Raw genomic sequence first — 57,671 nt, forward strand, 5'->3', positions numbered from 1 at the left:
GTGACATTGACTGCTGTAAAAGTCTGTAGTAGGGTCCATGCACTTGCATTGGATTCAAATCCCACATGCGTGCCGGTTTTGTGATAAATCTCAAATGTTTGGGGACCAGTAGTTTGTGGCGAAACAGTAAATCCTGTGATGGTAAGTGTTGATGATTTTACCACTACATTAAACATATTTCCATTTTGCCCGTTGCCGGCTGCTGTAGTAGTTAACAGGGAGTCGGCCTGTGAGGAGTATCCGAGGTAGTAGGTATTTTGAGCTGAAATACTTGGAACAAAAAATGTATTTCCACTTGCCAATGGAGTGGCAGCTGTGGCTGATGCAAACCAATGATAGCCCACCCCAGGGAGGTTTTTGGCTTTCAATGTGATGGTATCAACACCCTGGCAGGCGATGGCTGTATCGGCCTGAGGAGCAAATGGTACAAATACAGCGGCAAGGCTGATGGTATCGTTGCTTTTGTTTTGATCTACCGAAAGATTGGAATAAGCCACAGCCTGAATGCTTCCACCTACGGATGTATTAATTGTGCCAATGGTAATGGTATCGGTAGCATTAAATGCTATAGGCCCCGGATGTGTATAGTTTAAAGTTTGGGTTATGTCACCGGTTAAATTGACCACAAAAGGAATGTTTACAGCTGGATTGAATCCGTTGTTTCTAACGACGGCTTTGATCAGATGGTTTGTTGAACCACATTGTATTGGGTTTAACCCTTGTACATTCAGCACTTCGATATCGTGTTCAAAAGGAAGACAGATGTTAACAGGACCAATATATGCACTTGAATCTTGAACTGTAGCGCATTTAGCTCTGACGTAAATATCGATACAGGATCCAGCAGGTAAACCGGAAATGGTGGCTGGATTGGTAGTTACATTTACCACAGTACCCACGGCAGAGCCTGGTGAAAATCCCGTTGGTCCCCATTCCAGATCCCAACTTGTGGCATTACTGCCAGATTGTGTCCAGCTTAAGGTGGCTGTCGTAGCTGTGTTAGAATCCAATGTGAGGTTCATAGGATCAGGACATGGAGGAAGAGCTTCAATAATCACATCGTCAATAAATAAATACGGACCCCAACCACTGCGGGCGTGAAACTCGATCCTTGCAGTATCGCCCGTATAGGCCGGAGGAAGTACGAGGATGCTCTGACTCATTGTAGAAGATGGAGTTAAAGTGCCTGCTCCAGGTGTGTCAAAGGAGGCTCCCTGTAGCATGAGCAGGGTATCTGAAGCCCCTGAAAGTTTTCTGGCAATGACCACCAGGGTATCTGGCCACGATGATATATATTGATGAGACCATTTAAACTTTACCTGTGCAGGAACGCTCAAAATTGCATAAGGGGTATTCATCAGAGCAACGTTGCCAGAAGGAAATGACCAAAACTGGGCTACAGCCATTTCTGCTGTGGCATCGTGCTGCCAGTTGAAGTTTCCATTAGAACTCAAAGTAAAGCAAGAGGGGGGCCAGGTAGTAAAATCTTCTGATACCGGCAAGGACAAAGCTGCACAAGGAGTACTTATGGCCAGAGGTCCGACCCATGGGCTCAAGCCCGAGGTACAACTATCACGTACATATACATGGTAACTTGTATTGGGTGAAAGTCCACTGATCGTAAAACTCAATCCCGTAAACGTACCGGAACCCAGCTCCAGTCCGGCTCCAGGAAGGAAGCCGATGGTACCGTATTCGTATTTTCTGACAATGCCTTGACCGGCAGTAGCAATATTGATCGTAGCACTAGTAGGACTAATGGATGTTAAAGCTGGATTAGTTGAGGGAACACAGGCAGGAACATTCTCATAATTAAAATTGTCAATAAAATAGGTTGCATAAGCAGAGCCAGTTAGCATAAATCCAACATAACGTGTTGAGCTTACGGTATCCATGAAATATACAATTTTTTCCTGATAGGATGAATTCAATCCTGTAATGGAATCGACAACCGTCAGACCAGCGAGGCTGCCCTCATTTTGCAGTCTTACCACGGTAATTTTGCCGTTTGGTACTGAACTGGCGAAACGGGCTCTGATTTGCTTCCCTCCCTGGCCAAGGTCAGCAAATTTTGGCGTGATCAACACGAAAGTATCTGCACCTGACTGATTGATGACAAGGTGATTGGGATTGCTGAATGGTTGTGTAGTCTGCCATGTTTGGCCTTGCTCCACAACTGCATTGGGTCCGAATCCACCGACGTTGGCAATGCTCCAGCATTCCGGTCGCTGACCGGTAGGCAGATTGTCAAAGTCTTCCTGATAAATTACTGTAAATGGGGCACATTTGGTGCGGAAGGAAACCGGGGCCGACCATGTGCTTAGGCCATTGTTGTTATTTGTACAGTTGTTTTGAACAGACACCTGATAGTTGGTCGTAGGCATCAAGCCGGTAATGAGATAAGAAGTAGTGTTGGAAGTAGCTACAGTAGTACCGGGAACATTTCCGGGGGCTCCCCAAGAAATATTATATGAACTGCCGCCAGAGGCAACCCAGGTGACCAGTGCTGAAGTATCCGTAATATTGGTGACCGTAATGCCCGTCGGAAACGGACAAGGTGGCACTTGCTCGACTATGATGTCCTTTACAAAAACATCAGGTCCAAAACCAGAAATAGCTAAAAATCGTATTTCCACAATCTGACCAGTGAACTTAGCAGAGTCCAGCAACAGGATTTCTTCCTGATAGTCGCCTGGGCTTACGGAACTTGAATTGGGTGTGTTGAATGTCGGACCTTGATGAATTTTCAGTGTATCCCACGTGGAGGATGTAGTAGCTTTTGCCATTACGATGAGCCTGTCATCGGGATAAAAAGACATGTACTGATGAGACCACTTGTATCGAAGCCATGCATTTGCGCTTACATTTACTGCTCCGGTAGTCATCTGAAAAGTGGTACCCGACACATAAGACCAAAAATTAGCTCGTGCAGATGAATCCGACTGATTGAAGGTCCATGGTTGCTGCCCTTGATTCACAGCAAAGCATACAGGTGGCCAAGGTGCTAAAGAAGGAGTGTAAGGAAGCGCAGCAGGTACGCAAAGCGTCGAGACTGTGGGGCCGGAGCTCCATGGGCTGTTTCCTCCTGTACAGACCGCCTGAACATTGAACTTATAAGTAGTGTTCGGACTTAAACCTGTAACTGTGTAGGGAGGGGTTACATTATTGACAATGGTTCCGGTCCCCGGTGTAAAGGTACCTGTACCATATTCTACGTTATAAGTACTTGTATTGCCAGACCAATTCAGAGTGACAGAGTTAGTGCTGACATTCTGAACAGTAATGTTGGAGGGTGGCAAACAAGAGGGCGCGGGGTTCACTAGTATGGTGTAGTCGTGAGTTTCACCGTATGTAAAAGTAGAGCAGGAGGCTGTAGCAGGAATTGCCGAGAAGTAATTGCTCCTGATCCTGAATCTAAATGTACCGGTAGGGGTACTTAGAGGAACAGTAACTTGTGTACTGAAAGTCAATGTCGATGGTGAATTCGATGCCCAGATAAATTCGCCTGGATCATCAAAGTCACCATCATTGTTGGTATCAATCCAGATGGCAAAATACTGATTTTGGAAATTGGTCGTAATACTTAGCGTGTAGGTTAATCCTTGGTTAACGATAATGGTATCGTTTAGATAAGAAGAATATCCCACATTTCCAGACGGACAACCGGTAGCAGTCTGCGAGACGTTTGCAAATGAAAAATTGTCGATATCATCACCAAAGGAACATCCTGAAGTGTACAAATTCGTCGTGCAGTAAGTTTGCCCGAAAATTTTGGGTGGAAAAGTTGTTCCTAAAACAGCTAAAAATAGAAGTAGAAACCCTCGGTGTACTGTTCGTGCCATATGATTTTCATTTTTATCAAAGGTATTAGTTTAATGAAATGCTTATTTAATATGATAATGGAGGTGGTTAAATTTCTTCTGAATTTGCTGTTTTTTTTCACGAAATCTAAAATAGTTATATTTGTAACAATATTTCTGATTTCCGCATGCGCAAACATTGGTGTAATTACAGGTGGTGAAAAGGACGAAACACCTCCAAGGGTTGTTAAGGAAATTCCTGAAAATTTTAAAAAAAATTTCGACTCGAAAACCATCATTATTCAATTTGACGAATACCTGGCTACTACCAATTTAAGAAGTGAAATAACAATATCCCCTGAGCCTGATTTCAAGCCAGTTTACTCCATAAAAGGAAAGAATTTGATTATAAAATTTGATGGCGAATTAAAGCCAAACACCACATACACAATATCCTTTGGTCGAGGAATAGCTGATTTAAATGAAAATAATGTCTTGCTCAATTACACTTATGTGTTCTCAACAGGAAGTTTTATTGATACCAATTCAATTTATGGCTATGTCAGAGACATCGTTTCTTTAAAACCAGCTGTAGGGTTTTTGGTAGGCTTAATACCATATTCAGAGACTTCTTTGGATTCATTAGTATTTAAAAAACCTAGATATTATTCACTCTCTGATTCTATTGGTTTTTTTAAAATTAATTATTTACCTTCCGATTCTTTTTTTATATTAACATTTGAAGATAAAAACAAGAGCTTTCAATTGCAGCAAGATGTTGAAAATGCGGGATTTTTGCCATTGAAATTATCATCCGATACTGCTTTGGTCGTACTTTATTCAGCACCTCAAATAAAAAAGCCCAGGCCTTTGATGGCCAAATTAACTTCAGATCATTCCATGTATTTTACATATCAGGTTCCTATTAAAAACATTTCTGTTAGGGATGTTAAAAACTATGAAGACATAAATTTTTTTAAAAATCAGACTGCTGATACTATTGAGGTATTTTTTAACAATCTGATTAAAGATTCTGTTTTGGTTGAAGTTAAATCTGAGCTTGGTACAGATACAATACTACTCAGAAAAAGAGAGCCTTTGAAGGGCAAAATTGCCTTAAAACAGATTTCAAGATCTCAAATTTCAGGTCTTGATAGCCTGGTCCTATTTTCGAATTTTCCCATCTCTCATATGGATACAACAAAAATTTCAATATTCCAGGAAGACACCTTACCTATTTCGTTTAAAGATGTATATTTTGATGAGCGAATTGTTGTTATAAATTTCAACAAAAAACCCAATAGTTCCTATAAGATACGATTCCTTCCAGGAGCTGTATTTTTCAATTCTTCTGTCTACAATGAGGATACTCTTTTTTTTGCTATAAAAGTGCTACAAAATGAGGACTTTGGGATATTGAGATTACATATATCTTTGGATACTTTACCTAAAGGAACTGTTTTAAAATTAATGACAGGTAATAAAACACTTTTTCAACAAACAATAAAATCTGAATTTCTTGATCTTGTAGTGGAGAATCTACTACCTGGGAATTATAGTTTGCAATTGTTTGTGGATGAAAATGAGGATGGACTGTGGAATGCAGGGGACATATTTTCCGGAAAATTACCCGAGCCAATTCTCTTGTACCCGGAAGAGATTTCTTTGAGAGCAAACTGGGAGCTTGATATTGAATGGACTATTTCTATAAAGGAATTGCTTGTCAGGTTCGTATCTCCTCAGTGAGAGGATCGGTATGGTCCATTTTCTTCATCGTTTAGCATAGCAAGATAGGATTGGTATCTTGTTTCTGATATCTTGCCAAAGCTCAATGCTTTTAACACTGCACATTCAGGCTCATTTATGTGCAGACAATTATTGTATCGACAATTGGTCTTTTCACGGAAAATTTCTGGAAAATAATCACCAATTTCTTCTGGTTGCATCTCTACCAGACCAAATCCTTTTATCCCCGGAGTATCGATGACAAATCCGCCAAAGCTTAATGGGTGCATTTCTGCATAAGTGGTAGTATGTTTTCCTTTAAAGTGATATTCGCTGATGTCTCCGGTTTTAAGATTTAGTCCGGGTGAGATTGCGTTGATCAATGTAGATTTTCCTACTCCCGAGTGACCACTCAATAAGGTTACTTTATCTTTAAGCAAATTTTTTAAAATTTCAAGACCGGTACCATTAAGTGCTGAAGTACGGAGGGTGGTGTATCCGATGGTTTGGTAGACGGCTTCATAGTTGGCAATCAGTTCTTCCATATCGCCTTGAAACAAATCTACTTTGTTGAATACGAGAATGGCTGGTATGGAATACGCTTCGCAAGTAACCAGGAAGCGGTCAATAAAACCAAAACTTGTTTCCGGAAAAACAGGAGTGACCAGCAAACATGCCAGGTCGATGTTGGAGGCTAAAATGTGAGTTTGTTTCGAAAGATTGACACTTCTTCGGATAATGTAGTTTTTTCTCTCCAACACATGTACAATCAGGTAATCTCCATTTTTATCAGTTGCAAGCTCTACCCAGTCACCTACCGCCACGGGGTTGGTGTGTTTGTTTGAGATGAGTCTCAGCTTACCTCTCAGACGAGCAGTTATCTTTTTATTTTCAATTAAAACTTCGTAATGGCTTCCGGTTGATTTCAGAACTAAACCTGTCAAAATACTGATTTTTGCTATATATACAAGTGAAAACTTTTTCAAGCAAAATTAGGGTATTGTAAAGTTTAATACTTTAGATGAAAATTTTTCCCCATGAAGATTGCGCAACACGTTCTACGACCGGAAGAGGATTTTCCACTACCTGATTTTTTACCTGATTTGATCGTGATTTTTGGTGAAACTCAAATTCTGGCAAAAAAAGAGTATTATCGTTTCAAAGAATTATATCCTGAGGTGATTGTCACAGGGTGTAGCACTTCAGGTTCTATTTTTAATGGCGGCATTACCGACGAGGAGTTGGTTGTAGAATATATTCAATTTGAGAAATCAAAGGTACAGGCATTTACTGGAAGACTTGACGATGTGGGATACGACAGTTACCTCTTGGGTGTTGAAATTGCTAAAAATTTAAAATCACAAGAACTAAAGCATATTTTTATTCTTTCGGATGGATATTTGGCAAATGGATCTGAACTGGCAAAGGGCCTAAATAATGTGGCCAATTCCTTTACCATTTCAGGGGGATTGGCTGGTGATATGGATCGGTTCTCAAAAACCCTGGTCATAAATCCTGAGACTTTAAAACCCGAAGAGCAAATTGTGGTAGGTATTGGCTTTTACGGAGATCACATTCAAGTAGGATTTGGAAGCAGAGGTGGATGGGAGCCTTTTGGTATTGAAAGAAAAGTGACCAAAAGCCACGGGAATATTTTGTATGAAATAGATGATCAACCCGCATTGAAACTCTACAAGCAATTCCTCGGTCACAAATCCGAGGAGCTACCGGCATCGGCCTTATTGTTCCCTTTGTACATGCAAGAACCTGACAGCGAGACTTCTGTCGTTAGAACAATTTTATCTATAAACGATGAGGACCAGAGCATGACTTTCGCAGGCAATATTCCTCAAGGTTCCACAGTGCGATTTATGAAATCAAACACCAGCAAAATCATTGACGGGGCATTCAATGCTGCACAGCTTGCTAAAAATCTGAATGATCAACCGGAATTGGCCATTCTGGTCAGTTGTGTGGGCCGTCGACTGGTGCTAAAACAGCTAGCCGATGAGGAAGTGGAAGTGGTGCGTGATCTTTTTAAATCATGCTCTATCACAGGATTTTACAGTTATGGTGAACTTTCACCATCTGGTGAAATGCTGACCTGTGAATTGCACAATCAAACCATGACCATCACCACTTTAAAAGAAATTTAATGTATGAGTGCACCGGTAGACTCCAACAGTCTTAATAAGCTTTTGGACAGGCAGCTGAGCAGAATTTTCCATGGGACTGTACCCGAAGATCCAAAAGTCCAAAAGTTGATAGAATTGGTCAATCGCACTTACAACGACTACGAAAGTGACATCAAACATCTCGAACTGGTACTTGATCAAAGCTCCAATGAGCTGTTTAAATCAAATAAGGAACTCCAGAGACTGGCACGGTCAAAGGCGGAAGAAGCCAATGCAATCAGCAAGCGACTGTCAGAGATTTTACATAACGTAACCGATGCAATAATTCAGTTGGATCTGGATGGAAAAATACTCTTCCTTAATAAGGCATGGGAGGAGATTACAGGTTTTGGTATTGAAGAGTCTCTTGGAGTGCATTTTGGGAATGTGTTTTTGGGAGAAAATTGTAAAAAACTATTCAACCCGATCATACAAGGTAAGCGCGACGATATGATGAAAACCTTTGAATTTTCAAAGGCCGATGGTAAAAAAATTTGGGTAAATCTAAAGGTGCATGGCCAAAGAACTTCTGACGGAATATTAATGGGATTTATCGGAATACTTCGCGATGAGACCGACCGATACAGAATACAAAAAGAAAATGAACAACTGGCACTCATAGTCCAAAAGACAAAAAATATCATAATTCTCTCCGACGAAAAAGGTCAAATACAATGGGTGAATGAATCTTTTGAACGACTTACCGGCTATTCCCTACAGGAAGTGAAAGGCAAGCGACCCGGTCAAATATTACAAGGGCCTGATACTGATAAAGATACAGTACAATTCATCAGAGAAAAAATCAGAAACAAAGAACCCGTAAGCGCCAATTTATTAAATTACAATAAATCTGGAAAGTCATACTGGATCGAACTCAATATCGAACCTGTATTTGACAACGAAGGAAATCACATCGGTTATATCGCAATTCAAAACGACATTACAGAGAAGAAAAAAGCTCTTGACAGAATCAATCAATTGGTATATTTTCTTGACGAATCGAGCGAAGCTGTTCAGGTATGTTCGGAGGATGGATATCTGGAATTTGTAAACAAAGAGGTCACTAAGAGGCTTCAGAGATCAAAAGAGGAACTCATCGGACTTCACATTAGCCAGATAGAAAAAGTTTTCGAACCTCCCGGAGCATGGGAAAAACATGTGGAAGAAGTTAAAAAAGAGGGAAGAATGATCGCTAATGGATATCATAAAAGAGCAGATGGATCTGTATTTCCGGTAGAGGCCAGTGTATCCTATGTCAAGTCTGGAAATATAGGATATATGCTGGCTTTCATCCGGGATATTTCTGAGAGAATTGAAGCTGAAAAAAGAATAATCGAATACACACAGAATCTGGAAAAAGTAAATAAAGAATTGGATCAGTTTGCATATATCGTAAGCCACGACCTGAAAGCACCACTGAGAGCAATTTCCAATCTGGCTACATGGATTGAAGAAGATTTGGACGACTACATGACACCGGAGGTACACAAGCAATTTGACCTCTTAAAAAACCGGGTGAAACGAATGGAAAATCTCATCAACGGCATCCTTCAGTATTCTAGAGTTGGCAGAAGTAAAAATCAATTGGAAAAGGTTCATTTACAAAATCTGGTTCAAGAATTATGCGATTCCATAAAGGCCGATGATACATGCACATTTATCATTAAGAATGATCCAATCGAATTATACACCGAGCGTATAGCACTGGAGCAGGTATTGCAAAATTTTATCTCCAATGCTATCAAATACAACGATAAAGAAGAAAAAATCATTGAAATTGGATGGTCTGAAAACAGTGAAAATTCCCACTTGACTCTTTTTGTCAAAGACAATGGCCCCGGAATAAGTCCGGAATATCACGAGAAAATATTTATGATTTTTCAAACATTACAAAGCAGAGATGAAATCGAAAGTACTGGTGTAGGTCTGGCGATTGTAAAAAAAATTGCCGATGAAAAAAAGTGCAAGGTTTGGGTAGAATCAGAGGTAGGAAAAGGGACAACGTTCTATATCACTTGGCCAATTGAAGAAAAATCAAATTAACTTTGTAAATAAGTAAATCACAAGTAACACATAAAAATGGATAATCTGATGACTATTTTATTGGTAGAAGATGATGAAGTGGATGTAATGAATGTAAAGAGAGCTTTCAAAAAAAACCACATTCATAATCCACTTTTGGTAGCCGGCAACGGGCTGGATGCTCTGGAAATCCTTCGGTCAAAAAACCTGGACGTTCCAAGGCCGAAAATTATTTTGCTAGATCTCAATATGCCAAAAATGGGAGGGATTGAATTTCTCAAAGAACTTAGAAAAGATCCGGAGCTCTCATCCATTTCAGTATTTGTAATGACTACCAGCAATGAAGACAGTGATAAGGTGGAAGCATACAATCTGAATGTAGCGGGATACATCTTAAAACCTTTGTCAATGGAGCGATTTATTGAAGCTGTATCTACATTGAAGAGCTATTGGATGCTGTGTGAATTTCCATCCTAAGGAATGCGTATGAATGAGCAGAATCTGGATAAAATTACGATTTTATTAGTAGAAGACGATGATATCGATGCTATGGCTCTCAACAGAGCCATCCAAAAGTCTGGAATTCCGATTGATTCGATCAAAAGATGCATTTATGCAGAAGATGCATTAAAGAGCCTGGAAAATGTAAATCCACACTGTATTTTTATTGATTATCAACTTCCCGGAAATGACGGACTTACGCTACTCAAAGAAATTAAGAGCCTCAGACCCAAAACTCCTGTAGTCGTATTGACCTCACAAGGAGATGAACGGCTGGCTGTTGAGATGATGAAAGCAGGTGCTTTTGATTACTTCCAAAAGAGTGAAGTCAATGCGGAAAAAATCTCAAAAACCCTTCTCGGCATTAAAAGATTGCTTGAACTTGAAATCGAGCAGGAAAATACGAGAAAGCAATTAGAAGAGACCGAACAATTTCTGCAAAAGGTTACCAAATCCTCCCCGAATATAATTTATGTCAATGATATCGAGGGTAATACCAATCTTTTTCACAACGAACAGCTACGGGAATTATTGGGGTATACACCGGATGAAGTCAATAAAATAGGCCTTGATATCTTTTCCAGAATTATCGAATTTGAAGAATATCAGAGAATCCGTCAGCACTATCTGAAACTTCGCCATGAATTAAAAGATGGAGAAATCGCCGAAAACGAATTTAAACTAAAACATAAAGATGGACAAGATGTATGGCTCTTTACTCGTGAAATAGCCTTTAGAAGAAATAAGGATGGGAAGGTAAAAGAGCTTCTGGGCACAGCTATAGACATTACGGGTAGAAAAAAGCAAGAACAAGAACTCCTCGAAGCAAAAAAAGCAGCTGAAGAAGCAGCAAAAGCAAAAGCAGAATTTCTTAGCACGATGAGCCATGAAATTCGAACTCCTATGAATGCAATCATCGGACTTACAGAGCTGCTTTTACGAGATTATAAATTTGAAGAAGATATAACCAACAATCTTAAAGCAATAAAATTTGCTGCAGATAACTTATTGGTCATTATCAATGACATTTTAGACTTTTCAAAAATTGAGGCCGGTAAACTAACATTTGAAAGGTTAAACTTCAACTTAAATGAAAAGTTTGATTTTCTTTACAAAACATTTCTGCCCAAAGCTATAGACCAAAATATTAACCTTTATTTTCATATTGATAATAATATACCTGAATATATAATTGGAGATCCTTATAGACTTAATCAAATTTTAGTTAATTTAATTGGAAATGCCATAAAATTCACATTGAAAGGTGAAGTAAGTGTATCGGCAAAGTTGACCAAAAAAATGAAAAGTTCTGTAATTATTAAATTCGATATAAAAGATACAGGAATTGGTATCCCAGAGGATAAAATCAACGGCATTTTTGAGAGCTTCTCTCAAGCTCATTCTAATAAAAGAAAAAATTTTGGAGGTACAGGATTAGGTCTGGCTATTACAAAAAAACTCGTAGAACTTCAGGGAGGGAAAATCTCTGTACAAAGTCAAGAAAATGTAGGCTCTATTTTCACTGTAGAGCTAATGTTTGGAATTGGTAAAAAAGAAGAAACCTCCGACGACGTGCAAACGGGAAAAGGTAAAAATTTTAAAAATCTGAAAATAATCGTAGCAGAAGATAATCCGGTGAACCAAATATTAATCAAACACATACTTAACAAGTGGGGTTGCGAATATGTGGTGTGTTCCAATGGACATGAAGTGATAGAATGGCTCGACAAAGACCAATTTTCATTGATCCTGATGGACTTACTAATGCCTGAACTTGACGGAATTGAAACGCTTAAAATTATAAGAAGTTCCAAGAGAAAGTATTCAGATATCCCCGTCATTGCCCTCACAGCAGATGCTTTTGCAAAGTCAAACCCTGAATATTGCAACGCAGGCTTTCAGGATTTTGTAACGAAACCTTTTAAAATTGAAGATTTGGAAGAAGTTGTCTCAAAACTACAGTTGGTATGAATAGGGTTAAATCGATTCTGATGTATAGTTTTTTAACACTTTTGGTACTGGTGGCAGGATTTTACATCACCGGATATGATTATCTTTTCAAAGGCATTCGAATCGTGTATTTCAATGGATTTAATTCGTCGTTTGTTCACGATTTTCTCTATTTTGACAGAGATACGATACAGCCTTCAGAACATAAAGTATATGCGCTCACCTATGCTGAAGAGCAACTTACATTACCCGATACTTTTTTAGGAGTTTTGGAGGATCTGAAGACTGCATCTTTTTTGGTGATAAAAGACAATAAAATTATAGCGGAAAGGTATTTTCAAGGATACAAAGCTGATACAGTTACCAATTCATTTTCAATGGCCAAAACGGTAGTTACCTTGCTAACACAAATGGCAATTCAGAAACATTTGATTTCCTCCTGGAATACACCAGCCAAAAGCCTACTTCCTGAAATTTCAGGGACTTTCAAAAATCAGGTAACCCTGTTTCACTTAAGTGCCATGTGCTCTGGACTTGATTGGGATGAGAATTACAAAAATCCCTTTGGTGTGACAGCAAAGGCCTATTATGGAGACCGTACAAACGAAGTGTGTCTTAACCAGCCGTTTAATGAAGAACCTGGAAAAAAATATATTTACCAAAGTGGCAACACTCAACTTCTTGCTATAGCCTTAGAGAGAGCTACTGGAAAGAAAATCAGCGAATTGGCGGAAGAGTGGCTCTGGAAACCACTGGGGATGGAGAGGTCTGCGTATTGGCATCTGGATAAGGCAAACGGCGATAACATTGCCTACTGTTGTCTGAGTGCCTCCTCGCGTGATTTTGCTAGACTTGGCCTGCTGGTGCTAAACCACGGAAAATGGGCGGGAGAGCAACTGATTGATTCAGCATTTCTATGGCGGGCTAGACAACCGTTTCTTGCTCCTCAGTATGGGCAGTCTTTTTGGCTTGCCAACGATCAATACGATGAACCGGTAGCATATTTCAGAGGTCATACCGGTCAATACATCATTCTTTTGCCTGAATCACATGTTGTGATTGTGCGAACAGGCTATAAAACTTTGCCCCAGACGGATGGCATGCACCACGATGATTTTCACATCATAGTCTCTACCATTAAGTCCTTGTTGTGATTTTTAGCTATCGGGAGTCTTTTACATTAGCGCCCGCATTAAATCTCATCTGAATTGTGGAGTAAAAAATGGATGCGGTGGGGGATTTTCATCGCCCTGGCACTTGTATGGGGTAGTTCGTTTCTCCTGATGAAAAAAGGTATGAGAACCTTTACATATGATCAGATGGGTGCTCTGAGAATTGTATTTGCTTGGTTGCTTGCAGCCGCTTTGTCGATTAAGGACTTTTTGCGCCTGAAAAAATCCGACATTCTCCCATTATTTTGGGTGGGATTGTTGGGTAATGGGATACCTTATTATTTGTTTCCTCTGGCTGTTAAGCATCTTGACAGTGGTTTGGTGGGGATTTTCAACAGTTTGGTGCCACTTTTTACCCTTGTCACTGGGGCTGCTTTTTTTGGTAAGTTTTTCCGTAGGATACAGGTAATCGGTGTTATCGTAGGTTTTGCGGGTGCATTTGTCCTGCTTTTTCCAAAAATGAATTTTGAGGTGAGTCCTAATCTCATCTACGGTAGTTTAGCCATCATCTCTACGGTGTGTTATGCGCTAAGCATCAATACAATATCTTCACACCTTAGTGGCATGCGAAGTATAGCGATCACGGGGCTTTCACTTACTGTGGTTGGGGTACCGAGTTTATTGTATTTGTTTTCTACGGACTTTACCATGAGGCTTTTCTCCGATCCACTTGGCTATACCAATCTGGGGATTGCTGCATTTCTTGGAATGGTCAATTCCGCGCTTGCTATTATAGTTTTTAATGAGCTTATTAAGCTCACCAATCCATTGTTTTCTTCATCCGTTACCTATTTTATACCGGTCGTTGCATTGTTGTGGGGCGCTGTAGATGGTGAGAAAATTGGTCTTCTGCATTTGCTGGGAATCAGTACCATACTTACGGGTGTTTATTTAGTCAATAAAAAATGAGCAATAAGCTGGTTATCGCAGTTTTATTTTACCTGATCCTATTGTCAGCTGCTTCGCAGATTATGAACATTGAACGGAGGCGACAGCAGTTTGACACCGTTGGCTGGTTTGGCAATACAGAATGGCAGTTAATAGCCGAACAGAACAGTAAGCAATATTTTACGTTCCGAAATTTAAATTCAATTGAAAGACAGACATATAAGAGAAATTTCCTCTTACTCAGTGAATTGAGGTTTGTCAGAGGCGAAGATCAAACCTTTGCCAATGCTGGTTTTATCCATTTTCGCTACACGTACAAGATTGATGAAATACCTGTTGATTCAGCACGGGTCTTTAAAACCGGCAACTTTCTGCGATGGGAAAGTTTTATTCAGCAGCAATACAATGCCCTGTTAGGGGTATCGTTCAGAAATCTCGTTGGCACAGGCCTCAGATTTAAAATCATACAAAAACCTGTGATCTCATTCTTTTCAGGAGTTACACCCATTATGCACGAATATGAGCGTGAAAAATCCGGTATAGTTCATAGCGATTTGAGATTTAGTTGCTACACAGCTTTAAATTATAAACCTGAACAAACGCTCACTTTCATTACAGCTCTGTATTACCAGCCAATTTGGTTTTTGGCTTATGATCACAGAATAAGCTGGGAGGCTAATGTATTTGTCCGGATATCGAAAAATTTTGACCTGACCATAAATTTTAATTACTTGTATGATACTCAGCCACCTCAAAGCATCAGAAATCACGTATACAATATTTTTAATGGTTTGAGGTACAATTTCTAAAAGTACATCCGTATGAAGAAGGCATTTGTAAGTTGGAGTGGGGGAAAGGACAGTATGCTGGCCTTGCATTACGTGTTGGAGGGTGGGTGGTATGAAGTTCCGTTTCTCTTTGTAATGATAGACAGAGACACTCAGTCAGTACCCATTCATCAAGTGCACAAGAGATTTATTACCAGGCAAGGTCTTTCACTTGGAATTCATACCCGTAAGCTGTATTACAAATACCCCATTGATAACAAATTGTATGAAAGATGGGTGACTTCGGAGTACAAGCTAATGAAAATCAGAGGTATAGATACTTGCGTATTTGGCGATATACATTTGGACGATGTCCGGGAATTTAAAGAGCATATTTGTCACAAAGCTGGAATCAGGGCCGTTTTTCCGCTTTGGGGTCGCAAATCTGCTGATCTTGTTGCTGAATTTATTGATCTTGGCTACAAAGCTCAAATCTGCGCTATCCAACATGATAAAATTGATATTTCTTCTCAAGGGAAAGAACTCACGAAAGACTGGTTCAATGCGCTACATCCGTCAGTGGATCGCGCGGGAGAAAATGGTGAATATCATACCTTTGTATGGGACGGTCCACTTTTCAAATTTCCAGTGGAAAAACCTTGTTGATGGTGCAGAAAGTACAATAAAAAAGGAGCAGACATTACCGCTCCTTTTTTCGATTTTTTACTTTACGTCTGAGCCTAATCGGCTACAGTTATATGAGTTTCGTGAAGGATGGCGCCGTCATAACGGGTAGATACTTTGGCTGATACAGGGTCTTTTCCTTTGTAAATGCTTATCAGGCCCTTCATATCGGTTTTGCCTGGTTCTTCGGCAGAGGGAACCAACACACGCGCTATAAAAATTACTTTTTCAGCAATATCCCTTTCAGTTGCACCTTTGAGTACTTCACTATCGAGGAATATTTCACATTTTTTCAATGTTCCGTCTTCATTTTGTTCTATTAGTGCATTCTTTACAGGGATAGAGAAGCTACCCAAGTTTGGAATGTGAACGATTGCATCCGGATGAGGCTGATCTGCCGGAGCAGTTGCTTCCAATCTCAAGGAGCTCTCTGTCATATCAACTGATTCATGAACATGGTCTTTCACTGCGATGTGGGGTGCAATGACCAGGGATACGATGCTCATGAGTTTAATCAGAATATTCATTGAAGGGCCGGAGGTGTCTTTGAAGGGATCACCTACGGTGTCGCCAGTTACGGATGCCTTATGGGGCTCTGATTTTTTGTAATAGACCTGTCCGTTGATTTCTACCCCTTTTTCAAAAGATTTTTTGGCATTGTCCCATGCGCCTCCGGCATTGGATTGAAACATTCCCATTAAAACACCCGATACAGTCACACCTGCCAAAGTACCCCCTAATACTTCTGGACCAAAGGCATACCCAATTATAATGGGGACAACAAGGGCAATGGCACCAGGTGCTATCATCTCACGGATGGAGGCTTTTGTAGAAATTTCAACGCATCTTTCGTATTCAGGCTTGGCTTTATATTCCATGATACCGGGAATCTCACGGAATTGTCTTCTGACTTCATTTACCATATCCATTGCCGCTCTGCCTACAGCAGCGATGGCCAGCGATGAGAAGATAAATGGAATCATTCCCCCAATAAACAACCCGGCCAGTACATCTGCTTTATAAATGTTGATGGCATCAATACCGGCAACACCTACAAATGCAGCAAACAATGCAAGGGAGGTCAACGCTGCTGAAGCTATGGCAAATCCCTTACCGGTGGCTGCTGTAGTATTGCCTACAGCATCGAGGATATCGGTGCGATGGCGTACAGACTCCGGTAGCTGGCTCATCTCTGCTATGCCTCCAGCATTATCTGCTATGGGCCCAAAGGCATCGATGGCAAGTTGCATGGCCGTTGTAGCCATCATGCCTGCTGCAGCTATACCCACTCCATAAAGTCCAGCCAATTCATAAGAACCGTAAATGCCAGCTGCCAGAACGATAATCGGAAATACTGTGCTTTCCATCCCAACTGAAAGGCCTCCGATGATGTTGGTAGCATGGCCGGTAGCAGATTGTTTTACGATAGAATTCACGGGTCTTTTGCCCATTGATGTGTAATATTCGGTGATCAAGCTCATCAGAGCACCAACTACCAGACCTAAAGCAATTGAATAAAACACGTGAAGATTAGTAAACGAATAGCCTCTGATCTCCATGGATTCAGGCAAAATGTTTACCGCCAGAAAGTAAGAGGCAATAGCCGTCAGGACAATCGAGCCCCAGTTTCCTAGGTTTAAGGCTTTCTGTACATTGCCTTTGTCGTCATTGATTCGGACAAATTGCATCCCTATAATCGAAAAGATAAGGCCAATACCTGCGAGTATCATGGGGAAAATTACCGGAGCAATGCCTCCAAAATTGTCATCTGACACGATTTCACGGCCCAGCACCATAGTAGCCAGAATCGTAGCTACGTATGAACCGAACAAGTCAGCACCCATACCAGCGACATCTCCCACATTGTCGCCTACATTGTCTGCGATGGTGGCAGGATTTCTGACATCATCTTCAGGGATGCCCGCCTCTACCTTTCCCACAAGGTCAGCTCCCACATCAGCTGCTTTGGTGTAGATACCCCCACCCACTCTGGCAAAAAGGGCTATGGATTCGGCACCGAGTGAAAATCCGGCCAGGACTTCCAGTGCAGTTGCCATGGCATCGCCATTTACTTCACCGCCTGTACTTATCACATAGATGTAGTAAAATACGATAAAAAGTCCGCCAAGCCCTAACACGGCGAGGCTAGCCACTCCAATACCCATCACACTGCCACCCGTGAAGGAAACTTTCAGTGCCTGAGCAAGACTGGTTCTGGCAGCCTGTGTAGTTCGGACGTTGGCTTTTGTGGCAATGCGCATACCGATATATCCGGCTGTGGCTGAAAAGACTGCTCCTATCAGAAAGGCGATGGCTATCACCGGGCTTGAATTGTGGGTTTGAGTACCCAACCATGCTAGAAGTAGCATGGCGATTACAGCAAAATATCCAAGGATTTTCCATTCGGCTTTGAGAAATGCCATAGCACCACTGGCTATATATCCGGCAAGGTCTTTCATTTTCTCTTCGCCTGCATCTTGCTTTTCGACCCATGACGATTTTAAAAACATAATGGCAAGTCCCAATATACCCATTGCAGGTACAACATACAGTATGCTATCTATCATAAGAATCTGATTTTCAGTTAATTTTAAAAACGGCTGCAAATGTAATACACAACCATCAAAAATGAAGGTGGGAGGTAATCTGTGTTTAGTAGGTATTTCTTGGAACTATTTTACTGGCCTTAATATTAACTCCATCTACCGTTGGCAGTTGGCCATCTGGATATTTGTCCGAAAAACCTTTAAAACCTTTTTTTACTACGTACACAGCTAATGCATCGCCAAGATTTGTGTAAATTTCAAAATATCCATCAGGGTCAATAGGTGTGTTAAATTCGTCCAATAAGGGTTGGATCCACCAGTAATCCGTTCTGGCAAATAAGACCACATCATGTTCAGCTGGTGAATAGCCTCTTATAAATCCACCAGCAATCATCACATCTTTATACGGCATAAATCCAACGTAGATTCCTGCAGAAGTAGCCTGCTTTTCGAAGTGCCGAAAATAATTGTTGTTTACATCTACTTCTACAGGATCGCTCCATTTGCTTCTGAGCCCTCTTATATCTTCGGCATATACTCTAGCAATATAAGGATTGGGTGCTATATCTCTGATGCGTATTCCCGTATTGGTAGTATAGTAACTTCTTCCTAAAGAAGTCCTTTGGTTTGACGGTAGAAATTCCAATCGGTATTTAATAGCGCTGAGTGTTGGGGTCCAAATCACATCGAATCCTCTTTTCAAATATCCTTTCTGGATTTTTTCCCCATTTTTTGGGGTTTTTATTTGAGGCGGATCAGGTAAGTCAACGATTTGCGGAGGGTCGCCTGAAGGAGGTATGATAGCGGCTTTTCCACTTTCAACAGTGTAATCTCCGGAGGGATTTTTTAGCGTGTGATTGCCCGCGTAGCTGGAAAATACTGTGGATTCACCACCTGTTTTCTGAACAATTCCTGTTTCGATATAAGGGGCAGCAGCTTTATTGGCCTGTAGAAGTACCTCGCCACCGCTGTATTTAATTTTCCCGGTGGAGAATGCCAGATCGGCGTCCAGTGAATACCTCACATCACCTTTGATAAGGTAGAGTGCACCTTTTCCATCATTGGTTTGTTCAAGCCATATTTCGCACTCATCCAATAACTCTATTTTGCTCTTTGGATTGATTACAAGGGCTGCTTGTGTCCCTGAAGGAATACGGAGGCGGTCACCCCAGTAGATGTCATCTCCGTTTCTGGCTGGCTCCCAGTCTTCTTTATTTGATCTCAAAACCTCCACATTGTCCGCGTCGCAATACAGTGTAGTTTTTAAATTGATCAGACTGACGGGCTCAGAGGTTTTCCTTAGATAGAAGTACCAATAAAATCCAAATCCAACGAAAACAAGGAGCAACAATACTCCAATAAATTTGAAAAATGATTTCATGCTTAATGATTTAAATTTATTTGGAGTAGAGTAACATCCGCAGTGGACGCAGACAAAGGTAATTAATAAATTATGCTGTTACACCTGGCCATAAAAAAGTGAAACTCCAGGCCCAATGGGCAGTTCCAGAAGGATCCATGCAAACAAAAATAGAATCCATCCTATCAAAAACACAATTGAATAAGGCAGCATTATGGAAATAACCGTGCCTATACCGGCCTGGCTTTGATATCGTTGTATAAATGCTACAATCAAGGCAAAATAACTCATCATTGGACTGATAATGTTTGTGACAGAGTCTCCGATACGGTAAGCCAGTTGAGTAAATTCAGGGGAATATCCTACCAGCATGAGCATTGGAATAAAGACTGGTGCCATAATTGCCCATTTGGCCGATGCGGAGCCCATCACCAAATTGATCACTGCCGAGAGCAAAATAAAGGGCACCATTACGAGCATAGCCATCATCACTTTGTTTTCAATTCCAAAGGCACTAATCACAGTTTTTAATCCTTCAGCACCTTTTACAGCTGATATCAGTCCCAGATTGGTCCAATTGAAATATGCAACAAATTGAGCTGCAAAAAAGACCAGGACAATATACGAGCCCAAAGTTTCCATAGATTTTGACATGCCTTTCATCACATCGGAGTCGCTTTTGATCGTGCCCGCACCTATTCCATAAGCAATTCCCAACACGGCAGCACTCAAAAATACCAGTGCAACAATACCATTTAAAAAAGGCGATTTGAGCAAGCTCCCGTCAGCTCCTCTAAGTAGTCCGTTTTCTGGCACAATGCTTATGAGCAGTAGTGCCGTGAGCACTACTAAAGTCGCAAGAGCATACTTTAGACCTTTTTTTTCATCGGGAGTTAAATTGTTGATTTTTTCGCTATCAGATGTCTGCAAATCACTTTTGCCCAAAATAGGTTCTACGATACGCTCAGTGACCAGAGTGCCCAGTACCGCTATCAAAAATGTAGAAACAGCCATGAAGTAATAATTACAAGCGGGATTTACTTCATAGTCTGGGTCGATGATTCGGGCAGCCTCTTCTGACAGACCTGCAAGAAGCGGATCAATGGTGCCCAGTAGTAAATTGGCGCTATAACCTCCTGATACTCCTGCAAAAGCCGCTGCTAGACCAGCCAATGGACTTCTGCCCGCGGATTGAAAAATGATAGCTGCCAAGGGCACAAGAAGCACATATCCCACTTCGCTGGCTGTATTGCTCAAAACCCCTGCAGAAACTATTACAAATGTGAGCAGTCTGGGTGGGGAAGATAGCACAATCATACGCAGTACTACACCGATCAGTCCGCTTCCCTCCGCAACACCTATTCCAAGTAGAGCTACCAGCACTGTACCCAACGGGGCAAAGCTGGTAAAATTGGTAACCATTTTGGTGAGAATCAGATCAATGCCTTCACGTGATAACAAGTTTACGGGTTGAATCACGCTTCCATCACCCGGATGTATAACTGAAATTTCAAAAAAACTTACTACACCGGACAGCAAGACAATCAATAAGGCAAATAGAAAAAAAAGCGTGGCGGGATGAGGAAGGGCATTGCCAGCTTTTTCAATAAAATTGAGAAATTTTTCAATTCCGCTCTTTTTTGTCATGTACATAATTGAAATTTGGGTCAGCGAAAGTAAACCCTATCCTTTAACCATTTGTATTACACGTCGTGAGATCTTCTAAAAACTCGGTTGCGGTAATAGGTGCCGGAGTTGCCGGCCTGGCAGTAGCCATGAGATTGGCTGGAAAAGGGTATCGCGTACATGTGTATGAAAAAAACAACTATCCCGGAGGCAAGCTCAGTGAGCTTACCATCGGAAAGTACCGCTTTGATGCAGGGCCATCTTTGTTTACCATGCCCCAATATTTGGAAAATACTTTCCAGGCTGCGGGGCTGGATATCAGTAGGTATTTTTCTTATGTAAAACATCCGGTGGCGTGTCATTATTTCTGGGATGATGGTACTTTTCTTCCTGCTTCAGGGAAATTGGAAGATTTTGCACAGGCAATAGAGCATACGCTCGGTGTCAAAGGCCAGACAGTAAAAAATTATCTCAAAAATGCGGCTTTCACCTATGAAAAAACTGGAAGAATTTTCTTAGAAAAATCATTGCACAAATGGAGCACGTGGTTGTCGATCGACACTTTGAAGGCAATAGCTTATTTTCCTAAATATCAGATTGTAAAATCACTGCATGAGGTCAACGAGCAGTGGCTTGGACATCCAAAGCTTGTTCAGTTGTTTGATCGATTTGCCACATATAACGGTTCCAATCCCTATCAGACACCCGGCATCATGCATATCATACCACATTTTGAGCACAATGTGGGGACATTCTTCCCTACAGGAGGGATGCATGCCATCACTCAGGCACTTTATCAGGGTGCAATAGATCTTGGTGTAGATTTTTACTTTCAAAGCCAGGTGACCAAAATACTTCATAACAGCAACAAAGTTTCTGGAGTGGTCGTCGATGGTGACGATAAACCTTACGAAATTGTAATTTCTAACATGGATGTGGTACCCACTTACAAGTACCTCTTGTCGGATACCCCCCAGCCTTTAAAAGTACTCAACTATCCCAGAAGCAGCAGTGCGTTGATATTTTACTGGGGCATCAAAAAGAGATTTGCTCAGCTGGATATGCACAACATATTCTTTTCCAACGACTACAAAAGTGAATTTGACCACATCTTTCATCAAAAATCGGTTTATCATGATCCTACGGTGTACATAAACATTACTTCCCGGTGGAATACGGCCGATGCTCCTGAAGGATGCGACAATTGGTTTGTGATGGTTAATGTGCCCGGTAATACGGGGCAGAACTGGGATGATTTGATTCAAAAAACAAGAGAAAACGTATTAAAAAAATTAAAACATAACCTTGGGCAAGACATTGAACCATTGATTGAAGCTGAAGGAATTCTGGACCCCCGAAGCATTGAGCAAAAAACATTTTCATACCAGGGCAGCCTATATGGAGCAAGCAGCAATGATATGTTTTCAGCTTTTGCGCGCCATCCTAACTTTAACCAAAGCATTAAAAATCTTTACTTTTGTGGTGGTAGTGTGCACCCTGGTGGAGGTATTCCTCTATGTTTGCTCTCGGCTTCGATCGTTTCGGATTTAATTCAAAACAGATAATTTAAAAAAGAATGCATTCGGATATTCAAAAAAATGGAGATGCCAGCTTAATGTCTAAAGCCAGAGCGGTCTACATGGAGTTAGACAGCTATTTGCTGATTTTGGTGATAGCTATGCATGCATGGGCAATATTTGCCTTTCAGATTCCTGTACTCAGAGATATTTTTTTACCACTTACGCCTCTTACATTGATCATTGCTGCTATAGTGGCCTACAGAAGTTATCAAGGGGGAGCAGGCAAAGTGTTTTTGTTGTTTTTTAGTATTTTCTCACTCGGGTTTTTGGTAGAGATGCTTGGGGTCAATACTGGCTTTCCATTTGGATCATACTCGTATGGAACTGTCCTCGGGCCTAAAATAATGGGCACACCGGTAATAATTGGTTTAAATTGGTTTATCTTGTTTTCAGGAATTGTGTATATACTCAATTTGGTAAAAATTCCAAAATTAGGCAAAGCTCTTTTTGGAGCGCTCTTGATTACAGGAATTGATATTCTAATTGAGCCGGTGGCTATTTATCTTGGTTTTTGGGAGTGGAAATTCATAAATCCACCGGCTGAAAACTACCTGGGGTGGTTTACTGTTGGGTTCATAATGTTTATGGTGAATTATGTATTCTTTAACTCATTAAAAGTGACCCGGAAGGCATTTTGGGTGGTTGTTATCTTTGTATTGTTTTTTGTGTTACAAAATTTAATTTTATGATTTTCGCATACATAGCAGTGGTCCTTGTTACGTTTATAGCTATGGAATATGTGGCATGGGCAGCTCACAAGTATTTGATGCACGGGCCATTGTGGTTTTTACACAAAGATCATCACGTCAAAGAACCCGGATTTTTCGAAAAGAACGATGCCTTTTTTCTGATTTTTGCTATTCCATCCTGGCTGTGTATAATGCTTGGCATGATGTATTCCAACTATTGGGCTGTAAGTGTTGGAGTGGGCATCGCTATTTATGGAATAGCATACTTTATCGTACATGAAGTGTATATTCATCAGCGATTTAAGTGGATAAAGCCCTCGAAAAACCTGTATTTTGCGGCCATTCTTCGTGCTCACAAGATGCATCATAAACATCTGGTCAAAAATCCGGGAGAGAGTTATGGAATGCTCATTATACATCCCAAGTACATCCGCGAAGAGGCTGAATTCAGAAAGCGTAAAGGGATCGGTCTGATTTAAGATTTTGATTTGAATTGCAAAATGCTATTTTTGCACCCCTAAAACGCCGAAGTGGTGGAATTGGTAGACACGCACGTTTCAGGGGCGTGTGGAGCAATCCGTGTGGGTTCGAGTCCCACCTTCGGTACACCTGGAGCTGCCTTTGGCAGCTTTTTTTTTTACCTTGTTTGAAGTAGTTATAGAAATTTAGAGTTAAAAAAACATGAAAACTATATTTTAAAAGAAATTTAGCTATATGTTTAACATATTTTTTAGAAATGAATTTTCGAATAAATTTACCGCTAATTGTATTGGCGTATTCTATTCAGATGTACGCACAAGATTACAACCATCTTAAAGATTAGAGCTATATCAAGTTTAAAATTACCGAAGTTGGAAGTGAAATCATTCGGTTTAAAAATTATCCGGTGTCTGAAGATGGGGTGGTATTTACAATAGAATAATATAAAATACTTGAAATAGCCATGGAGGATGGCACAAGACTAACCTTTGACAATTTTGAAAATCAATCCCTTGTTGCCAGGGAATATTTCTACGGTCAAAATACAAAGGCAGTAAAATTTGATTTTTTAGCGCCTATTTATAACAATATGGAGGTTAGGGTATGAACTAAGTTTAGCTCCGAATCGAAGTTGGGAAGTTTGGGCAGGAATACCGGGAGCAGGGTTTAATACCGATATTATCAGCAGAGATGAACAACCAAGGGGACTATATGTTGGTGGTGGAATAAAATTCATGCAAATCCCCCGCCTTTAATTAATAAGAATGTCAGAAGGTATCATTTACTATCCGGGTCTTATATTAGACCAAGTATTGTATTTACCTCACATTCGTATGCTGAAGATGTGTATAATTGGGACTCCATCAATGGGCTGACTCAGTATAAGGACAGGAAATTTGTAAGAGGAATTGGATTTTTACTGTTTTATGGGGATCAAATTATTTTCGACGATGTCATTTTAATTGATCTCAACGTTGGAGCGGGCTATGGTTTAATCAACGATGGTAAAACATTCAGATATGGATTTATTGGTAGAAGCGGCTTTCCCCTAATCTTTAATTATTCAATTTCTTAAGAAGTATTGTTTGATAGGAGTAAAAACAAGAAAAGGTAGAGAAAGCTCTGACTCTTTCATCCTCATCTATCTGAGTACAATCTTGATTTTCGTGGCTGTCATTCCTGATACCTGAAATAAAGTTAATTCAAAATCAGGAGGGCCAAAATTACCCCTTACATTATTCGAAAATCCGTAAGGTTCTTTTGGAATACCAAAGGGGTTGGTGTCGAGTTTTCCGTTGTTATTCTGGTCGTGAAAAGCTTCCACTGAATAAGATCCTGCACTTAAATCGGTAAATCGAATGGTCGCTTTTTTGTTTTCAACCGGAATAATAGATTCACGCACTATTTCGTTCTGGTCGTTCTTTAATCGTAGGAATACCTTTCCATTGTCTTTTTGACTTTGTACATCAAATTCAACTATGAGAATTTGAGCACTAATAAATTGAAAACCAATAAAAAGTATAAACGTTTGTAATAATTTCATTTTTATAATTTGACACCCAAGTTAACCTACCTGACAACACTAATTTTTTTTGCAAATTGGTTGCCAAAATTATCTGTAATAGTCAAAATATAGGTTCCTGAAGATAGCTTTTGTAGATTTACTTGTTCAGAAAAAGGCTGGCTGAGCACCTTAATTCCAGTTAGAGTATAGATATTTAGGTCTCTTAATTGCAAAGAACTTTTGATGGTAAGAACTTCCATAGCTGGATTAGGATAAATTTCAATATCTGGTGAAAAATGTATATCGAGAATGTTGAGAGTGTTAGAGTGATTGATGTAGACTTTTTTCACTATGGCGCCTGATTTAGCATTGATGCTGTATAGGCCTGATGCCAGGTTTTGGGGAAGAGAAAGTGTACACCTTGATGCAGAAAAAGCACTGATATTAGACTGGTCAATAGATATCTGGCTGAGCAATGGAGTATCTGACCATACGGTATCAACATGAAGGGTGTAGTGGCCTTGATTCCAGATTGCCAAATACACTTCAGTGTGAGATGATTTGGTGTAAATTGTGTCAGAAGACCAACTGAAATTGGTACTAGCTGGAAAATCTGCTTGTCCTGTCAATGAGTTGATTCTGTTAAGAATGTAAGGATACCTTACAAGTACATTGGATTTGCCTTGATGATGTGCAATAATGCTATCGCGTCGAAGATCTATAGGATCGGGAAGAAATTGATAATGCCAGGCCAATAAGAGATTTTCCTGCTGTGCAACGAAGCTGTTGTAATCCTGATATCGCCAGACAAAGTACAATAACGATCTAGCCACTTTTCCTTTGGCCGAATCTCTGGGTTCAAAGATGCCGTTTAAGTATTTTGAGCCATTGTTTTGCCAGGAAGGACTTCCACTTACAACACCATAAGGATAGTTGGCTCTGATATTATTGGCAGTTTCATCAGTACTGTAAAGGTGATGTACATCACTGCGCATCGGTTCATTCGAATTGAAAAAGCTCTGAGGAAAAACATGTTCAGCGTTGAAATTGTTGGCATTGGCACCGGTCCTTGAATTAAACTGAGCTTTTCGAGCAGTGTACAGACAAGTCACATAGGTATTGATGTTGTCGCATTTACTATACATCAAATCTCTGGCCCCATTATAACCAAGATTTGTATGATTGATTAAATAATTTTTTACGCTTTGTTTGAGAATCTGTCCGGTTTTATTTTCAGTAAACTGTGAAATTGGGCTTGCAAATTTTCCCTGACCGCATAGCAGAATACAATAATCCCCTCCTGCATTTTGTGTATTGATAATCAAAGGGACACGATAATAAATGTCGTTTTGAGGGTGGAAATTAACGATTAGCTGTTGAATTCCCGGGTAAAATACTAATGGTGCTGACAGAAGTCCAAATGAATTGTCGTTGTATGCTTTCCCCAATTGAATTGAAGTTACAAGTACAGGCTCGGTGCCTGGATTTGTGATTTGAAGAACTGCTGTAGTAGTATCACCATATTCAGTAGGTGTGAACCAGATGGAGTCTGTAGTAAGAACCAGGTGTTGACCAAAAAGTATGTGATTAACTCCTATACAAAGTATTATCAAACAGTTGAGAACTTTATTCAAAGTATTGGTGGTTTATGATGTTAAATTTTTTAAAATGGTGTTGTGAATAAGGACAAGCTTTATATCTACTTAATACTTGAGCTATTTTCAAATGCTGTAAATACTGTCTGTAACAAATCGGTAAAAATCATTTTTTTACAACAAGACGTCTGGTTGCTACTACAGCATGATTGATGCTTACGGTGTATAAGTAAATACCTGCTTTCAGATCCGAAATGTTTAGTCTGTGTAGCGATTCTCCTGACTGAAGGACCGTAGATTTTACTATTCGCCCGGTGATATCCGCAAAAGAAATTATGGCAGACTCATTGGCATTAATCTCCATAGAGAGCTCTACCCAGTTTTTTCCTGGATTCGGATATATGGATAGAGTCCTGTTAAGATTTTGATATTTTGCAATGCTGAATGTGGGACTCACCTCAAAGGTAATGAGAATAGAAACAGAATCCTGTGGGTTCTCATCCACAAAAAACGTGTACATAATTTGTCCGGCACGAGCGATTCCATCTTTATCCGGATATACATGCCCGGAAAAATCAATGGAGTTGGTGGAACCTGGTGCTATCGATATTCCCATAGGGCTTATATCGACGGTCGTTTCAAAGCAGAATCCCCAACAGATGGCATTGCTGTCAATCAATGGGTTGGACGCATCGTAATGTCTTTTCACTTTTACTACTTTGGCAGTAGCGGAGTTGTTTTTTATAGCTGCCTTTCCATATATGTCATCGCTGGTAAATGCATTTCCTTGTACTATAGTATCGAAAGATACAATCTGAAGCGATTGGCCCATAGATGCTATTATACATGTACATGATAAATAAAAAAATAATAACTGCTTCATTCGTAGGATATAAGTTAGGAATATCATTCAACAAAAGTATAAAACTATTACCAGTTGATAGAGATGAAAAAAATCCGCTTCTGGAATTCTGCAACGTTTTATTTTTGCGGCCGCAAGTACGCCTGAGTGGCGGAACTGGTAGACGCGCACGACTCAAAATCGTGTACCGCAAGGTGTGCCGGTTCGATTCCGGCCTCAGGTACTTAATACTTAAAAAAAGCCACCCACTTCGGTGGCTTTTATTATATTTTTATTAATAGGTCACCAGACTTCAGTCATCCTGCTTCACAAGTATAAACTTCTATCTTTGCCCATGAATTTTCCTAATCTATCAAATGATCTATAAGGGATATGAGGCTGTAATAGGCCTGGAAATACATGTACAATTAAAAACAAAAAGCAAAGCGTTTTCGGCAGATCCGATCAGTTTTGGGGCAAAGCCCAATACCCAGGTAAATCCGATAAGTCTTGGTCATCCGGGTACATTGCCAGTACTAAACGAAGCAGTTATAGAATATGCAGTGCGGTTAGGTCTTGCATGCGGTGCTCATATTACGAAGTATAACAAATTTGCCCGTAAAAACTACTTTTATGCAGATCTGCCGAAAGGATATCAAATCTCGCAATACGACACACCTATTTGTACCGGTGGGTTCATTATGATTAAAGATGCTGAGGGAAATGATAAAGAAATTGGACTAACTCGAATTCATATCGAGGAAGACTCCGGTAAGAGCATTCACGATCTTGATCCCTTCTACACCCTCATTGATCTAAACCGCGCTGGCACACCATTGCTTGAAATCGTCAGCAAACCTGACTTTCGCAACGGGCAGGAAGCATACAACTATCTATCAGAAATGCGCAAACTGGTCAGATATCTGGATATTTCCGATGGCAATATGGAAGAAGGCTCTTTGAGATGTGACGTAAATATCTCTGTAAGAAAACAAGGAGCGAATGGATTTGGTACCAAAGTGGAAATTAAGAACATGAATTCCTTCAGAAATGTTCAGAAAGCAATTGATCATGAAATTGTCAGGCAGGTAGAACTCTTGGAAAGTGGACAGCAGATCGAACAGGAGACCAGGACCTATGACCCAGTCAGTGATACTACCCTGATAATGAGAACTAAGGAAGATGCTCACGACTATCGGTATTTCACCGAACCTGACCTGGCTCCCTTGGTCATTTCAGAAGAATATATCGAACAGGTGAAAAAAGCTATGCCTGCTCTTCCGTGGGAGATTAAAGAAAAATTGACTAAAGAACACAACTTATCCGAATACGACGCTCTTCAAATCTGTGAAAACAAGGAGCTGGCTCAGTATTATCTGCAGGCAGCCAATCAAAGCAGCAGCTATAAAAATATTGCAAATTACTTGCTAGGACCGGTGAAGTCGTATCTGAATGAAAAGGGTATTGCGATCAACGATTTTCCTGTAGTACCTCAAGTTCTTACCGAACTTATTGATCTAGTCGACAAAGGCCTGGTAAGCCACACAATGGCTCAAACCAGAATCCTCCCACTGCTCATAGAGTATCCACATCTAAGCCCTGAACAAATTGCCAGAGATTACAATCTGATTCAGGAAAGAGATGAAAATTTCATTTTGGAGACAGCAAAAGAGATACTCGATTCAATGCCAGATAAAGTAGAACAATACAAAGCCGGTAAAAAAGGACTTTTGGGCCTTTTTATGGGCGAACTGATGAAAAAAACTGGCGGAAAAGCCGACCCGAAAATGGCTTCAACTATATTGCAAAATCTTTTAAATCAATAAATTAACATTCAAATGAACGTAAAAAACACTTTTTTCCAAATTGTTCTGGTAAGCGCGGCATTTGCCTCTTGTAGCCTGTTTTCACCCAAAGAACAGGCAGTTTTGAACATGGACTTACAAAATACCAAAAGAATTGCTATCTTAATGGCTGATACTGTACAAGCCATCACAATTGATTCTTTAGATGTGCCCTCGTCCGGAAGACTTAGTTATAAGATAAAACTTTCTGAACCGGGATTTTATGTACTTGATCTACTTCAGGGTAAGAGAATACCCCTGTATCTGGAGCCTGGTGATTACATTACCATAAAGGCAGATGCAACCGCTGACTATGACAGCGATGAAATATCCGGATCTGAAGGAGTAGAAATTCTCAATAAAATCAATAAGGAAAATTTCATCTCTTTTGCACTGATCGATAGCCTTGAGTCAGAGCTATCCAAGGCTGAAAGCAATGGCACATACAACAATGAAATAAGGACTGAACTCGATGCTGCCTATGAAAAAAGAGTAAAAGAGCATCAGGAAGCACTCTATTCCATTATTGAAAAATATTATAACCGTCTTCCTGTGATTTTTGCATTTTACCAAAGTCTCGGACAGCTTCCTTTAGTCAGCCCGGTAGATAAGTTCGAACTATTTGAAAAAGTAGAAGAAGGGCTCAGAAAAAAGCATCCAAATAATATGCATACCATCTTTTTTGCCAATAGAAACATGAAAATCAAGGAAGCCCTGGAAGTAGAACGCAAAAGAAAAGAAAACGCTGCCAGAATAAAAGAGGGTAATCCTATGCCTGACATTGCTCTGGCCAACGATCAGGGAGAAATCATCAAACTTTCTTCACTAAAGGGGAAGGTAGTATTGGTAGACTTTTGGGCCGCCTGGTGCCGCCCCTGCCGGATGAATAATCCGAAAATTGTAACCTTGTACAACAAATACAAAGACAAGGGATTTACCGTGTACAGTGTATCGCTGGATGGCCTACCCAACCAACCATCTCCAAGAGATGCCTGGCAAAATGCGATTAAGGACGACCAGCTCAATTGGCCGTATCATGTAAGTGAACTGATGGGCTGGAATTCGAACATTGTAAACGAATTTGGAATTGAAAACATACCTTACACCATCCTGGTGGACAAAAACGGAAATATTGCTGCAGTCAATCCACCCGTTGATATGATTGATGCAATTGTGATGAGATTGCTCTAGCCCTAGCTGCGATAAAGAGATAAAATCCCGTTTTTAAACGGGATTTTTTATTTTCAGTATGCCAAGTATATTTTTATATCAGTCTTAAAAATTTAAAAATATTTATACCTTTGTTTCAAATGTGTCACTATGAGAAAATTATACTTTTTTTGTGCCTGTGTTGCAACCTCAATAGTACTTAATGCACAATACTATTATGTAATTGGCTTGCAAAAGGGAAATCCCGGAAACTTAAATACTGATTTGGAATACCCGGTCGGTGGGGGACTGGCAACGGGTTGGACGATCATTCACGATGGAAATGCCCCCTCAGCACCACAGTGGAGTTCGATTAGAGCGATACCGTTTACCTTTTCGTTTAATGGAACTCCAGTCACGCATTACAAAGTCAGTACCTCAGGTATTTTAACTTTTGATACTTCGGCTATATCAGTACCAGCTTATGGACGTTTGACTCTTCCGCATTCCGGGGTGCCGGACAATTCGGTGTGTATTACCGGTATCAGCTCACTGGAAGCAAATGACAAAATTGTAACAAAAACATTTGGCTCTGCTCCAAACAGGCAGCATTGGATTTTCTTTTCGTCCTACAGCAATACAGCAGCATCCAACTGGACCTATTGGAGCATTGTTTTAGAAGAGACGACCAATCGAATTTATGTCGTGGACCAGCGAAATGTAAATCCATCGGTTCAGTTTTCAGTCGGGTTACAAATCAACTCCACCACTGCCATCATGGTGGCACCATCTCCCAACCTGCTGTCAAAAGCTACTACCAATCCTTCACCAGAAGACAATGAGTATTATACATTTATTTATGGTACCCAGCCCTCCATCGATGCAGCCGGGGTATCCATCAACAATGCTGACATCCTGGCACTGCCACAAGCACCCTTTACACTGAGTGCACAGTTTGCCAACCTCGGCACTTCTACCATCACTAAAGCCACAGTAAACTACCGCATCAACAATAACCCTGTGGTGTCAGCCACTCTTTCCAACCTCAATATTTCATCGCAAACAATTGTGACAATCAACCACCCTACACCGTGGAATCCAGGTAGTCCTGCCAACTACACAGTAAAAATGTGGCTTAGCGGTATCAACGATCAATCCGACCAAAACAATGCAAATGATACAATCACCAAAGTGATCAATGTTGTTCCGGCTATTGCACAGCGACGGCCGCTGATGGAAGTATTTTCTTCATCAACCTGCGCCCCCTGTGCACCAGCAAATGCAAGCTTCAAAGCACTTATGGATCAACAGCCTGCCAATCATTTTACTATAATTAAATACCAAATGAGCTGGCCGGGTACCGGTGACCCCTATTACACACAGGAAGCCGGAGACCGCAGAACATTTTACGGAGTCAATAGCGTCCCACGTATGCAAATCGACGGAGGTTGGGACCAACATGCAGGACTTGCTACACAAGCCATTATTGATCAGTTCAGAGCTGTTCCGTCGTTTGTAAATCTGAGTGCTACAAGCAACATCGCCGGCCAGACCGTGAACGCTCAGATAGCCGTTCAGCCTGTGGCCGACATTACCGGCAATGTAAGACTTTTTGTAGCCATTAAAGAAACCCAAACCACTCAAAATGTCAAAACCAATGGAGAAACTGTCTTTTACGATATTTTCAAAAAATTTATGACTCCTTCTGCGGGCCAGGTGATTAGCAACCTAAATGCAGGGACGACTCAAAACTTTACGTTCTCCTACACGTTTAACGGAACTTACATTTTGCCTCCCAATGCCACTCAACCAGTGAATCACGCCACCAATCACACTGTTGAAAACTTTAACAATCTCAGAGTAGTAGTATGGCTTCAAAATACCTCCACCAAACAGGTGCTCCAAAGCACTCAAGCTACTATATCAGGGGTGGGTGTCGATGAACACGAAAACAGCCTTCTTTACATATACCCCAATCCTACAAGAGACAAAATTTCTATTGAGGGAAATCTGCTGAATACTTCCGGGCGTATCACCTGGAAAATACTGAATATCAATGGTCAAGTAGTATTGTCTGGTGCTGAACCTACAGACAATCGCATCCAGATTGATGTCGATGTGCTCCCATCAGGCATGTACATTGTGGAGATTTCAGATGATAAGGAGATTGTAAGGAAGAAGTTTCAGAAAATCTAAAACTCTAAAATCAAAATGAGAAAAGCTGGCTAATGTACGGCCAGCTTTTTTTATGGGTTTGTTGCTGCTTGTTTTTTAAAGCGATGGGGTTCGCCCTCCATCTACAGGCAGATTAATCCCGTTGATATATGAAGCCAGCGGAGAGGCGAGAAATACCGCTGCGTTGGCAATCTCCTCCGGTAGACCGAATCGCCCAGCTGGTATCTCAGATTTCATCTCATCGGCCACAGCATCGTAGGTGAGCTTTAAATGGGAAGCCTTGGTAGAAATAATGTTCTTTAGCCTGTCGGTGTCTGTAGCACCTGGAAGAATATTGTTTACTGTAATTCCGTAGGAAGCGAGCTCGTTGGCCAATGTTTTTGACCAGTTTGCCATCGCAGCTCGGATGGTGTTTGACACTCCAAGATTAGGCAGAGGGGCCTTTACTGAAGTAGAAATAATATTGATAATCCGGCCATATCCTGCTTCCATCATTCCTGGCAAGCAGGCTTGCATGATGAGGTGTGAAGCTATGATGTGCTGATTGAATGCTCCGGATAATTCATTACTGTTGGCTTTGTGAAGTGGTCCGGGAGCTGGCCCTCCGGTATTGTTAATCACTATGTGAAAGGGATTGTTGGTAGTGCTCAGATAATCGTGCAATCGCTCGCTAAGTTGTTCCGGATTTGATTGGTCAGCCACAATATAATCGTGGATCTGACCGTAATCCGTGGATAAAGTGAAAAGCACATTTTCACATTTGATGGCATCTCTTGCCAGCAGCACTACTTCGGCTCCTGAAAGCGCAAGTTGCCGGGCAATCGCAAGACCAATACCTGCCGTGCTTCCACCGACAAGAGCCCTAAATGGTGAAAGATCAATTTCCATAGTAGTCAGGTGTATTTTTTCTTTCTAAAGTGTGTGTACAGAATTCCACTGATCATGACCAGTAGCACAGGCACCGCAGTGTTTAGCAGTCTCCAAAACCAAATTTCGTCATTCACTTTGCTCATTTTTAAAAGTCTGAGTTTAAATTCTCTGTTTCGTAAAGCGATCAAACCCTTTTCGTCGAGGAGGTAATCAAAAATATTGAGCATCAAATCCTTGTTGCCATATTGTATGCCTGTAAACTGGTCAAATCCCAGTGGCAGAGGAGTTCCTTTTTGCAGGTTTGGATTTACTATATTTAGTTGATTTTTAATTACATCACCATCGGCTATTACAACCTGTTGGGTAGGAATACTTTCAATTCTGAAAGGGATCTGGCGGCCGTTTTCATCTTTTGGTACAATCTGATTTTTGAAGTAGGAGGTGAAGGTTCCTTCAAGCAACAGACCCACGGTCAGAAATTTTTTGGGGTAAGGTTCTTTTCCAGGGTAGTTGTAGAGGTGTGCTAATCGCACAATATGAGGAGTTGCTACTGTACGCGTGGCATCTGAGGTTTTCAGAAGAGGAGTTTTCAACACTTCAGGCGAAAGTACAGTGTCAATCGTGGAGGCGAATTCAAGTTTTACAGAGTTCAAATCCTTAGTAATCGGGTGAAAGACCAGTGGATCAATAAGTGGAAAGTAAATCCATCTCCTTACTGAGCGCATATCGCTGACCCAGGCAGCTTTGCGATCTTGAACAAGGTTTGTGTTAATTCGAAATCCATATCTGAAAAACATATTTCCAAGTCGTAACTCGTCTAAAATAGGATATGCCATAAACTCAGAGGCTTTGCTAAGCGAATCCATATCGGCAGCTACTGCATCAATGAGCCATACCACCTTACCGCCGTTCATAATAAATTGGTCCATTAGAAAAATATCCAGATCGGTAAAAGGTTTCTGTGGTTTAGCCACCACGATGCAATCGAAGTTGCTCATCCTTTGCATCTGTTTTATAATGCTGACATCACCGGTGGCCGTATCTTTTTCAAACTGCCGGATGTTGAATCGCGTCACTGTATAATGTTCGGACAATGCCCTTGAGATATCGGCTACCTTGCCGGGAAGCAATTCGTCGTGACCTTCTAGAAATGCTATTGAAGGACTAAATTTTTGAACGAGCTTTCTGATACCATTTGCCAGGTTGTATTCCAGGTTTTGTATGGCTATGTTGATCTGGTTTTCAGGAGAGATATTCAGATAGGTGCTCAAAAGCTGAATGGCCGATTCCCTTTCTCCGTAAGTAGCGATAATGCCTGGAAACAATTGTAAAAACTGAACCTGATTGCCTTCATTTACCTCCACTTGAACCGGCGAAAGACCTTTAAAAACAAGTTGCTCCTGAAAATCGCGAATGGCCTTTCTATCACCTACGGCTGAAGGGTCTTCGATACGAAATTGGATGTTTTTGTTGTAGGCTCTGAATTCCTGAATGATTTGTCTTACTTCGCGCTGCAGCTTTCTGAAGCCCGAAGGCAAGTCGCCTTCCAAGTAAAGCGTAAATATCATTGGTTCTTTTACCTCATTGAGCAGCTCCTTGGTCACTGGCGAGAGGCTGTATCGCTTTTCTGCTGTAAGATCCAATCGAAATACACCCGCCATGTGTACAGTTATATACACAAGTGCAATAGCACCGGTTAAAATCAGAAAGTTTAAATATTCCTCCTTTAGTTTATTCATCTGAATCACTGATATCTTCTGACGATTAGAATCAACCTTGTAGCAGCTAATGAAAATAGAACAAGACTTGCAAAGTAGGTCACATCTCTGCTGTCAATAACTCCCCGACTGATGCTGTTGTAATGTTCGCTGATGCTGAATTGGCTGAGGAGCAATCCTGTTTTTCCCATTATACTCAAAGAGGCAATCTGGTCCGTGATGTAAAAAAAGAAAAAACACAAAAAAACACCTACTAGAAAGGACACAATTGAATTTTCCGTTAGTGCCGATGCAATCAGTCCAAGTGCTGCGTAGCTGGCACCCAGGAGTAGCAAACCAATATAAGAGCCAATAGTGGCACCGGTATCGAAATTTCCGGGCGGATCGCCCAACATATAGATTGTCGCGACATAGAGCAATGAAGGCAATAGAGATAACACCACCAATGTGAGGGAAGCCAGATATTTACCTAACACCAGATGCCATTCTGAGAGCGGACGGGTCAGCAGTAGCTCAATGGTACCATGTCGAATTTCATCTGAAAACATCCTCATGGTGATGGCCGGGATCAAAAACAGAAAGACCCATGGTGCTATGATAAATAGACTGTCAAGTCCGGCATAGCCCATAGTTAATACATTCAACCCTCCCGGAAAAACAAAAAGAAACAAACCCGTGAGCACGAGGAAAGTGATGATAGTAAGATAGGCCGTCAGAGAACTGAAAAAGCTTCTTATTTCTTTTTTATATAAACTCCACATTTGAAATCACTTGATAGCAGGTTACAAATGTAGGTTTAAGAGAATGCTGGAACATCTTAAAGGTAGGTAAAGAGCAATCAGGTCTGACCTATTATTTTGAATGCCGAGCGAATTTGTATGCACTACACCTGTCTTCCACCTGCTTTCTTCAGTTGCTTCTTGACATATTCGTAGAGTTCGATTTGGGCTCTTATTTTGGGCCCGGGTAGTTTTCTGTAGGCATTTTTTACTTCCCAGCTGTGGATTCTTGCTTTACAATTATCTTTCCAAAGGATATCGAGATGGTCTTTTATTTCTTTTTGGATTCTTTTGTCGTAAATTGGACAAGTAACTTCTACTCTGTATTCCAAATTGCGGGTCATCATATCAGCTGAAGAAATATAATATTTGGGTTCACCGGCGTTTCCGAATATGAACACCCTGCTGTGTTCCAGGAATCTATCTACAATGCTGATGGCTTCGATGTTTTCGCTTAATCCAGGCTTACTGGTGACGATCGAACAGATGCCTCTGACGATGAGTTTTATAGAAACACCTGCCTGAGATGCCTGATACAGTTTTTCAATAATGCCTGTATCGGAGAGTGAATTGATTTTCCAAAAAATATATGCCTCTTTACCAGCTTTTGCATTTTTTATTTCAGTATCAATCAACTCGTTGATTTTAAGGCGCTGATAGTGTGGTGATACTATCAAATGCTGATAATGAAAGACTTTGTAGTTGGTTTTGAAAAACTCAAAAATTCTTGAAATATCTCGTGTAATGCGGTTGTCAGCAGTCATTAGTACATAATCCGTATAGATCCTGGCCGTACTCTCATTAAAATTACCAGTACTTACGATGGCAAATTCTTGTTTTTTATCATCGCGTATTTTGGTAATATGAACCAGCTTGGAATGTACTTTCAGACCAGTGACTCCAAAGACTACCTCAATATCTTCGTTTTTGAGCTCTTCTGTCCAGCGGATATTTGCTTCTTCATCGAATCGCGCCTGTAATTCGATCACTACAATTACTTTTTTTCCATTTCTTGCAGCATTTTTTATAGCAGAGATAATTCTTGACTTTTCAGCCAGGCGATAGAGTGTAATTTGTATGGTGGTAACATCCGGGTCTATAGCCGCCTCTCTAAGCATTCTGATCACAAATGAAAAAGAGTGATAAGGCAAAAAAAGAAGTATATCTTTTTTGCTTACGACATCCATAATACTTTTATTCAGGTCTAGATCTGGATGGTTGAGAGGTGGTAGCGGTTCGTATTCGGCTTGAAGTTCTTCAATAGATGGAAATTTGATCAGATCTTTTTTATTGTGATAGCGTCCTCCGGAAGCCAGACTGTCGTAGTTGTCCAGTTGCATCCGGCTCATCAGGTAAGTAAGCAGGTCGGAAGGAATTTCGCGGTCGTAGACGAATCTTACCGGATCGCCGGTCTTACGGTTTTCCAGGCTTTGGCTTACTTTGTCTATGAAGCTTTTCGAAATATCGTTTTCAATATCCAGTTCTGCATCGCGGGTAATTTTAATTGTATAGGCCTCAAATTTGTAGTTTTTGAAAATAAAAAAGATGTAGTTAAGGTTATACCTGATCAGATCGTCTAAAAAGATAAAGTATCGACGGCCATATTTTGGAAGCTCTACAAACCTGCCTACATAATCTGTTGGCAATTCGATCAGGCCATAGAAGTTTTTGGTTGCATCTGTCAGATTCTCGGCTTTAATAGCCAGATATATGGACTTATCGGTCAGTTGAGGAAATGCCCTTTTTGGATTTAATATCAAGGTAAAAACAGCGGGACTGACCTTGTCGATAAAAAATTGTCGTACAAATTCTCTTTGTCCAGCTGTAAGGTTTTTTTCGTTTACAAGGCTAACACCCTTTTTTTCCAGCTCTTCAATGAGTTTTTCATATATAGCTTCAGCTTCTTGCTGCTGTTCATTTGCTATCTGACTGATGGTATGCAGAAGTTTATCGGGAGGAAAACCGCCGAGTTCGCGGCTAGCTTTCTTTCCAAAAAGGCTCATTCGCTTAATGGTAGCATACCGCACTCTGAAAAATTCGTCCAGGTTGTTTGAAAAAATTCCGACAAATCTCAATCTTTCAATCAAAGGTACGGAAGGATCCGCGGCTTCCTGTAGCACTCTGGCATTGAAATACAACCAGCTGACATCACGTGGTATATATCGGTCTATATGTAGCGAATCTTTTTTTTTCTTTTTGTTCATTCGTTGATTTTATTGCTTTCTCCTTTTTTTCGGATAATCGAAAAATCTCAATTCAGCTTTCGTGTTAATATTTTTCCAATCGTCGATTGGATAAACCAAACAAGCAATACCGGTGGTAGGTACATTGTCGATGTGATGATTGATGGCGTGATTGACAAATTCAGTGATGCCGGGATTGTGAGCAAAGACCATTATTTTCTGATATTCGTTGCTCACTTTTTTAATTACATTGGCTATCTGCTCTGCCGGAGCATCGTACAGCATCGGGTCTATTTGTATCATGGAGAACGGAATGCCAAACTGCCGGGCAAAAATCATAGCAGTATGCAGCGCCCTGGTAGCAGGACTGCTGATAATCAGCTCAGGAATGTCACCATTGACTCGAAGGTATTTTGAAGATTCATAGGCATCGTTTACTCCTCTGCCGTTGAGTGGTCGGTCCAGGTCTGGTATATTGTCAAAATCCCAGCTAGATTTGGCATGGCGTATCAAATAGAGCGTTTTCATGGGATGTTGTTTGATAAAGGGGTTTGGTGCGAAATAAAGAGTTACAAAAATCTGGTGAAGTGTGTATATCTTAACATAGCATCTTGTAATTTAAGAATAAAGTAATCTGCTGGTGACATCTGGTTAAAAAAAAATCGCCGGATTTCGCCGGCGACTTTTACGGATGTTGGTGCTTCAGCTCCTTATTTCAAAGCTTTCATGCCTTCTTCGATCATGTTGTAAAACTGATCAATCTTCGGAAGGAGTACAATGCGTGTTCTTCTATTGGCCTGGCGACCTTCGCTGGTTTCATTGGAAGCTACCGGTAAGTATTCACCTCTTCCGGCAGCTGTAATTCGGGATGGGTTTACACCGTATTCATTTTGAAGAACTCTGACAATAGCAGTAGCTCGCTTTACACTGAGATCCCAGTTATCAAGTAAGAGTCCCCTTCTAAAAGGCACATTGTCGGTGTGACCTTCTACCAGCAGTTCAAGTTCAGGACGTGCATTGGCTATTCTTGCAACTTTGCCTAGTACCTCAAGAGCTCTTTGATTTAACTCATAAGAGCCGCTTTTAAATAAGAATCTATCGGAAATGGAAATAAATACGACGCCTTTTTCTACGCTTACCTGAATGTCTTCATCGTCGATGTTGCCCAGAGCGCCTTTGATGGATGTCACTAGCGCGAGCAACACACTGTCTTTTTTGGTGAGTGCATCGCGAAGGGTTTTGATTTGGAGATCCCTTTCTTTCAGGCTCTCGAGGGACCGTTCGAGATTTTCAGCTTCTTTTTTGGAAAGAGTACTCAGTTCACCAATATTATTGAGCAACTTATAATTTACACTTCTCAGGTAATCAATTTCTGAAGAAACTTTCTTGCGTTCATCCAGGCAAGCTGCAAGCTCCAATCTGGTTTTGCCTAATTCATTGTCCAACTTGTTGTATTTATCCTGTAGTTCCGAATATTTCTTTTTCGAAACACAAGACGCCGAAACTAGAAGTATGCTTAAAAATAAAATACCTTTTTTCATAAAGATTTTAGATTTTTTCGCAAAGTTATATCAATTAAATTCAGAAAAAATACTTAAGAATATAAAATAATTCATTTTGAATTTATGATTTTACACTGTTTATCAATTAATTAAAAAGAGAGGTTACCATATTGAAAGACAGATTTTACTTGAAATAATGCCTTGCTCTTTTCTTTCTGTGTTTTTTCTTTTCTAATTAAGGGTACGTAAGCGTAGGTTTAGCAGTAGGTTTGTTTTAAATGGTTGCCCTTACAATGGGCAATACTTAAAAAGAGTATAATTCAACCCAATCAATCTTGTGGTATATTTGTTAAAAATGAGGGTTTTGATAAAAGTACCAATGAAAAAAAATTTTCTTTGGATATTACTCATAGTTTACAACCTTGCAAGTTATGGTGTAGCGGCACAGGTGGATAGCACAGTTGTTAGGTTGTACATTCCGAGCCAATTTTTTATAGTTAAAGTAAAAGATAAAATCTACGAAAACCGCAAAATCATCAGAATACCTCAAGGATTGCAGCGAATCCAAATCTACACCCCGGAATTTGAATTTCTTGACACTTTGATCTACATTGAAAATAATCCTGATGGTCAGATCATTTCACCCGTATTTAAAATTTCCCGTGAGTTTGATAACTACATCAATGAAATGAAAACCTACAGGGAGACAAATTTTATTGAAGTAGGTGTACCGCTTATACTTACTGCATTTTCAGCCGGATATACGGTTTATTATTACGGTCGTGCCAATCTCAGTTACGACAATGCAGCCTATACATACAGGAAGTGGCTTGGTGCTAACAGCATTGAGAAACAAGCTTATCTGAATGAATTTCAAAGACACTTTGAAGAGTATAAATACTATAGAACTATGAACTATATCTCTTTGGCACTTGCTTCAGTTTCCTCAGTGTTTACGATCCGGGGGATAATCAGGTACTACAGGAGAAAAACACCCGTGTACAGACTTCCAATCATCCCTTTTGAAGAGTATGATATTAGATTGGAACCGCTAAGCTATGACCTACTTTATCCAGGTATAAAAATTATAGTTCCCTTTTAAAAATGAGAAAAATTCTGTGGATATATCTTTTTTTTAACATCATAGGTTGTGTGAAATATTACAACGAATTTGATACCTCCGTTCACTTTTTGGATAGTTATGTGTATACAAGTGGAATCTTTGACAGCCTGCAACTCAATATTCTAAAAGTCAATATAACAGAACCAGAAGGTTCACAAAACTGTACGTACACATTTTTTTTAGAAATCGACAAGGCGCACAAGCTTGAATTACAAAAAGTGAGTAGGTATTTTTTTGACATTGAATTTCGGGAAGACAGAGCTGGTGGATTGTATTACAGAGTGAATGACATCGCATTTAAAGATACTCTTAGTTTTCAGCATCGCACCATTCCATGCAACGCCAAAGTACGCTACTTTTACCGCGTCTTTGCAAGGAGTGTGACGGATGGAAATCTCGTATTTATCAGCAACTCGCAAACTTTTGAATACAATTGACAGCAGTACTTTAATCTACATATGTACAATCACATGATAGTTACAACTACAGATTACATCGCAGGATATGAAGTAGTTGAAATATTGGGGATAGCCAGAGGTTCTACAGTAAGAGCCAGAAATGTAGCCAGTGATTTTTTTGCCGGATTAAAAAACATTGTAGGAGGTGAAATTTCAGAATACACCAAACTCATGGCCGATGCCCGAGAACAAGCGCTTAAACGTATGATAAATGACGCGTCAAAATTGAATGCAGATGCGGTAATCAATGTTCGCTTCATGACTTCAACAGTCATGCAAGGTGCAGCCGAGATCCTGGCGTATGGTACGGCAGTGAGGCTAAAGAAAATCGTTTGAATCAACATGGAAATTGCCGCTTTCCTTGTCGGGTTACTCCTATATGGAGTAGGTGGAGTAATAGTAGTACTTCTGATTATATATCTTATCTTGAAGAGAATTAGAGATCTGCGAAATGAAGATTTTGAAAAACGAGATTATTGAACAGATGGTTTTCAAGGCAATTTTGGAATGGATAGATCACAGACGCATCATAACTTCGGATACGATTAATCAGCAGAAGATTGAAAACATTTTTAAACCATTCAGATTATACATTAGGTAAAAATCTAAAACTATGTTATCGTTTTTTTTACAAAAGAAAAAAACAGCAACTCAAGAAAATTTCTGGATAGAAGACCTGAAAAAACAACCAAGACCCAAGTTTCACACCCTGGAGATAGCCGACATAAAAAGAGAAACGGATGATTGCGTATCCATTGCCTTCAAAGTACCTGCAAATCTGAGGGATGAATACCGATATGCCGCTGGTCAGTACGTGACCTTGAAAGCTGAAATTAAAGGAGTAGAAGTGCGAAGGTCGTACTCACTCTGCTCCAGTCCGTTGGAAGATGAGATAAGGGTAGCTGTAAAAAGGGTAGAGGGCGGAACATTTTCCTCATATGCCAATGAGCAGCTCCAGCCGGGTATGAAATTGGATGTCATGACACCACAAGGCAATTTTACGGTCCCTTTTTCACCTTCAAAATCAAGAATATATGTCATGTTTGCAGCCGGGTCTGGAATTACACCCGTCATGAGTCTTATCAAAACCATCTTATGGCACGAATCAAGGAGTAGAATTGTTTTGTTTTATGGCAACAGGTCTGTTTCTTCCATTATATTTCGTGAGCAAATCGACGATCTGAAAAATGAGCACCTCAACAGGCTTGAAGTGCACCATATCCTCAGTAGGGAAGACCAGGGTACAGATTGGCTCAAAGGGAGAATTACAGCAGACAAAGTCCGACTGTATGCTGAAAAATTTTTCATCCCTGCTTCTGTGAATCACTTCTTTATATGCGGTCCTGAAAAAATGATCTTTGAGGTAAAAGACACTTTGGAACAATTGGGAGTCGAAGAGTCGAAAATTCATTATGAGCTGTTTACGGTCTCTACCGCAGGTCAAAATGCAGCAAACGATACGATAAAAAGCACCAAAGCGGATGTGTTGTCACATGTCACTGTGATACTCGATGGTGAAGAAACACATTTTGACGTATCCTCAAAAGGTGTGTCAATTCTCGATGCTGCACTGGATGCAGGAGCTGATGTGCCTTTTGCCTGCAAAGGTGCCGTATGTTGTACCTGCCGTGCAAAGGTGTTGGAAGGTAAAGTGGTCATGGAGATGAATTATGCACTTGAAGAAGATGAGGTGGAGCAGGGGTATGTGCTCACATGTCAAAGCCATCCGGTGACTGAGCGTGTCGTGATTAGCTATGACGATTAAAATAATATAACTATTATTTAAGCTTTTTGACAGTTGTAAACGTTTGAGAGGTTGTGAAAAAATTTGTTACTTTGCAGCCCATTTTCAGATAGCTGTAAATTTAAAAATATACTCATGGCCCGTGTTTGTCAGATTACAGGAAAAAAAGACAGAAAAGGAAACTATGTGTCTTTTTCCAATAAGAAAAATAAAAGGCTTTTTAAGGCAAACCTCACAACCAAACGATTTTTTATACCTGAGGAGAACAAATGGATAACGCTGCGTGTGAGCACGAAAGCCATTAAGACCATCAACAAAAAGGGAATTTCAGCAGTGTTAAAAGAAGCTGTTAATACTACGGGTTTGATTAAATAATCATATAAAAAACATGGCAAAGAAAGGCAATAGAATTCAGGTGATACTTGAGTGTACAGAACATAAAAATTCGGGAATGCCCGGAACTTCACGGTATATCACCACTAAAAATAAAAAAAATACACCCGACCGTCTGGAACTTAAAAAGTATAATCCCATATTGAAAAGGGTGACAGTACATAAAGAAATTAAATAACAGGAAGAGATGGCAAAGAAAGTAGTAGCAACGTTAAAAAGAGAAGGCGCTGTAAAAGCTTATACCAAGGTGATCAGAATGATCAAGAGCGAAAAAACAGGCGCATATACCTTTGAAGAAAAGGTAATTGAAAAAGAGCTGGTAAACGATTATCTAAAAGGAAAAGCTTAAAAATTCAGAGTTGTTTTCATGGCAGAGAAAGGCTGTCCGGGTTAGAGTTCGGGCGGCCTTCTTTGTTTTTTAAGAAATTATTCAACCAAAGGGAGATTAAAAAAAAATTTACTTCCTTCCCCAATCAGAGAATCTACTTTTAGCTCTCCACCCATTTCCTCCAATGCACTTTTGCAAAAATTTAGACCGATTCCACTGCCTTCTATATCAGAAGTATTTCTGGCTCTACCTCCAAACTTAAATATATTCAAAAGTTCTTCTTCTTCGATTCCCTGGCCGTTATCTTGTATATAAATATTGGCAAAGCTGTCAGAATATTCAGCAAAAATTTTAATTTCAGGTCGTTCATTTATTTTTTTGAATTTTATTGCGTTGTCTATCAGATTTTGAAAAACTCGGATCAGCAGAGATGGATCTCCATATACAATAGGCAGCTTACTTACTTCGATTTTTGCTTGGCTCTCTGTAATTTTTATTGTCATAAGTTTAAGGACTTTTTCAATTATTTCATTGAGGTTAACGACTGATTTTGAAATGGATTTATTGATTTTTTGATTCAATACATCCCGTATCATTAGATTCAGGTTATACGCTGATTTTTTAATCAAATCCAAGTAGTATGAAAGTTCATCAATGGAAATATTATTATCAATATCAATCAAATCAATTAGTCCAATAATATTATTGACAGGAGCTTTAAAATCGTGAATTAAAGAATAGGTAATTTTTTCCAATCTACTATTGAGATCTTCCAGTTTTTTTACTAAATCTTCAGCCCTATTTTTCTGAAATATTAGTTCTTTTTCGTACAATTTTCTTTGGGAGAACTTACTAGCTGATAGTACATAAACATAAAAGTTTTCTTTAAGAGCCATTTTTTTACCGTTCAATACACTAGGAATTAAATTTCCTGTTTTGGTTTTAATTTCAACTGCGACTTCTTCAAAAGCACCTCGAATTTCCAACAGTGGAATTATATGAGTGTCAATCAAAATTTTATTAGAAACAGAGAAAATATCGTACAGCGTAATTTCATTGGCATCTTCCTCAGTTTTCAAAATAGTTTCTTTCGCTGATTTATTTATGTAAAGCAGTTGGAGGTTTTGGTTTAAAACAAAATAAAATGTGTTAGAATTATCTAAAGTTTTTATCAGATTATCCTGAGATAATAAAAAATTCATTTTAAATAGCTCTTCATCGCGGAAATAACCAGATCAGGTGCTGTAAGGTGTGGACAATGTCCTGCGGTAGGAAGCTCCACATAGTGGGCATTCTTTATTTGTTTTGCCACATATTTACCTACTTCTACATTGACGATTGCATCAGGATTGGTTTGGAGAATAAGTGCAGGACCAGTAACCTGATTTAGATATTCTCTGTAATCTCCTAAAAAAGTGACTTTGGCAAAGTTTTTTGCAATTCCATCAGGCATCGAACAAAAACTAATTCTGAGCTCATCGGAAAATTCTTTTTTCTCATCATTGCCTATGATTACTGGTGTGATAAAACTTGCCCAATGGAAAAAATTAGACTCCAAGGCTTCTATCATATTGGTTATATCTGATTCATTGAATCCGCCTTTATAATCGTCTTTGTTTATGTAGCAGGGCGTTGGACCTATTAATATGAGGTGACTGAATGCATCGGGCTTTTTCAGTTGGGCCAAAATGCCGATTGTGCAGCTTACCGAATGACCAACAAAAATTACGTCTTTTAAATCTAAGGCTGTACAAATTTCCAGTACATCATCGGCATACTGATGAAGGGAATTGTATTTTTCAGGGGTGTAATGAGAAGTGTCCGATCTACCCGCTCCCATTAAGTCATAAAGAACAATTTTGCATCCATCAGAAAAAGAAGGAGCCACAAAGCGCCACATATTTTGGTCACATCCATAACCGTGGGAGAAAAGCATTACCTGATCTCCTGACCCACTTAAGTGAATGTTGTATTTTGAAATTATCGACATTCTGCTCTCCATACCTTAAGGGATTTTGCACAAATTTAACTTTTACAATCTAGACCATCGAGATGATTTAGTAAATCTCGGTATTTTTTCCAGTCAAAGGACATTTGGGTCAAAGGGCAATCAGATACCATGCGGTTCCCAGATGATGCGCATGAAGGTACTGAGGTTTTGATTTGTATAACTTACAGGAATGCCGGTAACAATACCTATCAGAAAATTGTCTTTGATTTCTAGGCGCATTTGCGGCCTGAATACGGCAAAAAAATCATTTCTGTAAAAGTATTTGTTGATTTCTATGCCCAGAAAATTGCGTGTACCGGGCAGCATGTAGTGGATGTTGCTGTTCCATTCAATTCGCGAATGGATAGTGCCGGTGCTGAAATGCTGGAACAGCTGAGGACCGGCATATATGAGGGAATGCCAGTTATTGCCCCAACGTTTGGCAGCTACCAAAAAGGGGTTGTACATATTTTCGTAGAACAGGCGGGAGCGTATCGAAGAGGGAGGGTTGAAAAATATCTCATTCAGATATCCGAGAGCCAGGGAGACAGCCTTATTTGTGTTTACATAAAAAGTCCACTGCGAAGCAAGTTTGATACTTTCAATTTGATTTTCCGGTATATAACTGTTGGACGTTCCGAGGTGTTCGTTAAAAAAATTGACAGGGACTTCAACTTCCAGTCCCAGCCGGTCAATGATTGCCCATTCGTACTCGACAAAAAATAGAAGTTCGTCATATTGCTTTTTATTAAAAAGACCCAGACCGATATTCCACTCTGCTTCACCTTTTCTGGCTCCGAGATCGCGAATCAGGTCGATAAAGAGGGGCTCAGCGTGCAGTACTTTAGGCTTTCCCTGAAATGATTCGTAGACAGCGATGTAAAGGCTGTCAATTACTTTGTCCTCATTATCCTCACTCTGAGGGTCAGGGACCTCTATCTGGGCGTTCAGATAGTAAAGGCAAAGAGTGAGCAGAGAAAAGAACCAACATTTTTTATTCATACCTGAGAAGCTTGGAATTACTTACCCTCGGGGCAATTGGCTGCTGAAGGTGACGTGCCGTTAGCTGACAAAAGTCACAAAAGTACTTGAGGGCGATCATAGATTGAGCTCAAGTCAAATTTCAAATTTGTCTGCGAAAAATAAACTCGCATATGGAAATTATTTACTTACTCATCTTCATTAGTGTAATGGTAGCCACTGGCTTTTTGATCGCTTTTGTCTGGAGTGTTAATTCTGGACAATACGATGACAATGTGACTCCTGCCATCAGGATGCTGTTTGAGGATGAAGTGAACAAGTGTGAACAGAAAGACAAGAATTCTTAAATATCCAATCGATTATGAACATAGAGAAGTTTAACTACGACAACCGGACTGTCCGTGACTTTATGATCGCGGCTATTGTGTTTGGCATTGTAGGCATGCTGGTAGGGCTCACGGTGGCCTTGCAGTTGGTTTTTCCGGTGCTGAACTTTGATACTTCATGGCTGACTTTCGGCAGAATCAGGGCGTTGCACACCAATGCTGTCATATTTGCTTTTGTAGGAAATGCCATGTTTGCAGGAGTGTATTATTCGCTGCAGCGGTTGCTGAAAACGCGCATGGCTAGTGATTTTTTGAGCAGGTTTCACTTCTGGGGCTGGCAGTTGATCATCCTGGCTGCCGCCATAACACTTCCATTAGGCTATACTTCAAGTAAGGAATATGCAGAGCTGGAATGGCCTATTGACATAGCGATAGCAGTAGTGTGGGTGGCTTTTGGAATCAATATGATCTGGACTATACTGATCAGAAGGGAGCGCCACCTGTATGTTGCAATTTGGTTTTACATAGCTACGTTCGTTACTGTCGCATTGTTGCACATTTTTAACAATTTGGAAATTCCAGTTCATGCATTGAAAAGTTACTCGATTTATTCCGGAGTACAGGATGCATTGGTGCAGTGGTGGTATGGGCACAATGCTGTGGCGTTTTTTCTCACTACTCCCATTTTGGGGCTGATGTATTACTTCCTTCCTAAAGCTGCCAACAGACCGGTCTATTCTTACAGGTTGTCGATTATTCATTTTTGGGCATTGATCTTTATCTATATATGGGCGGGGCCCCACCATTTGCTCTACTCTGCATTGCCCGATTGGGCTCAGTCATTGGGTACTGTATTTTCTGTGATGCTGATTGCTCCGTCCTGGGGTGGTATGATCAATGGCCTGCTTACTCTGCGAGGAGCATGGGACAAGGTAAGAGACAGCGCAGTACTCAAGTTCTTTGTAGTTGCTGTGACGGCATATGGCATGGCTACCTTCGAGGGGCCTATGCTCTCAACAAAGAGTGTAAATGCCATAGCTCATTTTACTGATTGGGTGCCAGCACACGTACACATTGGTGCATTGGGTTGGAATGGATTTTTAGCCTTTGGCATGTTTTACTGGCTGGTACCGCGTATTTATCAGACAAAGCTCTTCTCTGAAAAACTTGCCAATGTGCATTTCTGGATAGGAACCATCGGAATTCTCTTCTGGGCTTTACCAATGTATGTGAGCGGATTTACACAAAGTCTTATGTGGAAGCAGTTCAATCCCGATGGAACTTTGGTCTACGGCAACTTTCTGGAAACTGTAACTCAAATCATTCCAATGTATGCCCTGAGAGCTTTCGGAGGATTTCTGTATGTGGTAGGTATCCTGATTATGACATACAACCTTGCAATGACCATGGTTAAAGGCAAACTATTGGCCGAAGAGCCGGCAGAGGCTCCTGCCTTGGCTCCGGTGGCTGCTCATGGGCATGAAACATTTCACAGAGTACTGGAGAGAAAACCCGTTGTGTTCACCGTACTAGTATTTATTGCTGTATTGATAGGAGGTGTAGTAGAGATCGTACCTACCTTGATGGTAGAAAGCAACATTCCCAAAATAGCCTCCGTAAAACCCTATACTCCTCTTGAGTTAGAAGGTAGAGATATTTATATCCGCGAGGGATGTAATGCTTGTCACTCACAGCTCGTTCGTCCGTTCAGGAGCGAGATTGCCCGATATGGCGAATATTCTAAGGCAGGTGAATATGTTTACGATTATCCATTTCTTTGGGGAAGTAAGCGCACCGGACCCGATTTGCACAGGATAGGGGGTAAGTATCCCCACAGCTGGCACTACAATCATATGTGGGACCCCACATCCATGAGTCCCGCTTCTATAATGCCCAGATACCCGTGGCTGTTTACCACTGATAAAAACGATGCAACCCTTAATACCAAGTACACACAAAAGAAAATGAAACAATTGGCTAAACTCGGCGTCCCCTATACTCAGGAAGAAATTGACCGTGCCTTGATCGATCTGGAAGTACAAGCTCAAATGATTGCCGACGAGCTGAATAAAGATCCCAATATCAGCGTTAAGCCAAATGAGGAGATCATAGCTCTGATTGCATACCTGCAAAGACTTGGTACAGATATCAAAGTTAAAAGCCAAACAGCTCAAAACTAACACCATGCTTAAGTTTGTAAAACATCATCTCGCCGGAATAGACAATGTTGATGTCTATCCGATTATTTCGCTGATTCTTTTCGGCAGTGTCTTTATCATCATTTTGGTCAAAACCTTTCTGGCCGATAAAAAAGTGATGAAGGAATTAAGCAATATTCCACTGAACGATGATTTATCAAATCCCCAAAAACCACTGATATGAAAAAGATTCCTTTGTTTTTCCTTCTCCTTTTCGGGCCTGTAGCTATGGCTCAGGAGCAGCAGGCTACAGCCGGATTTGACTGGTATAGTTTGCTGAATGATCTCTTTTTCTGGATGTTTTTTATCACATTTGTTTTATTGATCCTTACCCTGGTTACTGTTAATAGGGCGTTTAATGCCATTAAAGAACTGATGACAGCCCAAAAAAATGCAATTCAATCAACTGAGGTTGAGGCAGAGGAGCAAGTAATGGTGGAGGCCAGACCTTCGCTTTATCAAAGAATCATGTATGCATTGACCAAAGCCAAGCCTATCGAAAAAGAAGCAGACATCATGCTCGACCACGACTACGACGGCATAAAGGAGCTCGACAATTCACTACCGCCCTGGTGGGTTTGGGGTTTTTACATCACCATTATTTATTCGGTCATTTATTTGCTTCATTTTCATGTATTAGGTACCGGACCAAGTAGTATAGAAGAGCTGGAACGAGAACTTGCCCTGGCTGAAAAGCAAAAAGAAGAGTATCTGAAAACTGCTGCCAATCTGATCGACGAAAACAATGTCCAGTATTTAACTGCCGAGGCAAATCTGGCCAACGGCAGAAAAATTTACGAGCAGAACTGCCCTAGTTGCCATGCCATAGATGGAGGCGGACTGGTTGGCCCAAACCTGACGGACGACTACTACATTCACGGAGGGAGCATTCAAGACATTTTTAAGGTGATCAAATACGGAGTGCTCGAAAAAGGAATGCTTGCCTGGAAAGACATGCTTTCACCTGCACAAATGCAGGATGTGGCCAGCTATGTAAAATCACTAAAAGGTACTACTCCGGCCAATCCAAAAGAACCCCAGGGCACCCTTTACGTGGAGGATGAAAACCTAGAGAAAGAAACTTCTGAAAATACGACCGAATCAGAGCAACTAAGTCAGAATTGATTTTGAAAAAATCTTTATAGCAGGTAGGTAGCCGGCCTGATGTGTTGTAAAGCGCACAGGCCGGTTTTTAGTGTTTTTAAAGTATTTTTACCTGCTAAATTGTATTCAATGAGAACTTTTCTCAAGCTAATTTTCTTAGCTTCTACAGCTGTGGCCTGCGACTATATTTCTGATCCGGTGAAGTCGCAGACAGGTCTTCCAGGAGGCAATCAGGAAATTAAAAGGGTTGTACTTCTTGAAGAATTCACCGGACATCAATGCCAGAACTGCCCGGATGCTCATTCAGCTGCCAATGTACTCAAAGATCAATACGGCGACCAGCTGGTAATTGTGGCCATTCATGCGGGAAATTTTGCCAACGTATCTGCTGACTATCCTTACGATTTCAGAACTCCCGCCGGTAATGAACTCTTTTCTTTTTTCAATGGATTTGCAGTCCCTTCAGGGATGATCAATCGAATGGATTACTCCCCAAGCCGTACGCAATTGAAGACCTTTTCTTCCTGGTCATCTTTGATAGCCGAAGAAATCAACAAAGAACCTGATGTAGATATCAAAATTTCTAAAGATTATAATACACAAAACAGACAACTCACAGTGACAATACAAGTAAAAGGGTTGAAGACGCAAATCGGTAATTACCGCCTATCTGTCTTTTTGACCGAAAGCGGTATAATAGCACCTCAAAAGCATGGAAGCCAAAGAATCGAAAACTATATACACAACAGCGTGCTTCGCGCTGCACTCAACGGTACTTATGGGGAGCCGGTTTTTGTTGGTGGTATTGAAATCAATAAAATCGAAACCCACACCTACTCTATAACACTTCAGTCAGAGTGGGTGGCCGAAAATTGTGAACTCATCGCTTTTGTGTACGATCAAGACAGTTATTATGTACATCAGGCAGCAAGAAAGTACGTGAGACAGTAAAAGACCCATGACGAGTTGTTTTTAATAACTTTGTCCAGAACTCTTGTCTTTTATACTAAGTACCTTTGTGCCGTATTTATCTCATATAATGGAATTTAATGAAGAACTTGTTGACAGAATAGAAAAGTTGTCAACCAAATACAAAGCAAGCGGTCAGGACCTGATAGCTTTTCTTGATGGTCTATTGTATGCTGATTACCTCACGTATTGGGATTACATTCATTTAGATACCCTGCTCAGTTTACAAAAACCCAGAACACCCATTCACGACGAGACGATTTTTATCATCTACCATCAGATTACTGAGCTATATTTCAAGCTTACACTACACGAAATCAATTACATAGTCCGACAGAAAAATCCAGATTCTTCTGAGCTGAAAAAATCGATGAAGAGGATAAACCGGTATTTCGACGCACTCTGTCATTCCTTTGCTATCATGAGCGAAGGGATGGATAGAGAGCAATTTTTGAAGTTCAGACTCGCCCTCATACCGGCCAGCGGTTTTCAGAGCGCTCAGTACAGAAAAATTGAGATCTGCTCCACATGGTTTATATGCCTGGTGGATAAAGATTTCCGAGATTCAATGGAAGTACGTAAGGCCTCCATTGAAGAAATGTTTGAATATGTATACTGGAAAAAAGGTGCAATTATTGAGGAGACCGGAGAAAAAACTCTGACGTTGAGGCAGTTTGAAGAGAAATATAGCGATGAGTTGATCCGACTGGCCAGGAGCATGGAAGGCAAGACCTTGTGGGACGTCTATCTCCATCTGGAAAATGAGGGTAAGGCAGATGAGGAGTTAAAGGAACTGTTCAGAGAATTTGATGAAAATGTCAATGTACACTGGCCGCTTCAGCACCACAAATCTGCTGCTAATTATTTGGCAAGAAGACCTACAGATCTGGCTGCCACTGGTGGTACCAACTGGCAAAAGTACCTGCCTCCACGCTTCCAAAAGCGAATTTTCTATCCTAGCCTCTGGACAGAGGAAGAAATCGAAAACTGGGGAAAAAGCTGGGTCAAAAAAAATTTTATTCACTAACTAAAAATCGCCAATAGACTTGAAAAAAAAATCCTTTCTATCAAGTGTATTTTTTCTAGCCATTGCCGTGGTCATTTTCTCCTCAAAACGCTTTGAAAAAAATGATGAAAACGATAACGAATCCGATGAACAAAAAATAGAATTAGAGCAAGAAATATTTTTTCATGGACTTTCCCTTTCTGAATACGATACTCTATCCGTTAAGATAGTTTCCGGGGATATATTGCCAAATGTATTAAAAAGAGCCAATGTGGATGCACTGGTTGCCAATCAGGTAGCGACGTTGGCATTGAAATATATTAATCCTGCTGAGATACAGCCCGGGCAATGGGTACGAATATTTATACCAAAATCCGACAGTCAGCCAAAATTTGCAGTGATGGAAGTGCACCCTGCAAAAAAGGTTATCTTCCATCTGCGAGACAGCTTATATGTGTATCAAGAAATTAAAGAAATTGCAACCTTTCAAAGATCTGCAGGAGCAGTCATACACAACTCCTTGTACCAGGATTTGGTCAATCAGGGTGTGCCGGCTGCCGTGGTTGTTAAGCTGGCAGATTTGTACGCATGGTCAATTGACTTTTTTAAAATTCAACCCAATGACTCCATCAAGTTAATTTTTGAGCAGAAGGTAGTGGACGACACCCTTGTCATGGGTACAGGAAAAATCTTAGCAGCTGTATTGTACCACAACAATAAACCGCATTACGGATTCTATTATAAGTCATCTGACGGAAAGGTCGATGGATATTATAATGAGGAGGCAGAAGCATTGAAGAGTTTTTTTCTAAAAGCACCTCTTAATTTCTTCAAAATTACTTCACGTTACAACCTTCGTCGCTTTCACCCGGTACTAAAAACAACAAAGCCCCATCTGGGTACGGACTATGCTGCTCCACATGGCACCCCTATTATGACCACTGCTGATGGCGTGATAGAAGCCATGGGATATACAGCCGGAAATGGCAACTATGTGAAGGTAAAGCACAATCAAACGTATTCCACCCAATATCTTCACATGAGTAAATTTAAAAGCGGATTAAAGGTCGGCTCCCGAGTAAGGCAAGGAGATATAATTGGATTTGTGGGCAGTACAGGTCTGGCTACTGGTCCGCATGTATGCTACAGATTTTGGAAAAACGGAAAACAAGTGGACCCTCTGGCAATTGATCTACCAGTGTCCAAACCTATGGATGATATGTACAAGGAGGCGTATTTGAAATCAATAAAGCATACAAAAATAAAGCTTGACAACTATCGCATCGAAAGAGTGCAAGACGCTGATTCCAAACCTTTGACAGCAGTGACTCCAAAGAGTTAAAAGGTCTCCGGCATAAGGAGACCCCCGATGCAATACTGACCTGATTAGAAACCAACTTTTAATCCGATTGAAACAGAAGCATTTTGAAACTCACCCAACATGTATTGACCATGTATAAAAAATATACCCAGGTTGATAAACAACCCGCCACCGTAATTAACAAATGATTTATTTACCTGAATATCAAATGGGTCACTGAACACAAAATTCATTTGTGTTGTTTGTGAAGGTGGCAGCCCTGTAAGATCATCGTAATTAAATTCAAAATCTCCTTCCAACTTCAATGCGTTTGTTAGACTGAATGAAGATATTTGAATGTAGGGTTTTATAATACCTAGATATTTTGCGACCGTTAGGTCAAAACCTCGGGATGAAGATGTAAAGGTAAAAGTATTATCGTCAGAATGGTTTTCAATAGGCCTGTCGTATAGGAAATTCAGTCTTTGTTGGTTGTAGCCAATGATAACTTCTACTGGCAGATGAAACCATGCAGCCACATCGTGTTGTAGGCTGAAGCCGAACTGGCCGATGGAGGCCTCTCCGAACGCCAGCTTAGGAAAATACCGGATTGCTATACCTGTATGAAATGGCAGCCATACACCTACTTGTGTACCGACAGTTGGAATTCCTACTACTGGCAAATCAACTCCCGAAAGCGCATCAATTTCTGCAGTTACATATTTATTGTTCAATGGATCGTAAATTCTCGTACCATCGGAATAGGTTAGATAATAAATGAGCGTATTATTGGCAGTGCCTCCAACCATAGTGGGTAGGATATTGTCCGATGGATTTGCTAGTTCGAGTTCTCTTTTTGGCATTGAATTAAAGTCAAAACTCTTATAAGTATCCGGCAATAAGCTAAATCCGATGACAGGGGTTACGTGGATGCTGAATTTGGTTTTTTTCTTATGTGGCATTTGCCAACCTAGGCCACCAGCTGCTCCAAAACCTTCGCTGAACGGACGGAGATAGTTGCTCAGGTAATTGTTAAAATTAAATTTGAAATCATCGGCGATTTGCTGATTGTCAATTGTTTGACCTTTTGACAAAAAGGTCAAAATCCCCATTGCAGAGGCTGCTAAAAATTTTCTCATTGGTAAAAATTTAGTCAAAAATAAAACGATTAAAATGAAAAATGGTAATATGCGTAATGTATTTTTTATTTAATCCAAAAAACTATACAAAGCAAATTTGAAGATGCGTGGTTATACCTTCTTGTCCCAGACCAAAAAGTGCGAAATCGTACTTGACAGGATCTTCTGGGTCAAAGAGTCTCAGGCTGGCGTCGAGCTCTTCCAAAGCTTTTCGGTCGTTTTGTTTACGTGAAATCAATCCTAAAGCCCTGGCTACATGACCAGTATGAACATCGAGCGGGCAGCTAAGCAATGATGGAGATATGTTTTTCCAGATTCCGAAATCCACTCCATTTGCGTTGCTTCTTACCATCCAGCGAAGAAACATATTGATTCTCTTGGCTGATGAGCCGGCTTGAGGGTCCGCTATATGTTTGGCGGTTCGACCCGGAGCACAATAGCTAAACAGTTTATTTCTGAATCTGTGAATGGCAGCCAATAGATGATCTTCCCCTGTTTCGGGCAAGAAACCTGTTTCTAATGAGTCATTTTCCTGATACCAGGCGTGAAGTGCTTTGATAAAAAATACGGCATCCTGGTGATTGAATGTTCGATGCACAAAATGCCGAAATGATTTCAAATCAGAATCCGAATGGTTTTGAACAAAATCAAAAGGTGTATTATCCATCAGCATCATTAGTTTTTGAGCATTTTGAATGATGGACTTCCTGCTTCCCCAGCTGATGATAGCCGTAAGAAGCCCTGAGATTTCGATATCCTGTTTCAAAGAGAAACGATGAGGCACACTGATGGGGTCGAAGGGTATAAAATGTTCACTTTCATAATAGGATGCTTTTTCATCCAGAAATCGTTTAAGAGATTGAGGGTTTTTCATTGTACTTACAAAACAGCAGGAAAATCACCTAAACTACGACGACGATCAAATTTTAAATCGCGCAGCATACCAGCTTTGGCATTGATGGTAAGAAAATAAGACTTTTGAAAGCCGACCGGCACCCAGCTGAAGCTCATCATCCAGCAATGCAGATCGCGGGTGATGTTAATACTTGTAAAGCCCAATTCCCTTCTTACCAGGTCATATCCTGAATTAAAATTTATTCTCCAGTTTTCAGTCAGTTCGAGGTTCCCTCCAAACATTAGTGACTGTATTGTAGATGGAGCAACTGACCCAGTAGCAGGGGTGACTGAGAGGGCATAATTAACGGAAAGAGACCATCTGGCCGAATAATCCACGCGCATCACAGGATTATAGTAATTGATGTCACCAGAGGTAATGCCTGCTGGATTGTAGAGATCACTTTCTGCAGCTGAGGTCGTCGACGGTGGATCTTTATCCTCTTTACGACCAAACCACCTCTGGAAGGTAGTGCTGCTAATGCTGGTACCCAGGTTTAGGGTTTGACTCTGCTGTCGCAAGAGGCTACCGGTGAGTGAGTAATGTGTTTGCGGTATTCTTCGACCCTGCTCATCTACTCCATAGATGTCAAATGAGGTCAGGTAATTTACACTGAGATTTCCTTTAAACAGAGAGGTCCTAGCAGTGAGATTGATGACACTCCATTTGAACTCGGGGGCTGCCAGATTGTAGCTTCCATCGATTGAAAAACCTTCGATAAGCATCACCTTCGATTCTCCGGTTGAGTCTTTTTTGCTTTTAAATTTGGCATCTAAGATGTTGTCGAGCCCAAAGTTGATAAGCCCCGCCATGCCTGCGCCTGGCGTGCCAAAGGCAGCACCCGGAAAGCGGTTTTGAATTCCTATTTTTCCGGTAGTGTCAACTTGTACTTCCTGAAACGGCCTTCCTGCAAATGCACTCCATATACCGGTAGAAAAGTCCGGAATATAGCTAAGTCCCAGGCGTGGAGTCATTACATGTCTCATGGCCTTGACAGGGCCATATTTATAATTGAAAATTCCATAAAGTTTGGTAGTAAATTGAACTGAGGTGCTGAGGTCGTTGAGCATATAGAAGCCTCTGAGAGTATCGGTGATTACTGGTCTACGCAAAGAATCGTCGAATGTAAACGAATAAGATCGGAAATACCAGCGCGACCCGAGACTTACCGAAGGTACCATGGTGATGTGCCTCAGTATCCGATAATTACCGGAGAATGGAATTCTGTGGCTGATTCCATTCACTGAATTTCTCATGAGCTGTTCGAGAGGGTTACCACGTAGGGAGTCGAGAATAAAGGAAACTGAATTTCTAAAATTCATCGAATAATTAAATCCTATATCTTCATACCACTTAGGCAATCCTGTGGGTTTTTTCTTTTTAAAGGGCAGTACCCTGGTTACATTGACTGCCAACTCTGGAAAATTCAGGTCCACCTGGCCGGTCTGAAGGTTTTGTCTGTGGTTTACTCCCATATTGAGCGTAATAGGCTTTCCTGGAAAAGTTTTTACCAAGCTGATGGAGGAGCCGATGTTGTTGTTAAGTACTTGATTTTGTTGAAAAGTACTGGTTTGATAGAAATTTGTTGTTACA

49 protein-coding genes and 2 tRNA genes (2 of these 51 cut by a window edge) are annotated in these 57,671 nt (G+C 40.6%); 31 read left to right on the top strand and 20 right to left on the bottom strand.

Going from position 1 to position 57,671, the window contains the following annotated elements:
- Positions 1–3,842: the 5' portion of a fibronectin type III domain-containing protein gene (locus DES35_RS07635; RefSeq protein WP_114366270.1), read on the bottom strand. 787 nt of this gene lie to the left of the window's left edge; 3,842 of the gene's 4,629 nt are visible here — the first part of the coding sequence; the start codon lies at positions 3,840–3,842; the stop codon falls past the left edge of the window.
- A gap of 57 nt (positions 3,843–3,899) precedes the next feature.
- Between DES35_RS07635 and DES35_RS07640 the strand changes: the two genes are divergently transcribed.
- Positions 3,900–5,546, top strand: a complete 1,647-nt coding sequence (locus tag DES35_RS07640; protein WP_170125723.1) for an Ig-like domain-containing protein — start codon at positions 3,900–3,902, stop codon at positions 5,544–5,546.
- On the opposite strand, the gene rsgA is transcribed toward DES35_RS07640, so the two are convergent.
- On the bottom strand, positions 5,540–6,469 hold the full coding sequence (rsgA, locus tag DES35_RS07645; protein ID WP_037358487.1) for a ribosome small subunit-dependent GTPase A: 930 nt from the start codon (positions 6,467–6,469) through the stop codon (positions 5,540–5,542). The genes DES35_RS07640 and rsgA overlap by 7 nt on opposite strands.
- Before the next feature lie 93 nt (positions 6,470–6,562).
- On the opposite strand from rsgA, the gene DES35_RS07650 reads away from it, so the two are divergent.
- From DES35_RS07650 to DES35_RS07685, 8 genes are read left to right on the top strand one after another with little or no spacing between them, the layout of a single operon-like run.
- The gene (locus DES35_RS07650; protein ID WP_037358244.1) at positions 6,563–7,681 is read left to right on the top strand and encodes an FIST signal transduction protein; all 1,119 of its coding nucleotides are present in this window, start codon (positions 6,563–6,565) and stop codon (positions 7,679–7,681) included.
- Between the two features lie 3 nt (positions 7,682–7,684).
- On the top strand, positions 7,685–9,742 hold the full coding sequence (locus tag DES35_RS07655; protein ID WP_114366272.1) for a PAS domain S-box protein: 2,058 nt from the start codon (positions 7,685–7,687) through the stop codon (positions 9,740–9,742).
- A 48-nt stretch (positions 9,743–9,790) separates the two neighbouring features.
- Entirely contained in the window at positions 9,791–10,198 is a 408-nt protein-coding gene (locus DES35_RS07660) for a response regulator (protein ID WP_235183064.1), read from the top strand.
- A gap of 9 nt (positions 10,199–10,207) precedes the next feature.
- Positions 10,208–12,193 (top strand): response regulator, encoded by a 1,986-nt coding sequence (locus DES35_RS07665; RefSeq protein WP_084180139.1) that lies wholly within the window; start codon positions 10,208–10,210, stop codon positions 12,191–12,193.
- Positions 12,190–13,326 carry a serine hydrolase domain-containing protein gene (locus tag DES35_RS07670; protein WP_114366273.1) on the top strand — a complete coding sequence of 379 codons (1,137 nt, stop codon included), beginning with the start codon at positions 12,190–12,192 and terminating at the stop codon, positions 13,324–13,326. Before DES35_RS07665 ends, DES35_RS07670 begins: the two co-directional genes overlap by 4 nt.
- A 54-nt stretch (positions 13,327–13,380) precedes the next feature.
- Complete coding sequence (locus DES35_RS07675) at positions 13,381–14,253, top strand: DMT family transporter (RefSeq protein ID WP_125039429.1); 873 nt, start codon at positions 13,381–13,383, stop codon at positions 14,251–14,253.
- On the top strand, positions 14,250–15,041 hold the full coding sequence (locus tag DES35_RS07680) for a DUF481 domain-containing protein (protein ID WP_114366274.1): 792 nt from the start codon (positions 14,250–14,252) through the stop codon (positions 15,039–15,041). Before DES35_RS07675 ends, DES35_RS07680 begins: the two co-directional genes overlap by 4 nt.
- Positions 15,042–15,053: 12 nt before the next feature.
- Complete coding sequence (locus tag DES35_RS07685) at positions 15,054–15,665, top strand: Dph6-related ATP pyrophosphatase (protein WP_114366275.1); 612 nt, start codon at positions 15,054–15,056, stop codon at positions 15,663–15,665.
- A gap of 74 nt (positions 15,666–15,739) precedes the next feature.
- Here DES35_RS07685 and DES35_RS07690 read toward each other — a convergent pair whose 3' ends face one another.
- The 3 genes from DES35_RS07690 to DES35_RS07700 form a co-directional block, all read right to left on the bottom strand.
- Complete coding sequence (locus tag DES35_RS07690) at positions 15,740–18,250, bottom strand: sodium-translocating pyrophosphatase (protein ID WP_211306548.1); 2,511 nt, start codon at positions 18,248–18,250, stop codon at positions 15,740–15,742.
- Between the two features lie 85 nt (positions 18,251–18,335).
- The gene (locus DES35_RS07695) at positions 18,336–19,610 is read right to left on the bottom strand and encodes a hypothetical protein (protein ID WP_114366276.1); all 1,275 of its coding nucleotides are present in this window, start codon (positions 19,608–19,610) and stop codon (positions 18,336–18,338) included.
- A gap of 78 nt (positions 19,611–19,688) precedes the next feature.
- Positions 19,689–21,236: an AbgT family transporter gene (locus tag DES35_RS07700; protein ID WP_235183065.1), complete on the bottom strand. Its 1,548-nt coding sequence runs from the start codon at positions 21,234–21,236 to the stop codon at positions 19,689–19,691.
- A gap of 65 nt (positions 21,237–21,301) precedes the next feature.
- Here DES35_RS07700 and crtD point away from each other — a divergent pair, with 65 nt between their 5' ends.
- The 4 genes from crtD to DES35_RS07720 all read left to right on the top strand — a co-directional run bounded on the left by crtD (position 21,302) and on the right by DES35_RS07720 (position 24,090).
- Positions 21,302–22,780 carry a 1-hydroxycarotenoid 3,4-desaturase CrtD gene (crtD, locus tag DES35_RS07705; RefSeq protein ID WP_037358270.1) on the top strand — a complete coding sequence of 493 codons (1,479 nt, stop codon included), beginning with the start codon at positions 21,302–21,304 and terminating at the stop codon, positions 22,778–22,780.
- Positions 22,781–22,791: 11 nt separating this feature from the next.
- Positions 22,792–23,484, top strand: a complete 693-nt coding sequence (locus DES35_RS07710) for a carotenoid biosynthesis protein (protein WP_051889275.1) — start codon at positions 22,792–22,794, stop codon at positions 23,482–23,484.
- The gene (locus tag DES35_RS07715; RefSeq protein ID WP_037358272.1) at positions 23,481–23,963 is read left to right on the top strand and encodes a sterol desaturase family protein; all 483 of its coding nucleotides are present in this window, start codon (positions 23,481–23,483) and stop codon (positions 23,961–23,963) included. Before DES35_RS07710 ends, DES35_RS07715 begins: the two co-directional genes overlap by 4 nt.
- 45 nt (positions 23,964–24,008) lie before the next feature.
- Positions 24,009–24,090: transfer RNA gene (locus tag DES35_RS07720), tRNA-Leu, on the top strand.
- A 1,015-nt stretch (positions 24,091–25,105) separates the two neighbouring features.
- Here DES35_RS07720 and DES35_RS07730 read toward each other — a convergent pair.
- The 3 genes from DES35_RS07730 to DES35_RS07740 form a co-directional block, all read right to left on the bottom strand.
- A complete protein-coding gene (locus tag DES35_RS07730) occupies positions 25,106–25,507 on the bottom strand; it encodes a DUF2141 domain-containing protein (RefSeq protein ID WP_051889276.1) in 402 nt (133 codons plus the stop codon).
- Positions 25,508–25,533: 26 nt separating this feature from the next.
- Complete coding sequence (locus tag DES35_RS07735) at positions 25,534–27,102, bottom strand: endonuclease (RefSeq protein ID WP_084180141.1); 1,569 nt, start codon at positions 27,100–27,102, stop codon at positions 25,534–25,536.
- A 127-nt stretch (positions 27,103–27,229) separates the two neighbouring features.
- A complete protein-coding gene (locus DES35_RS07740; RefSeq protein WP_160171972.1) occupies positions 27,230–27,946 on the bottom strand; it encodes a T9SS type A sorting domain-containing protein in 717 nt (238 codons plus the stop codon).
- Positions 27,947–28,066: 120 nt separating this feature from the next.
- Between DES35_RS07740 and DES35_RS07745 the strand changes: the two genes are divergently transcribed.
- The 4 genes from DES35_RS07745 to DES35_RS07760 all read left to right on the top strand — a co-directional run bounded on the left by DES35_RS07745 (position 28,067) and on the right by DES35_RS07760 (position 33,093).
- Positions 28,067–28,148: transfer RNA gene (locus DES35_RS07745), tRNA-Leu, on the top strand.
- A 133-nt stretch (positions 28,149–28,281) separates the two neighbouring features.
- The gene (gene gatB, locus DES35_RS07750) at positions 28,282–29,730 is read left to right on the top strand and encodes an Asp-tRNA(Asn)/Glu-tRNA(Gln) amidotransferase subunit GatB (RefSeq protein ID WP_037358282.1); all 1,449 of its coding nucleotides are present in this window, start codon (positions 28,282–28,284) and stop codon (positions 29,728–29,730) included.
- A gap of 12 nt (positions 29,731–29,742) precedes the next feature.
- A complete protein-coding gene (locus DES35_RS07755; protein WP_051889278.1) occupies positions 29,743–30,939 on the top strand; it encodes a TlpA family protein disulfide reductase in 1,197 nt (398 codons plus the stop codon).
- A 129-nt stretch (positions 30,940–31,068) separates the two neighbouring features.
- Positions 31,069–33,093: a T9SS type A sorting domain-containing protein gene (locus DES35_RS07760; RefSeq protein WP_114366277.1), complete on the top strand. Its 2,025-nt coding sequence runs from the start codon at positions 31,069–31,071 to the stop codon at positions 33,091–33,093.
- 75 nt (positions 33,094–33,168) lie between these two features.
- Here the strand turns inward: DES35_RS07760 and DES35_RS07765 are convergent, their stop codons facing one another.
- The 6 genes from DES35_RS07765 to DES35_RS07790 all read right to left on the bottom strand — a co-directional run bounded on the left by DES35_RS07765 (position 33,169) and on the right by DES35_RS07790 (position 40,163).
- The gene (locus tag DES35_RS07765; protein ID WP_037358288.1) at positions 33,169–33,960 is read right to left on the bottom strand and encodes an SDR family oxidoreductase; all 792 of its coding nucleotides are present in this window, start codon (positions 33,958–33,960) and stop codon (positions 33,169–33,171) included.
- Positions 33,961–33,965: 5 nt separating this feature from the next.
- Complete coding sequence (gene gldG, locus DES35_RS07770) at positions 33,966–35,681, bottom strand: gliding motility-associated ABC transporter substrate-binding protein GldG (RefSeq protein WP_084180143.1); 1,716 nt, start codon at positions 35,679–35,681, stop codon at positions 33,966–33,968.
- A 5-nt stretch (positions 35,682–35,686) separates the two neighbouring features.
- The gene (gene gldF, locus DES35_RS07775; RefSeq protein ID WP_037358293.1) at positions 35,687–36,421 is read right to left on the bottom strand and encodes a gliding motility-associated ABC transporter permease subunit GldF; all 735 of its coding nucleotides are present in this window, start codon (positions 36,419–36,421) and stop codon (positions 35,687–35,689) included.
- 122 nt (positions 36,422–36,543) lie between these two features.
- Positions 36,544–38,643: a polyphosphate kinase 1 gene (gene ppk1 / locus DES35_RS07780; protein ID WP_037358296.1), complete on the bottom strand. Its 2,100-nt coding sequence runs from the start codon at positions 38,641–38,643 to the stop codon at positions 36,544–36,546.
- 9 nt (positions 38,644–38,652) lie between these two features.
- Positions 38,653–39,150 carry a SixA phosphatase family protein gene (locus DES35_RS07785; protein WP_037358301.1) on the bottom strand — a complete coding sequence of 166 codons (498 nt, stop codon included), beginning with the start codon at positions 39,148–39,150 and terminating at the stop codon, positions 38,653–38,655.
- 182 nt (positions 39,151–39,332) lie between these two features.
- A complete protein-coding gene (locus DES35_RS07790; RefSeq protein WP_037358302.1) occupies positions 39,333–40,163 on the bottom strand; it encodes an OmpA/MotB family protein in 831 nt (276 codons plus the stop codon).
- Between the two features lie 340 nt (positions 40,164–40,503).
- Here DES35_RS07790 and DES35_RS07795 point away from each other — a divergent pair, with 340 nt between their 5' ends.
- The 7 genes from DES35_RS07795 (at position 40,504) to DES35_RS07825 (ending at position 44,191) form a co-directional block, all read left to right on the top strand.
- Positions 40,504–41,226 carry a hypothetical protein gene (locus tag DES35_RS07795; RefSeq protein WP_037358304.1) on the top strand — a complete coding sequence of 241 codons (723 nt, stop codon included), beginning with the start codon at positions 40,504–40,506 and terminating at the stop codon, positions 41,224–41,226.
- Positions 41,227–41,228: 2 nt separating this feature from the next.
- Positions 41,229–41,684 carry a hypothetical protein gene (locus tag DES35_RS07800; protein WP_114366278.1) on the top strand — a complete coding sequence of 152 codons (456 nt, stop codon included), beginning with the start codon at positions 41,229–41,231 and terminating at the stop codon, positions 41,682–41,684.
- Between the two features lie 33 nt (positions 41,685–41,717).
- Positions 41,718–42,041, top strand: coding sequence for a YbjQ family protein (locus DES35_RS07805; protein WP_037358503.1), 324 nt, complete (start codon positions 41,718–41,720; stop codon positions 42,039–42,041).
- Between the two features lie 277 nt (positions 42,042–42,318).
- Positions 42,319–43,470 carry a 1,2-phenylacetyl-CoA epoxidase subunit PaaE gene (gene paaE / locus DES35_RS07810; RefSeq protein WP_114366279.1) on the top strand — a complete coding sequence of 384 codons (1,152 nt, stop codon included), beginning with the start codon at positions 42,319–42,321 and terminating at the stop codon, positions 43,468–43,470.
- Positions 43,471–43,584: 114 nt separating this feature from the next.
- Complete coding sequence (rpmB, locus tag DES35_RS07815) at positions 43,585–43,824, top strand: 50S ribosomal protein L28 (protein ID WP_037358309.1); 240 nt, start codon at positions 43,585–43,587, stop codon at positions 43,822–43,824.
- A 13-nt stretch (positions 43,825–43,837) separates the two neighbouring features.
- Positions 43,838–44,020, top strand: coding sequence for a 50S ribosomal protein L33 (gene rpmG, locus DES35_RS07820; protein WP_037358312.1), 183 nt, complete (start codon positions 43,838–43,840; stop codon positions 44,018–44,020).
- Positions 44,021–44,029: 9 nt separating this feature from the next.
- Entirely contained in the window at positions 44,030–44,191 is a 162-nt protein-coding gene (locus DES35_RS07825; protein ID WP_114366280.1) for a DUF4295 domain-containing protein, read from the top strand.
- Positions 44,192–44,268: 77 nt separating this feature from the next.
- Here the strand turns inward: DES35_RS07825 and DES35_RS07830 are convergent, their stop codons facing one another.
- The 3 genes from DES35_RS07830 to DES35_RS07840 form a co-directional block, all read right to left on the bottom strand.
- Entirely contained in the window at positions 44,269–45,372 is a 1,104-nt protein-coding gene (locus tag DES35_RS07830; RefSeq protein WP_114366281.1) for a sensor histidine kinase, read from the bottom strand.
- Positions 45,369–46,172: an alpha/beta fold hydrolase gene (locus tag DES35_RS07835; RefSeq protein WP_244906336.1), complete on the bottom strand. Its 804-nt coding sequence runs from the start codon at positions 46,170–46,172 to the stop codon at positions 45,369–45,371. The genes DES35_RS07830 and DES35_RS07835 overlap by 4 nt, the downstream gene beginning before the upstream one ends.
- Positions 46,173–46,280: 108 nt before the next feature.
- Complete coding sequence (locus DES35_RS07840) at positions 46,281–47,162, bottom strand: HAEPLYID family protein (RefSeq protein WP_235183067.1); 882 nt, start codon at positions 47,160–47,162, stop codon at positions 46,281–46,283.
- Positions 47,163–47,314: 152 nt separating this feature from the next.
- Between DES35_RS07840 and ccoS the strand changes: the two genes are divergently transcribed.
- From ccoS to DES35_RS07875, 7 genes are all read left to right on the top strand, one after another.
- Positions 47,315–47,488, top strand: coding sequence for a cbb3-type cytochrome oxidase assembly protein CcoS (gene ccoS, locus DES35_RS07845; protein ID WP_037358318.1), 174 nt, complete (start codon positions 47,315–47,317; stop codon positions 47,486–47,488).
- A gap of 14 nt (positions 47,489–47,502) precedes the next feature.
- Positions 47,503–49,647, top strand: coding sequence for a cytochrome-c oxidase, cbb3-type subunit I (gene ccoN, locus DES35_RS07850; protein ID WP_114366282.1), 2,145 nt, complete (start codon positions 47,503–47,505; stop codon positions 49,645–49,647).
- Between the two features lie 4 nt (positions 49,648–49,651).
- Positions 49,652–49,849 carry a hypothetical protein gene (locus DES35_RS07855; RefSeq protein ID WP_037358512.1) on the top strand — a complete coding sequence of 66 codons (198 nt, stop codon included), beginning with the start codon at positions 49,652–49,654 and terminating at the stop codon, positions 49,847–49,849.
- Positions 49,846–50,790 (top strand): cbb3-type cytochrome c oxidase N-terminal domain-containing protein, encoded by a 945-nt coding sequence (locus tag DES35_RS07860; RefSeq protein WP_114366283.1) that lies wholly within the window; start codon positions 49,846–49,848, stop codon positions 50,788–50,790. Before DES35_RS07855 ends, DES35_RS07860 begins: the two co-directional genes overlap by 4 nt.
- Before the next feature lie 108 nt (positions 50,791–50,898).
- Entirely contained in the window at positions 50,899–51,720 is an 822-nt protein-coding gene (locus tag DES35_RS07865; RefSeq protein WP_037358325.1) for an Omp28 family outer membrane lipoprotein, read from the top strand.
- 88 nt (positions 51,721–51,808) lie between these two features.
- The gene (locus DES35_RS07870) at positions 51,809–52,765 is read left to right on the top strand and encodes a tryptophan 2,3-dioxygenase family protein (protein ID WP_114366284.1); all 957 of its coding nucleotides are present in this window, start codon (positions 51,809–51,811) and stop codon (positions 52,763–52,765) included.
- Positions 52,766–52,784: 19 nt separating this feature from the next.
- Positions 52,785–54,086, top strand: coding sequence for a M23 family metallopeptidase (locus DES35_RS07875; protein ID WP_051889279.1), 1,302 nt, complete (start codon positions 52,785–52,787; stop codon positions 54,084–54,086).
- A 44-nt stretch (positions 54,087–54,130) separates the two neighbouring features.
- Here DES35_RS07875 and DES35_RS07880 read toward each other — a convergent pair whose 3' ends face one another.
- The 3 genes from DES35_RS07880 to DES35_RS07890 form a co-directional block, all read right to left on the bottom strand.
- A complete protein-coding gene (locus tag DES35_RS07880; protein WP_114366285.1) occupies positions 54,131–55,183 on the bottom strand; it encodes a DUF6588 family protein in 1,053 nt (350 codons plus the stop codon).
- 82 nt (positions 55,184–55,265) lie between these two features.
- Positions 55,266–56,057: a TIGR02757 family protein gene (locus tag DES35_RS07885; RefSeq protein ID WP_037358332.1), complete on the bottom strand. Its 792-nt coding sequence runs from the start codon at positions 56,055–56,057 to the stop codon at positions 55,266–55,268.
- Between the two features lie 5 nt (positions 56,058–56,062).
- On the bottom strand, positions 56,063–57,671 hold the 3' portion of the coding sequence (locus DES35_RS07890; protein ID WP_114366286.1) for a putative LPS assembly protein LptD. It continues 980 nt past the right edge of the window; 1,609 of the gene's 2,589 nt are visible here — the last part of the coding sequence; its start codon lies off the right edge, out of view; the stop codon is at positions 56,063–56,065.

The sequence above is a fragment of the Schleiferia thermophila genome (assembly GCF_003337435.1).
Lineage (GTDB): Bacteria > Bacteroidota > Bacteroidia > Flavobacteriales > Schleiferiaceae > Schleiferia > Schleiferia thermophila.

What these genes read in the sequence shown, in the direction of transcription:
- DES35_RS07785 (WP_037358301.1), bottom strand. Translation starts at nt 39,150, where the DNA reads ATGAAAACGCTCTATTTGATACGCCATGCCAAATCTAGCTGGGATTTT.
- DES35_RS07825 (WP_114366280.1), top strand. Translation starts at nt 44,030, where the DNA reads ATGGCAAAGAAAGTAGTAGCAACGTTAAAAAGAGAAGGCGCTGTAAAA.
- DES35_RS07710 (WP_051889275.1), top strand. Translation starts at nt 22,792, where the DNA reads ATGCATTCGGATATTCAAAAAAATGGAGATGCCAGCTTAATGTCTAAA.
- DES35_RS07765 (WP_037358288.1), bottom strand. Translation starts at nt 33,960, where the DNA reads ATGGAAATTGATCTTTCACCATTTAGGGCTCTTGTCGGTGGAAGCACG.
- ccoS (WP_037358318.1), top strand. Translation starts at nt 47,315, where the DNA reads ATGGAAATTATTTACTTACTCATCTTCATTAGTGTAATGGTAGCCACT.
- DES35_RS07805 (WP_037358503.1), top strand. Translation starts at nt 41,718, where the DNA reads ATGATAGTTACAACTACAGATTACATCGCAGGATATGAAGTAGTTGAA.
- gldF (WP_037358293.1), bottom strand. Translation starts at nt 36,421, where the DNA reads ATGTGGAGTTTATATAAAAAAGAAATAAGAAGCTTTTTCAGTTCTCTG.
- DES35_RS07880 (WP_114366285.1), bottom strand. Translation starts at nt 55,183, where the DNA reads ATGAGAAAATTTTTAGCAGCCTCTGCAATGGGGATTTTGACCTTTTTG.
- DES35_RS07690 (WP_211306548.1), bottom strand. Translation starts at nt 18,250, where the DNA reads ATGATAGATAGCATACTGTATGTTGTACCTGCAATGGGTATATTGGGA.
- DES35_RS07715 (WP_037358272.1), top strand. Translation starts at nt 23,481, where the DNA reads ATGATTTTCGCATACATAGCAGTGGTCCTTGTTACGTTTATAGCTATG.
- DES35_RS07790 (WP_037358302.1), bottom strand. Translation starts at nt 40,163, where the DNA reads ATGAAAAAAGGTATTTTATTTTTAAGCATACTTCTAGTTTCGGCGTCT.
- DES35_RS07640 (WP_170125723.1), top strand. Translation starts at nt 3,900, where the DNA reads ATGGAGGTGGTTAAATTTCTTCTGAATTTGCTGTTTTTTTTCACGAAA.
- DES35_RS07670 (WP_114366273.1), top strand. Translation starts at nt 12,190, where the DNA reads ATGAATAGGGTTAAATCGATTCTGATGTATAGTTTTTTAACACTTTTG.
- ppk1 (WP_037358296.1), bottom strand. Translation starts at nt 38,643, where the DNA reads ATGAACAAAAAGAAAAAAAAAGATTCGCTACATATAGACCGATATATA.
- DES35_RS07885 (WP_037358332.1), bottom strand. Translation starts at nt 56,057, where the DNA reads ATGAAAAACCCTCAATCTCTTAAACGATTTCTGGATGAAAAAGCATCC.
- DES35_RS07695 (WP_114366276.1), bottom strand. Translation starts at nt 19,610, where the DNA reads ATGAAATCATTTTTCAAATTTATTGGAGTATTGTTGCTCCTTGTTTTC.
- DES35_RS07665 (WP_084180139.1), top strand. Translation starts at nt 10,208, where the DNA reads ATGAATGAGCAGAATCTGGATAAAATTACGATTTTATTAGTAGAAGAC.
- DES35_RS07655 (WP_114366272.1), top strand. Translation starts at nt 7,685, where the DNA reads ATGAGTGCACCGGTAGACTCCAACAGTCTTAATAAGCTTTTGGACAGG.
- paaE (WP_114366279.1), top strand. Translation starts at nt 42,319, where the DNA reads ATGTTATCGTTTTTTTTACAAAAGAAAAAAACAGCAACTCAAGAAAAT.
- DES35_RS07660 (WP_235183064.1), top strand. Translation starts at nt 9,791, where the DNA reads ATGACTATTTTATTGGTAGAAGATGATGAAGTGGATGTAATGAATGTA.
- DES35_RS07685 (WP_114366275.1), top strand. Translation starts at nt 15,054, where the DNA reads ATGAAGAAGGCATTTGTAAGTTGGAGTGGGGGAAAGGACAGTATGCTG.
- DES35_RS07740 (WP_160171972.1), bottom strand. Translation starts at nt 27,946, where the DNA reads ATGAAGCAGTTATTATTTTTTTATTTATCATGTACATGTATAATAGCA.
- DES35_RS07795 (WP_037358304.1), top strand. Translation starts at nt 40,504, where the DNA reads ATGAAAAAAAATTTTCTTTGGATATTACTCATAGTTTACAACCTTGCA.
- ccoN (WP_114366282.1), top strand. Translation starts at nt 47,503, where the DNA reads ATGAACATAGAGAAGTTTAACTACGACAACCGGACTGTCCGTGACTTT.
- DES35_RS07680 (WP_114366274.1), top strand. Translation starts at nt 14,250, where the DNA reads ATGAGCAATAAGCTGGTTATCGCAGTTTTATTTTACCTGATCCTATTG.
- DES35_RS07755 (WP_051889278.1), top strand. Translation starts at nt 29,743, where the DNA reads ATGAACGTAAAAAACACTTTTTTCCAAATTGTTCTGGTAAGCGCGGCA.
- rpmG (WP_037358312.1), top strand. Translation starts at nt 43,838, where the DNA reads ATGGCAAAGAAAGGCAATAGAATTCAGGTGATACTTGAGTGTACAGAA.
- gatB (WP_037358282.1), top strand. Translation starts at nt 28,282, where the DNA reads ATGATCTATAAGGGATATGAGGCTGTAATAGGCCTGGAAATACATGTA.
- DES35_RS07760 (WP_114366277.1), top strand. Translation starts at nt 31,069, where the DNA reads ATGAGAAAATTATACTTTTTTTGTGCCTGTGTTGCAACCTCAATAGTA.
- DES35_RS07865 (WP_037358325.1), top strand. Translation starts at nt 50,899, where the DNA reads ATGAGAACTTTTCTCAAGCTAATTTTCTTAGCTTCTACAGCTGTGGCC.
- DES35_RS07830 (WP_114366281.1), bottom strand. Translation starts at nt 45,372, where the DNA reads ATGAATTTTTTATTATCTCAGGATAATCTGATAAAAACTTTAGATAAT.
- DES35_RS07650 (WP_037358244.1), top strand. Translation starts at nt 6,563, where the DNA reads ATGAAGATTGCGCAACACGTTCTACGACCGGAAGAGGATTTTCCACTA.
- DES35_RS07700 (WP_235183065.1), bottom strand. Translation starts at nt 21,236, where the DNA reads ATGACAAAAAAGAGCGGAATTGAAAAATTTCTCAATTTTATTGAAAAA.
- DES35_RS07840 (WP_235183067.1), bottom strand. Translation starts at nt 47,162, where the DNA reads ATGAATAAAAAATGTTGGTTCTTTTCTCTGCTCACTCTTTGCCTTTAC.
- DES35_RS07870 (WP_114366284.1), top strand. Translation starts at nt 51,809, where the DNA reads ATGGAATTTAATGAAGAACTTGTTGACAGAATAGAAAAGTTGTCAACC.
- DES35_RS07730 (WP_051889276.1), bottom strand. Translation starts at nt 25,507, where the DNA reads ATGAAATTATTACAAACGTTTATACTTTTTATTGGTTTTCAATTTATT.
- DES35_RS07835 (WP_244906336.1), bottom strand. Translation starts at nt 46,172, where the DNA reads ATGGAGAGCAGAATGTCGATAATTTCAAAATACAACATTCACTTAAGT.
- gldG (WP_084180143.1), bottom strand. Translation starts at nt 35,681, where the DNA reads ATGAATAAACTAAAGGAGGAATATTTAAACTTTCTGATTTTAACCGGT.
- rpmB (WP_037358309.1), top strand. Translation starts at nt 43,585, where the DNA reads ATGGCCCGTGTTTGTCAGATTACAGGAAAAAAAGACAGAAAAGGAAAC.
- DES35_RS07860 (WP_114366283.1), top strand. Translation starts at nt 49,846, where the DNA reads ATGAAAAAGATTCCTTTGTTTTTCCTTCTCCTTTTCGGGCCTGTAGCT.
- DES35_RS07800 (WP_114366278.1), top strand. Translation starts at nt 41,229, where the DNA reads ATGAGAAAAATTCTGTGGATATATCTTTTTTTTAACATCATAGGTTGT.
- DES35_RS07855 (WP_037358512.1), top strand. Translation starts at nt 49,652, where the DNA reads ATGCTTAAGTTTGTAAAACATCATCTCGCCGGAATAGACAATGTTGAT.